Consider the following 56,882-nt stretch of genomic DNA (forward strand, 5'->3'; position numbering starts at 1 on the left):
GATCCACCTTGTAATAAAATAACCGGCCTGGCAAATAAACCCCGCAACCGTTGCGAAGATCGCAAAATTTCCCCACTTCGTTTTTTGCGGCCCAGTGCTTCCCTGTCCCTTTTTCGGTGTGCGGATCGCGCCGCCAAACAGTAAAGTGCCGATTAAATACAAAAGAAATGCGGCGAACAACAACCGGCTGCTCGTTTCGACCAGATTTTCCAATTTTCCCCCTCCTCATCCGATTGCTCCTGTCTGTTTAAGCCGTATGGGCCTGTTGCGGATTCTTCCGTTCTTTTCTGTCAACAAGCGCCGGCATGCCGGATGCGCTGAGCACCCATTCCAGCTCCCTTTTTAGCCCGTACCAGTTTTTATTTGTATGGGCTGCCAAAAGCACGGCGCCTTTCTCCCGCTTCAGCCAGAAACGGCGGTGATTCCAGTACGCCCCCTGAATGACCCCGATCATAAAGATCGCGCCCCCAACGGCCAGTACCCAGAGCGTCTCGTCTTTTCTTACGGCCAAAGCAGAAACATTCCGCGTTTCAAGCCCGGCAAAAGCCAGCTTGTAGTCATTTTTTCCGAGCGGTTCCACAGTCTGACGGATGGCAACAAAGCTTTTTTCCCCTTTCGGATGCTCCGGCGAAATTAAGCTGAAAAGAAAAGCAGGATTGTTTGGAATATACGAATCCGTTTGCGGCTCCCCGTTTTTGGCAAACCCCGTAAACGAAGGATAGTAGCCGAGCAGCTTGACTTTATAGCCTTTTCCGAGCGGGTACTCCGCCTTTGGATGGTACAGGTCAATTTTAAGTTTGCCGTATATTTTTTTATTCGACTTCTTCTCAAAAGCAAAAGACATCGCCTGGAATTCATCCAGCTTGTAATCCATTTGATACACGGCGTAATGTCCGAATTTCAAAGGTTTATTGACCTGGATGCGGTAGAATTTCACTTTTTTAAGCGGGGCGTCTTCCCCTAAAACGCGCTTTTTCCCCTGCTTGTAAAGCACGGCATCCGTCTCGAAATTTTTCGCAACATTGCCGACCCTATTCAGTGCCGATTCAAAATTTTGATTGTCTTTTTTGCTGTAAACTTGCAGCTTGAATTGCTTGTTCAGGAGCACATACTGCCCGTTTGTGCCGGGGAGCACCGCTTTTTCTCCTTCCCTCACCCAGACCAGTTCATCGACATACATGCCGGGAACAAAGCGGAGCATAGAGCCGCAAAGAAAGATGATCAATCCGATATGGTTGACGTACGGCCCCCAGCGGGAAAACCGATTTTTCTCGGCAAATAAGTTCCCGCCTTCTTCGCGGATTTTATAATGTTTCGCTTCAAGCCGGTGTTTGACCTGTGTATAAGCGGCGTCATCGATGGACCCTTCCTTTTTCACGTACAGGCGCTGCCGCTTCAGAAACCCTTCATGGCGCGCTGCTTTCTGGTTTAAGAGGGCGCGGCGCAGCGGGATAAAGCGGTCAAGGCTGCAAATGACGAGCGAAACGCCGATCAGGGCGATGAAAAGCAGATACCACCAGGAATTGTAAAGGTTATCAAATCCGAGCGTATACCAGAGCTTGCCGAACCAGCCGTACTGATTCTCGTAATACTCGGACGGGTCGACATTGGAAGGGATATAGTCGGCCTGGGGCAGCACAGTGCCGAGTGCTGACGCAATTAACGTCAGGACAATCAGCCAGACGCCGGTTTTTACGGACGAAAAAAAATTCCAGATTTTATCCACCGGCGTTTTTTTATACACTTGCGACCTGCGCGCGCTCCCTTCATACCGCATATCATGGAGAACTGCCGCCTCCGCTTCTGCTGTCAGCGCTTTCCCACACGACTCGCACAAAACGGTCCCGGGAGGATTCACATGTCCGCACTCACATTTTATATCCTTCATTGTCTCTCTCCTCGGTTATGGTTTGATCATATCCATCATGTCCTGAATGTCTTTTTTGGAGAGGTTTTGGTTTCCAATGATCACTTTTTTGACTTTCCCGTCCGGCCCGATCAAAAAGGTTGTCGGAAGGGGGTCGATGTGATACGCATGCTGAACATCGCCGTTTTTATCAATCAGCACCGGGAACGTTAGCCCATACTGTTTCACGAATTCGTCCACAAGAAAGCGCGTATTTTTTACGTGGACGGCAAGAATTTCCACGCCTTTTGGTTTATAGGATGAATAGAGTTCATTCATATAAGGCATTTCTTTCTTGCACGGCTCACACCATGTCCCCCAAAAATTCAAAAGGACACCTTTCCCTTTATAATCAGATAACCGGTACGTTTTCCCATTCAAATCTTTCAGGATAAAATCAGGGGCCTTATCCCCCGCTGCAAGCGCTCCCCGCGACTCCTTCGTCGCATTTGCATACAGTGTGTAACCGACAGCCAATATCAAAACAGCGAGAATCGCGGCGCGGAAAATGAGACGTTTCTGTTTCGTTTGTGACATTGCTCCTCCCCCTGTCCAAAAGTGTCACACAACTCTCATACATTATAACATTTTTCTGTCCTTTTTCGCTGTTTTTTGAAGTTTTTGTGAACAAAATAAGCCCCTTAACTTGCGCTTTTATTTACGGGAGGCGTCGCCGTTTTCGGCAAGGGATCTTAACGTCTTGACTTCGTGCGGGGTGAGCTCCCTTTTTTCGCCCGCGTTTAATCCTTTTAATGTCAGCATGCCGTATGCTTCGCGCCGCAGTTTTTCAACCGGGTAGCCGAGATGTTCGAACATGCGCCTCACTTGCCTGTTTCTGCCTTCATGGATCGTAAGCTGGACGATCGCTTTCTTTTTTCGTTTGTCCATGGACAACAGTTTTGCCCTGGCAGGCGCAGTCATGCCGTCCTTTAGCCGGATCCCTTTTTCCAGCTGCTTTAATTCCTGCCTGGATGGAATGCCGGAAAGCCTTGCAATATACGTTTTGTCGATTTCAAAACGCGGATGCATCAGAAGGTTTGCAAATTCACCGTCATTGGTGACTACTAAAAGGCCCGACGTGTCGTAGTCGAGCCGGCCGACCGGATAAACCCTTGCACCTGCATCGCGGAAATAATCGCTTACCGTTTTTCTCCCTTTGTCATCGCTGACAGCGGAAATCACCCCTCTTGGTTTATAAAAAAGGTAATATACTTTTTCTTCACGCTCAAGCGGAATACCTTCCACTTCAATTTTATCCGACTGGGACACTTTTGTCCCCAGCGTTCTGACTGTCTCCCCGTTCACTTTTACTTTCCCTTCCAGTATCAGCTGTTCCGCTTTTCTCCGGGATGTGACACCGGCCTGTGCGATCACTTTTTGCAAACGTTCCATCCGTTACACCTCAATCTGTTTTGCTTAAACTATCCTTTAAGCATTATGGCATAACGTAAATAAAATGCAAAGCCGGACGAGCGAAACAAGCACCCTGAAATGACGGAGAAACCGTTTTTTCTTTTACCGCGTCAGAATAACAACAGCACCATGAAAATCGCAATTATAATCCCGAACAGATCGGCGAGCAGCCCGACTTTTAAGGCGTCCCCCATTTTCCGGATGCCGACTGCCCCGAAATAAACGGTTACAACATAAAGGGTGGTGTCCGTGCTGCCCTGGATGACGGATGCCATTCTCCCGATGAGCGAGTCCGGCCCGTATGTTTTGATCAGATCCGCCATCAGGGCAAGAGCGGCATTGCCGGAAACCGGCCGGATCAAAGCAAGCGGCACGACTTCAGATGGGATACCGAGCAAATGCAGGGCCGGTTTTAAAAATCCGACAAAAAAATCGAGCGCCCCTGAGGCCCTGAAAATTGTGATCGAGACAAGCATGCCAACTAAAAAAGGAATGATGGAAAAGGCGATTTTAATGCCTTCTTTGCCGCCTTCCACAAATGTTTCGTAAGCCGGCACTTTTTTCCATGCGCTGTAAAGTAGGATAAATCCGACCATTGCCGGAATCAGCCAAATTGAAATCAGTGAGATCCATTTCAAAAACATCACTTCCTCCGTTTCGTCCGCCGGTGGTAAAAATAGCGGTCAATGCAAATGGCGGCAATGGTCGTTGCAAAAGTGGCGATGCAGGTCGGCGCCACAATCTCGGTCGGATGCGCGGAACCTGCATTCAGGCGGATAGCAATCACCGTTGCCGGAATAAGTGTGAGCCCGGATGTGTTTAAAGCAAGGAACGTGATCATTGAACGGCTTGCTTCCGGTTTCCTTCCGTTCAGTTCGTGCAGCTGCTCCATCGCTTTAATGCCGAGCGGAGTGGCGGCATTTCCGAGCCCAAACATATTGGCAATCATATTGGAGAGGATGTAGCCGAGTGCCGGATGGTTGTCCGGCACATCCGGAAACAATTTTTTTATCACCGGCCGGAACAGGCGGGAAAGTTTTGAAAGGAGGCCTGAAACTTCCGCAATCTTCATCATCCCGAGCCAGAAAACAAGAACGCTGATCAGGCCGATGCTGATCGAGACCGCATCGCGCGCGGATGTAAAAATCGCCTCGTTCACCGCCTGCATCTTGCCATTTACCGCCGCAAAAACGAGCCCGATCACGGCCATGCCGATCCAAATATAATTAACCATTGTTTTTCAGCCCCAATTGGATCCAAAATGTCTCTTTGAACTGTTCAAGCCATGTTTCTTTCTCTTTAACCGGCGTTTTCTGATAATAAATAGGCGTGCTCGCGATCACCTTTTCGTTTAAATAAACAATCGCCCTTCCGACGGTCTCCGGCACTTTTTCCGGGTCTTTCCACGAATTTTCAGGCTTTTTGATCCGGTATTCGACTTTTACGGCGTCTTCTTCTCCGGCTTTAAGCGGGTAGGTGATATCCCGTTTCACATAAACATGCTGTTTCAAATATTTCGTGCGGACGGCGGCAACCGGCCCCTCTTCCACAATCCGTTTCCTGTCATACTGGCTGAAGCCGTACTCATACATCGCAATATGGTCATCCCAGTCATCCGAATCGTTCAGGGTAACGGCGATGAGATTTTCGCCGCCTTTTGCCGCCGTTGTCACAAGTGTCCGTCTGGCCGCTTTCGTATAACCGGTTTTCCCGCCCGTACAGTACCGGTACTTTTCAGTCAGCAGCCGGTTTTTGTTCCGCCAGCCTTTGTAAAATTTCGTGCCGGTAATTTTCCGGAACTCTTTATTTTGCATCGCGTATTTCATTAACAGCGCCATATCGTAAGCGGTCGAATAATGGCGGCCACCCGGGTCTTCAAGGCCGTTCGGGTTGGCAAAATGGGTGTCATGCATGCCGATCTCCTTCGCTTTTTCGTTCATCATAAAAACAAAGCCTTCTATGCTGCCCCCGACATTTTCGGCAATGACATTGGCGGCGTCATTTCCCGACCGGAGCATGAGCCCGTAAACAAGATCCTTCATTTTCCATTTGTCTCCCGGTTTCAAATACAATGATGACCCCTCGGTACGTACGGCGCGGTTCGAAACGACAGCCTCCTTGTCCATTTTTCCCGATTCAATGGCCACTAGCGCCGTCATGATTTTCGTAATCGAGGCAATGCTTCTCGGTTCATATGCATCTTTTTCGTACAAAATCCGCCCTGTATCCTGGTCCATTAATATCGCGCTTTTTGCCTGCACAGACGGCGTATCAGCAGCAGCCGCTCCGGGCGGAAGGGCCGAAAAAACAAGCACTGCAAGCGCCGCATATAGGAAGTACCGTTTCATAAAGAAGCTCCTTTTTTCAGCTTTTCCAAACCGTGTTTTGTACAAGTTTATGCACGGAACAGGAAGAAATAACCGGAATATGTGTGAGACGAAAAAAGCCTGCACCAATTTGGGCAAGCTTTCTTCACGGCGAAAATCCGTTTTCGCCTTTTTCTTCATGGAATTTTTCAAAAAACAGATCTGCTTCTTCCTGCGAAAATTCGTCTTCCGGCTGTTCGGGAAACGGCGGCAGTTCTTTTAAACTTTTCAGCCCGAAATGGTCAAGAAATTCTTTGGTCGTACCGTAAAGGATTGCCCGCCCGGCGCCTTCCTGCCTGCCGACTTCCTGGATGAGCCCTTTTGCCATCAGCGTCTGCAGCGGCCTTTCTGTTTTCACACCGCGGATTTCTTCGATTTCAATTCTTGTAATCGGCTGTTTATAGGAGATGATCGCCAGTGTTTCAAGTGCCGCCTGCGATAATGTATTCGTATTCGGGGATTCGACCAGTTTTTTTAAATACGGCGCATGCTCTTTTTTGGTTGCCAACTGGTACGTGCCGGCCAGTTCAATGAGCGTAATGCCGCGATCCGGGTCGTTTTCATATTGTTCTTTTAAACGCTTTAAAATTTCAACTGCTTCAAACTCTTCAATTTCCATTACATGGGAAATTTGCTTCAGGGAAAGCCCCTCGTCCCCTGCAACAAACAACAGGCTTTCGAGGATGCCTTTCCAATGGACGATTTCCATATCAATCCCCCTCTTTCCTTACAACGGTAATGTCACCGAAATTTTCTTCCTGTACCGCCATAATTTGATGGCGCTTAATCAGTTCCAGGACAGCCAAAAAAGTTACGACAATTTGTTCTTTATCGTGAAAAGAGAATAAGTCGTAAAATTGGACGCTTCCCGGCGCCGTTTCCAGCTGTTTTAAAATTTCATCCATTCTTTCTTCGATCGAGATTTCCTGCCGTGTGATTTTGGTAAACAGCGGTTTTTGCAATTTTTTTCTGCGCAAAAGTTTATTTAACGCGCCGATCATATCATAGATCGTCACATTGGCGCCGATTTTTCTTCCATCTGCGTCCGACGCATACGCCGACAAATCGCTCGGCGGCTTGGTGAAGATTTCGCTGCGGCCGGCTTCAAGGCGTTTGAACGTGCTGGCTGCTTCCTTGTATTTTTTGTATTCGAGGAGGCGCTCGACAAGTTGTTCGCGCGGGTCTTCTTCCACCGTATAATCTTCATCCGGTTCATCTGGCTCCTGTTTTGGCAAAAGCATTTTGCTTTTGATCGCCAAAAGCGTGGCCGCCATCACAAGATATTCGCTTGCGACGTCCAGTTCAAGCTCTTTCATTGTATGGATGTAGTCCAAATACTGCTCGGTAATTTCAGCAACCGGAATATCGTAAATGTCGATTTCAAGCTGGTGGATCAGATGCAAAAGCAGATCGAGCGGTCCTTCAAACGCGCCGATTTTCACCTTATATTCCATAAAATTGTACACCGTTCCTTTTTCAAAGCGTCAAAATAAGTATAGCCTGAAACGTATGTATCTCCAATCAAAAGCGCGCAGATGGGCAGGAGTCCATACACGTTCCGGCGCGCCTACATAGTATACCATGTAATGACTGTTGAGGGAGGGGTTATCATGGCTGACGGTTTTGGCTGGGGCAGCGGATTTGCGTTAATTGTCGTGCTTTTTATTTTGTTGATCATTGTCGGCAGTGCGTATATCTGGTAACCGTAAAAAGGGCCTCCGGCATCATGCCGGCAGGTCCTTTTTGCCGTATCCGAAATAAAAGAAGACCCGGTCAGGACAGGTCTTCTTTTTCAGCACACTTATGGAAGAAGTCAACAATGTATTTATTCGGAACCACTTCTTTTCCTTCATACATTTGTTTTAAAGCCTTGACCATGCTTTTCCCGATTCCTTGGTCGCGATAAGACGGATTGACGGAAATATGCTGGATTTCCACTTTGTCCCCATCCAGTACAACCCCGATCAGGCCAACAATGTCATCATCCTCTTTCCATAAAAAAAGCTGCCACTTGTCTTCTGTTTCGTACAATTGCTTTGTTTGCTGCAGCTTTTTCAAATCTTTTTCATCTGGCATAAAGGACAACAGGCCCATTGCAATCTTATCGAAAGATTTTTTATACCGAATTAACATACTGAATCCCTCGTAATCATCCAATTTAATTCAAACGCTTTACTTATTAGTATATTCCTATTTCAGAGAAAGTAAACAAGGCACGTACAATATTTTCCAAAAGCAAGTCCGGAAAACAAGTGCCATCCGCTTTTCCGCCCCGGATTTGTCAAGAAAGCGGCACGCGCAGACGGAGATCATTGCGGATCAGGTCTTCGTACGTCTCCCGCTTTACGACAAGCTCATCTTTGCCGTTTTCGACAAACACAACCGGCGGGCGTGGGATCCGGTTATAGTTATTTGCCATCGAATAACCGTAAGCGCCAGTGCAAAATACGGCCAAAAGGTCATCGCTGCCTGTCTTCGGCAGCGGCAGATCCCAAATCAGCATATCCCCCGACTCGCAGCATTTCCCGGCAACGGATACGGTCTCTTCGCACTTATCAAGCGGACGGTTGGCCAGCACTGCTTCATATTTTGCGTCATAAAGTGCCGGGCGGATATTGTCGCTCATCCCCCCGTCAACCGCAATATATTTTCTGACATGCGGCACTTCCTTGCGGGACCCGACCGAATAAAGCGTCGTCCCGGCTTCGCCGACAAGCGAGCGGCCCGGTTCGATCCAGATCTCGGGAACCGGCAGGCGGCGGGAACCGGCCTGTTTCTTCACTTCTTTGACGATTTCTTCTACATAATAAGCAGGCGGAAGCGGATGGTCTTCTTCCGTATAGCGGATGCCGAAACCACCGCCAAGGTTAAGCACTTCCGGAAAATAACCGTACCTGGCATGCCACTCGTCCAGTTTATCCATAATTTTCTGCACAGCCAGGACAAAGCCGGCTGTTTCAAAAATTTGCGATCCGATATGGCAATGCACCCCGAGCAATTTTATCCAGCCGGATGAAAGCACCTGCTTCAGCGCCGCCTCCGCCTGCCCGTTTTGCAAGTCAAAACCGAATTTTGAATCTTCCTGGCCCGTTAAAATATAATCATGCGTATGGGCTTCAATGCCCGGTGTGACCCTTAAGAGCGCGGAAACTTTGCGGCCTTTTTCAGCGCACAAGTTTTCCAGCATGTCAAGCTCGTAAAAATTATCGGCAACGATGCAGCCGATTCCGGCATCAAGCGCCATTTCCAATTCTTCCCGGCTTTTATTGTTGCCGTGGAAATGAATGTGTTCAACAGGAAACCCGGCAGCAAGGGCAGTATACAGTTCCCCGCCTGAAACAACATCCAAAGACAGCCCCTCTTCATCTGCAAGCTGGATCATGGCAATGGCGGAAAAAGCCTTGCTGGCATAAGCAACCTGGGATTTGACGCCGAGTTTCCGGAATGTTTCCTTGAACGCTCTGGCCCTTTGCCGTATTAAAGCAACGTCATATACATAAAGAGGCGTTCCGTAACGGGCAGCGAGGCTTACCGTGTCAACACCGCCGATTTCGAGATGCCCCTTTCCATTTACCTTTACCGACCCGTTATGCTTCATGTTTTCAACCCCACCTAATATTCCGCCAATCGGGAGAGAAGCCTTCCCGGCATAAACCGGGGTAGGCTTCCCTCCCTTTCCTAGAGCTTTTGCGTTAATTTTCTACTAACTTTAACATAAAAACAGGCTTTCTGCAATAGTTTCAAGCTTCAGGCGGCTGGCGGAAGCGATCGACCGGGTGGACAATGCTCGGGCGGTACTTGGAGCCCGGAACCGGCCTTCTGAACAGGATTTGGAAAAATGCCTGCGGGTTAAACGGGATAAACGGCCAGAAATACGGCGTGTTCAACGGCCGGATGGACACGAGGAACAGCAGAAAAACGGTGCTGCCGATCACAAAGCCTTTGACTTTAAAAATTGCTACGATAATCAGTAAAATCATTCTCACAAGTTTATTCGCCACGCTCAGCTCATAACTTGGTGTGACAAAAGTGCCAATCGCCGCGGCGGATACATACAAAATGACTTCCGAAACAAACAGCCCGGCTTCAACCGCAATCTGCCCGACCAAAACGGCCGCAATCAAGCCCATGGCGGTGGCGAGCGGCGTCGGCGTATGGATGGCGGCAACCCGCATAAACTCAATGCCTAAATCGGCGATAAGAAGCTGAAGGACAAGCGGGACATGCGACTGCTTATTCGGCCCAATGTAATCCAGTTGCTCCGGCAAAAGCGACGGTTCCACCGCCACTAAATACCAAAGCGGCAGGAGAAAAAGAGAAACGGCAATCCCGAAAAACCGCACCCAGCGGATAAACGTGCCGACAGCTGCAGCCTGGCGGTATTCTTCGGCGTGCTGCATATGGTGAAAAACCGTTGTCGGCATAATCATCACGCTTGGTGAAGTGTCCACCAATACAAGCACATGCCCCTCCAGCAAATGGGTGGCCGCGACGTCCGCCCGTTCCGTATAGCGGATCAGCGGGAAAGGATTATAATTTTGTTTCAAAATAAATTCTTCTACCGTTTTATCTGCCATCGTAATTCCGTCAATATCAATCGCCTTCAGTTCTTTTCTGACCGTTTCGATGACTTCGGGATCTGCCACGCCTTCAATATAAGCAATCGATACATCCGTTTTCGAGCGTTCGCCAACTTTCATCATTTCAAAGCGCAGCCGCTCATCGCGGATCCGCCGCCGCGTCAAGGCCGTATTGATAACAATATTTTCAACATAACCGTCACGCGCCCCACGGACGACTTTTTCCGTATCCGGTTCCATCGGCGTCCTTCCCGGATAACTGCGAACATCGATAATAAATGCTTCTTGTTTTCCTTCGACATAAATGGCGATCAGCCCGGACAGCACTTCATCGACCATTTCATCATAGGTTTTGACTTTTTCGACCTGCATATGGACGATGTAATTTTCAACAAGCTCATGCACTTTCCCGGAAGAAAATTTGCCGTTATTTAATCTCAGCAGTTCTCTCATAATTTGGATAATCGAAATCGTTTCCGTGAGCCCGTTGACATAGTACAGCTGGATTTCTGTATCAAGGACCTGAATTTTTCTGACACCAATATCATAACTGATGCCAAGTCCGACTTTATTTTTAAAAAATGCTTCCACTTCTGCCGGATTGGATGAAATCGGCCTTTTCCTGCCTGTTTCAGCCATGCTTGAACCCGCTCCTTTCCAAGATCAGGCGTACCGCTTTTTCTGTAATCGGGGCGCCGATATGATAATCGTCTTTTTTCGACATTTTGCCGACATCCCCGATGCCGACAATAATGGGCACGTCCAGCCGGTCAAGACTGTAAACCGTGTCCCCGTTGATTTTTTTCAAATCCATTTCCGGAATGCCGAATTTGTCCACCCCGTACGGCGTGATTTCACCGGTATTGTCAATGCACACATCCACCCTTGACCATTCGGCCTGATGGGTTTTCGATGCGACCGCAATCACGCCGAGCACTTCGATGCGCGGATGCCCGGCCACAAAAGTGAGCGCCTCTTCGCCGGGTCCCGGGCCGATCACCCCTGAATCATCGAACATGGCAAAAACAGGGTCTCCGGCCGCCTTGAGGATCAGGTCCGCGATCTGCTCCCCACAAAGCCGGGTTGGATTTCCGTATGATTGTGAAATACAGCGCCCGCCCATTTTTTTCGCGACACACTCGATTGCTTTTTTCGCATACTCATCCCCGTCCGTGACAAGGATCACCCGCCGTTTTTCCCCCATGCCGGTTGTTCCTTTCTTAATGATTTACATAATAAAGCCATTGAAATAAAGCGCCGGCCACCTTCCCGAGCACGATCGCCATCAATGCGCCGGCAAGACGCCCGTCCATTCCAATTCTTTTGGAAAAAATTGGGATGACATTGATCACTTCCGTGAGCGCCGCAGCAAGCATGCCGACAAACAGTCCGCAAAACAACCCAACAGGCGCCGCAACGATTACAGAAAGCCGGCCGCCTTCACCACCGAGCCCCCACCATGTCCCGGACAGCACCCCGAATACAACGGCCCATTCGTATGATTGGATGAACCGTTCTGTCCTGGACAGCTGGACAAGCCGCGGCACAATGCCAAGCACCGTTAAAAAAGCCACATACCCGCAGCCGACCACAAGCCCGCCGCCGAGCCCGCAAAACACGGTGAAGATTTGCTTAAGGATGGTCAAAATGTTTCATGTTCTCCTTATTCTCATTCAACAGGATATAATGGTCGATGTCCTGCTGATAGTTGAAAATTTCAACTTCAAGCGGGCTCGGTTCTTCATTAAATTTCTTTTTAAATGCATGGTTAAAAAAAATTACCATACCCGCCCCGAGGCCGAGCGAATAGGGAATTTGAAACATAAGCGGCGTATTGTCGCGGATGCCTGTAATCAGATAATAAATTTTTTCCTGGGCAGCCCGCATGCCGACATCTTCGTGAAAATTGATAATCCCAAGCGCAGAGCCTAAAAAAAGCAAAATCCAAATCAATATAAAAAACAAAAGCGGCAGGTACCTCTTTTTTGCGGCTACTTCCACAATCGTTGCCGCCGGACCGACCGGAGACACGGCAGCGTCCGGAACCTTTTCTTTGATACAGGAAATAATTTTCATCATGTCAATGACAACGGTGTTCCCGTCGGCCTTGGAAATGGTTTGGACGGGGATGTCCAAAAGGGTTTCCTGTATACCGGACGGCGCGTGAATCTGGGCAATATGGGATAATCTTACAGTAAAGCCCGGATTGACGCGAATACGGTGGCGGAGCCGCAAATAAATCGTTTCATCCACTGCCTTCACCCCCTGCTTTCATACGTTGTGTTTGTAGTATGTGATATTGGAAGATTTTCATGCACCGGTTTCATGCTGTATGTATCGTATGATCAGGCGATTCGCCGGACTTTTGCACGCTTCCTGTGCTTTTTTCCATTGCCGGATGATTTTCGGCTTCTGTTGGACGCCACATCCGGGAATAAAAAAAGCAAAAAAGCGCACGTTTACAACTCCATGCGCTCTTTCATTACTTCAAGTATTTTCTTTTCAAGCCGTGAAACCTGCACTTGCGAAATGCCAAGCCGTTCGGCCACTTCGGACTGTGTCTGGTCTTTGTAATAGCGGAGGTACACAATCAGCCTTTCGCGCTCCTCAAGCCCTCTGATCGCTTCCTGGAGGGCAATCTGGTCAAACCACTTTTGGTCGTTCTGGTCTGAAATCTGGTCGAGAAGCGTGATCGGGTCGCCATCGTTTTCATATACCGTCTCATGGATCGATGACGGGGCTTTGCCTGCCTCCTGCGCCATGACGACTTCTTCGACCGGCATCCCGAGTTCTGATGCGATTTCGTGCACGGTCGGCGATCTCCCCAGCTTTTTTGTTAACTCATCGCGGGTTTTGCGGATCCGGTTGCCCGTTTCTTTCAAAGAACGGCTTACTTTCACCGTCCCGTCATCGCGCAAAAACCGCTGGATTTCCCCGATGATCATGGGGACTGCATAGGTGGAAAATTTGACGTCATACGAAAGATCAAATTTATCGACCGATTTTAACAGCCCGATACAGCCGATTTGAAATAAGTCATCCGGTTCATATCCGCGATTCAAAAAGCGCTGGACAACCGACCAGACAAGGCGCATATTTTTTTCAACAATCAGGTCGCGTGCCCCCTGGTCCCCTTCCTGGCTGCGCCTGATCAGGTTTTTCACTTCCTCATCTTTTAACCGGGTTTTCTTTTCTGCCTTTTTCAGTTCTGCATCCATCGGCACGACTCCTTAATTGCATAAGGCGTTTTTCAAGGCCAAATGCTTTTTTAGACGAATGATGGTGCCTGATTCTGGCTGCGACTTGATTTCTACATCGTCCATAAAGTTTTCCATGATCGTAAAGCCCATTCCGGATCTTTCCAGGTCAGGCTTTGTTGTAAATAGCGGCTGCCTGGCTTCTTCAATATCCGCTATGCCTTTTCCTTCATCGCGGACGGTAATTTCAACCGTGCCGTCGTCATAAATGGCAGCCGATACATAAACCATTCCGTCCGGGTTTTCTTCATATCCGTGAATAATCGCGTTTGTTACCGCTTCGGATACGACCGTTTTGATTTCGGTCAATTCATCAAGCGTCGGGTCAAGCTGGGCAACAAAAGCGGCAACCGCCACGCGGGCGAAAGATTCATTCCGGCTGAGCGCGGAAAACTGCAATTGCATTTTATTTTTCATTCAGGCAACCCCCAATCTGTGCAGCGCGTATTGTTCCGATTCATCAAGGCGGATGATTTTAAAGAGGCCGGACAGTTCAAACAGCCTTTTTACGGCCGGAGAAATGGCGCAGACGATCATTTCCCCGTTTTTCTGCTTGATCTGTTTGTATCTTCCCAATATCACACCTAAACCGGAGCTATCCATAAAGGAAAGCTGCTCCAGATTTAATACAAGATGGCGGATGCCGTTTTCTTCAATTGCTTTTGTCACACTTGCACGCAAACTTTCAGCCGTATGATGGTCCAATTCCCCCTGCAGCCGGATGCACAGGACATCTTTTTTCACTTCCAGGTCAATTGCCAGACTCACAATTAAAGCCTCCTTCGCTGTTAATAGTGAGTCATTTCGACCTTGCTTCCCGTTTTTCCTTCCGGGAGACAAAAGAAGCTTTAAAAAAACAGAAACCAAGCGGATTCGACATCAATCTTTCTGGACAAACATGCCCGCTGCACGTTTAAACAGCTGCCACCAGCCTGCACGTTTCACCGTTTTGTCGGCAACAAGCGTTGTTTTTGAAAGCACCTTTCCGTCTTGGCTGATAGTCAGTGTTCCAATTTCATCGCCTTTTTGGACAGGGGCCTGCACATTTTTTTTGAGCTTCACAGTTTTTTTCAAATTTGACAATTTGACGCCTTTTTTCGTCAGCACCGATACCGGTTCGCTCGTCACCGCCCGGACATGCCGCATGCTCCCTTTTGACACTTTGACCTGGTCAAGCGCCGCGCCTTTTTTGTACAGCGGGTGGGAGGTATACTGGCTGAACGCATAGTCAAGCATTTTTGAAACCTGGGCGTTCCGCACTTTTGTTGATGGCGCCCCGAAAACGACGGCGATCACACGCATGCCGTTTTTCTTTGCCGTTGCGGTCAGGCAGAATTTTGCTTCATTTGTAAAGCCGGTTTTCAGGCCGTCAACGCCGGGATAATGGCGGACCAGTTTATTGGTATTGACGAGCCAGAACTTTTTATCGGAGCCTTCCCTTAAGTAATCTTCATATTTGCCGGTGAAATGGGTAATGCCGTGATGTTTCAGCAATTGCTTCGCCATGATGGCCATGTCATAAGCTGAACTGTAGTGACCTTTGACAGGGAGCCCGGTCACATTTTCAAAATGGGTGTTTTTCAAACCGAGCGCTTTTGCCCGCTCATTCATTTTGTCGACAAAAGCTTCTTCGCTTCCGCCAATTCTTTCCGCCATCGCAACGGCCGCGTCATTTGCCGAACCGATCGCAATCCCTTTCAGCATTTGTTCCACCGTCATTTCTTCGCCGGGCTCGAGAAAAATTTGCGATCCGCCCATGGATGCCGCATACTCACTCGTCCGTACTTTTTCATCCATTTTGATTTCGCCTTTGTCGAGCGCTTCCATAATTAAAAGCATGGTCATGATTTTCGTCATGGAAGCAGGCGGCAATTCTTCATGGCTGTTCTTGCTGTACAGCACTTCGCCCGTGGCCTGTTCAATTAAAATGGCGGATTTCGCTTCCGGCGCCAGTTCATTTTTCTTTTCAGCTGCGAACGCTTCAGGCACAAGGACGCCGGCTGCAAGCATGAAGCAGGTAACCAAACCAATGATTTTCTTCATGATGACCCTCCAACTTGTAAAATCATAAAACGTGAAAACAAAACCTCCGTACACGATGGGAGATATGCATAAAATCATTTTTTCCAGTTGCGCCATTTTTATACTGGATAAATTCCCTTTCTTCTAATCCGCGGGATGCCGGCTGCCAGACAAATAAAAAACGCACGGTTTTTACGCCGTGCGCCTTAAAAATCTGTTTTTAGTTTTGTCCTTATAATTCCCGGAAACAGGGTGCTGCCAAACCCGGCTCGCCCGGAAAAAAGCATGCGGCCGGGTTTAAGCCCTTGGATGGAATTTCGCATAAACATCCTTTAACCTCGTTTTGGAAACATGGGTGTAAATTTGCGTTGTGGAAATGTCGGCATGGCCGAGCATTTCCTGGACCGCCCGCAAGTCTGCCCCGTTTTCAATCAGATGAGTGGCAAATGAATGCCTCAGTGTGTGCGGGGTAATGTCTTTCTCAATATTGGCTTTTTTCGCAAGCGCCTTTAATATTTTCCAAAAGCCTTGCCGTGAGAGACGGGCGCCGTGATGGTTCAAAAACAGGGCATCCGTTCTATTCGTTTTTGAAACCAGTTTGGGCCGCCCTTCTTTTAAATACCGTTCAAGCGCAGCCGACGCCGTGCGACCGATCGGGATAATCCTTTCCTTGTCCCCTTTTCCGATACATTTAATAAATCCCATTGATAAATGCAGATCATCAAGATTAAGGCCGGTCATCTCACTGACGCGCATGCCGGTCGCATACAACAGTTCAAGCATCGCACCATCCCGCATATGAAGAGGGGTATCCCCTTTTGGCGCAGCAAGGAGCGCTTCCACTTCCTGAACGCTCAGCACTTTCGGAAGCGTCCGCTCAGGCTTCGGGGTTTCAATATGGACAGTCGGATCCTGGCCCGCAAATTTTTCCCGCAACAAAAACTGATGAAAAGACCGGATAGAGGCGACATGCCTGGCAATCGTCTTCGAGGACTTTCCCTGCTGTTTTAAAAAGTTCAGAAAGTGGAGGATGTGAAACCGCGTCACTTCATTCCAAGATGTAACAAGCTCCACTTTTTGCAGGTAGCGGAGATAACTGTGCAGATCGCGTTTATAGGACGCGATCGTATTTTCAGCGAGCCCTTTTTCAACGATCATAAAATGCATGAAATCTTTGATTTGATCTTCCATTCCAATTACTCCCCATCCATATAAAAGAGCAGCAGCCGTTCTGCCCAAGCAGGCTTATGGTCCCCGGCACTCACCTTTACAGCCGCGCCTTTTGGTTTTTCATAACGGTGGTAGCTTTCATATTCCTGATTCACCCAAAGCAGGGCAAAGTAGAACAACAATGTGCAGCATAAAAATAAAATGAAGACTTTAAGCGCATGAAGCAAAAGTTTCAGCCACGGCATATCCCGCCCGCCTTTCTGTATCGCTTTACATACAAGCTATGACAGACTTCCGCCGTTTTATACATCCTTTTATGTAAAAATTCAACCGGCTGAAAATGCGGTGTTATAACAAAAACCTTTTCGTCTTGCGAAAAGGCCGGTTATTTTTCGTTTTTTCCGTTTTCGTTTCCCTTTTCTTTTTGCTGGCACCGGTAACAAATCCCGTGAAATGTCAGGCGATGGTCTTTGATAATAAAATTCCAGCGGCTTTCCACAACTTTTTCGACATTTTCCAGTAAATCTTCCTGAATTTCGTCCACCGCGCCGCATTCAATGCAGACAAGATGATGGTGAAAATGTGCGGCGCCTTCCTGCCTCAAATCATAACGGTACACCCCGTCGCCGAAATTGATTTTGTCCACCACTTTCAGTTCGGACAGCAGTTCCAGCGTGCGATAAACGGTGGCCAGACCGATTTCAGGGGATTTTTCTTTCACAAGGAGGTATACATCTTCCGCACTTAAATGGTCTGTTTCATGTTCCAGCAAAACGCGCACGGTTGCTTCCCGTTGCGGCGTCAGTTTGTAGCTGGCCGAATGCAATTGCTTCTTAATTCTATCAATACGAGCTTCTTCCATGATTCCTCCCCCTTGCCGCTGTCTCTGATATTATAGCAGATTAAGGGGAATAGTCAAAATGAAATGATTATAAACAGTTAAAAACAACATTTATTATTTAAGAATGATTTTAATGGATCATCTTCATCACGGCCTGCATCAGCTGCGGAGAAAGATAAGCCTCGATGCAGGCGGCCGCGAGAGATGCGATGAAAACAGCGAGAAGCGCCGTGCAATACCTTAAAAACAATTGAAAAAAAGCAAAGTGGGCAGCCTGTTTCATAAAAATTTTCCGGATCAGGTTCAAGGAAAACATGACAGCCATCACCGAGGTGAAAATAAACAAAGGAATGATCAGCAAATTTTGCGGAAGAACGGTTACAAACGAAAGCAAAAAACCGCCCCATTTCATCTGGTTGACAAGAAAACCGATCGAAAACCCGACGACAAGCCCCTTTAAAAATAAGAGAACAAGAATGAGCGGCAGGCCGATGATCGAAATACCGAGCAGCCAGATGAGGCCGAGAAATTTCAAATTGTGCAGGAAACTTGAACGGAACAGGTCCTCAGGCGCGGCGAGTTTGCCGGTTGAGACTTGTCCGAAAAATTGCTTTAAGTAAAAAAACAAGTCTTCTTTCTGTGCGATCGACAGGCTGTTGACGATGACGGCGCCAAAAATGACGCCCATCAGGAACAACGCGATGACAAATGCATAAATAGAGGAGTTTTCCCGGATATGGCGGCTGACAGGATTTTGCAGGGCAATTTGCTTCATGAGCGGTGTCCCCTCCTTCAAAAGATTGGCACTTGCTATTAATCTATGAAAGGACATAGCCGCTTATGAAAAAAGTCCAAAACCGGAGCGAAACTATTCCGGCTTTGGATTTTTTACCTTGCCATATTTTCCGCCCCCGCCGGCCTCAAACGCCAATCCCCCGGAACGCTGTTTCAAGATCAGTTCCGAAAGCGGCGGTTTTACAACGCTTTTCAGGGCGGATTCGGGCGCCCGGTGCAAAATATTCATCTCCGTCCCGAAATGGTCCAGCAGCTTGCCCATCGTTTTCGGGCCGAGCCCCGGCAAAAAATCAAGCGGCACCTGGTGGATGTAGGGTGGCCGGGCAGGATGCGTTTTTGCGTCTGTCAGCTCTTCTATTCTTTCCGAGACACCTTTTGTTTTCAGGCGCGACCCGCAATGCGGGCATGGGCCGTTTGAAACAGGGTTCCGGCATTTGGCGCAAGTCGTTGTATAATATTTCCCAAGTTTCGGGTTTAAGCCGTAATTGGCGGCAATCCGGTTTTCCCCTTCGCCGCGCAAAGCTTTTAACAGCCCTGTAAACCCCGGCGTTTCCAGCATCAATTTTTGGTATTCCCTTGCCATTTTGCCGAGGGAATGGGCGTCTGAATTGGTCACGAACGGATAGCGGTGCAGCTCACTGATGTTATCAGCCATGGTGGTATCAGAACTTAATCCCAATTCCACAGCATCTATCAGATCCGGGTCCAGCACTTCTGTTAGCGACCGTTCCACACCTTTTCCATAAAGGCTCTTAAAGGGGGTAAATACATGGGCGGGAATAAACAGCCCGGAGAGTTCTTTCGTTTTTTCCTGCACTTTCCGGGCCTCTGCGCGGACCCGCTGTGTGCTTAAATGTGGATTGGACACGCGCCCGCCATACCATGCGGAAAACTTGCCGAGTGTGTCCATATCCGGAAAATAGCTGAGCAGATGGACCGGCCCACGGCAGTTTTCATCATACACTTCCATTTCAATCCCGGGAATCAGCGTGACTTCCCCCTGGTAGAGGAGGCCGCCTTCATCAAGCTGCACCAGTTCACCGGCTGCAAGAAGCGCCTTCATCTCTTCCCTGACTTCCGGGACATGGCAGTCGATCACCCCGACGAGATCGAGCCCTTTCGGCTGTTTGGCCGCCTTTAATATATTTTCAAGCGTCAGGCTTTTTGCCCCCGTAATTTTGACGGGCCGCCCCGTTTTTGTGCGCCCGATGTGGATGTGTAAATCTGCAAAGTACGGATTGACACTCATTTTCGCGCCTCTTCAAGCATCCAGTGCTGGAGGGCAACCAATGTTTTGGCGTCGCATATTTTCCCCGACCGGATCATTTCCCTGACTTCATCCATGCCCAGTTCCAAAATATCGACAAATTCATCATCATCGCCCGCTTTTGGATTGGAAAGTTTTTCAAGGCCGGTTCCGGCATAAAGATGGATATATTCATCCGCAAAGCCCGGTGAAGTATAAAAAGCGGTTACCGGTTCTAATTTCGCGCAGGCATAACCGGTTTCTTCCTCCAGTTCGCGTTTTGCCGCTTCAAGCGGGTCTTCCCCCGGCTCGAGCTTTCCCGCCGGAATTTCAATGAGCGCGCGTTCAGCCGCTTTCCGGTATTGTTCCACCATCACCACTTTATGCTCATTTGTAACCGCAAGCACACAGACGGCGCCGGGGTGCTTGATGACCTCGCGTTTCGACGTTTTTCCGTCCGGCAGTTCAACCTCCAAGACTTGCACGTGCAAAATTTTGCCGTTGAAAATTTCTTCCGTCTTCAATGTTTTCTCTTCGTATTTATATTTATGCATGTTACCCGGCTCCTTTTGTTCTTCACCTGAAACTAACACATATATTTTACCATAAAAAACAGACTGTTCCGGGAGGGAAAGCTTGATGATCATCATCGTCCATCCGAAAGGCATCCTCATGAAGGGAAAAGCATGGGAAATTCGCGACCGGCTGAAAACATACTGTAAAAAATACGAAACGGTCGCCGAATGGGTTGCAAAAACAACTTCCTCATAAGGGGGCTGTCTCCATATTTGTATTTTTTCCTGCCCCTTCTATACAATAAAAAAAAGGAGGCAGAAAAACATGGAAAAAAACCGGTTGGGAAATTCAGATTTATATGTTTCAAAGCTCGGGCTCGGCTGCATGTCGCTCGGTACGGATCCGAAAAAAGCACGGGTCGTCATTGAAGCCGCACTTGAAGCAGGCATTAACTATTTTGACACGGCCGATCTTTATGACCACGGAGTGAATGAAAAACTGGTCGGCGAAGCGCTCAAACATGTGCGCGGCGAAGTGATCATTGCCACAAAAGCCGGAAACCGCTGGAATGAAGACGGCAAAACGTGGCGCTGGGATGCTTCCAAAGCTTACATAAAAGAAGCGGCAAAACAAAGCCTGAAACGACTCGGCACGGACTATATCGATTTGTACCAGCTGCACGGCGGCACGATCGAAGACCCGATAGACGAAACGATCGAAGCGTTTGAGGAATTAAAGGCAGAAGGCATCATCCGCGCTTACGGCATTTCTTCCATCCGCCCGAACGTGATCCGCGAATATGTGAAAAAGTCATCCATTGCAAGCGTCATGATGCAGTACAGCCTGCTTGACCGGCGGCCGGAAGAGACCATCACGACGCTTTTAGGCGAAAACGGCATCAGCATTGTCGCAAGAGGCCCGGTCGCAAAAGGGATTTTAAGCGGGCTGCCGGAAAAGATTCCAGCAGACGGTTATCTTGATACCGGTTATGAAGAAATTGTCGCCCTTCTTGAGAAAATCAAAAATACGCTTTTAACCGGCGGGCGGACGATGCTTGAACTTGCACTTCAATATGATCTCGCCTGCCCTCCAGTTGCCGCCGTGGTTGCCGGCGCCAGTTCCCCGGACCAGGTGCGCGCCAATGCAAAAGCCGTAAACGCTGCGCCACTTACACCGGAGGAGCACCGGCTTCTGCGCGAGCTCACCAAACAAAACCGATACGAAGCGCATCGGTAATCTGTTTTCAGCAAAGAATGCACCGCGTTCTTTGCTTTTTTGTTTATTTTTTCACCTTGTTCCAACAGCCCTTTCCCGGTTATGCCGGAAACCATCCCGTTTTCCCCCGTGCAAAGGAAGGATTTAAACGGCAAATGGAAATCAGGGCGTAATCAATCGTACAGGCAGTTGTGTCAAGGCGACTGCCTGTGCCATTGCCATCTTTTTAGCCTTTATATCGTTTCCAGTCCAAATCGGATTCTTCCAGCAGTTCCGCAAACGATTTGTTCCGCTCGCGCTGCTTCCGTTCTTCTCTTTTTCGTTCTTCTTCCGCCCTCTTTTTTTCTACTTCCACTGCCGCAAGTTCCTGCTTTGCCTGTTTCAATTTTTCGAGCACATCTTTTTGCAGCGCATCCTTCAGCTGCACTTTCTCATCCTGTTTTCCTTTTTGTTGTGCCTGTCTCTTTTTTGCCATTTGCTGCCGTTTGCAAAAAGCCCGCATGCCTCGAGTGCAGCCGGGGGCATCTTACAAACGGCCTTCACCGCCCTTCTTCTATCATCTTTTTTCATTATAATATATTTACCAATGCTTCATCATCCATCAGGCGGTCCGTTCATGGGCAACCCGGCTCCCAGACTGAAAAATATTTTCCGGAAGCTGCTTTCTCTCTTTAAATCCATGCGCGATCTCTGGTATAGTAGCGTTAAAGAAGAAATTTGCAAGGTTTTTGAATCTTTTCAGGGCTGCTTTTCGTATAAGACGTATGGCCGAATCAACCAAGATCGTGATCAGGGGTGTCGATTATGAAATTTTTTATGGGTACGGTGATTCGCACCGTAATAACCATTTCTAGCGTTATCCTTCTCTTTCTCGTCATTTATTTTTCATCCGGCCATTTGTTCTGGCTGTCGCTTTTGCTTTCGCTTGCCGGCGGCTTTCTGATCAACCGGCTTGTGAAGTGGCAAATGTTGCGGCGTTTTCTAAAAACCCAGCAGCTAACGCGGAAAGATTATCAATATATCCGGAAAAACCTGAAAGAAGCGGACGAAAAAATCAGGCGACTGCAAAAAACCTTTTTATCCGTTCGTTCCATCAGCACGTTCAAACTTTTTTACGATATGAATAAAGTAATCAGGAAAATACAGGCACTGGTCAAAAAAGAGCCGAAACGTTTCTATCAGGCTGAATCTTTTTATTTTTACCATTTGGATTCAATGACGGAGCTCGCGGAAAAATATGCCCTCCTGCAATCCCAGCCTGTAAAAAACAAAGAAATGGCCGTGCAAATCCGGGAAACGGAAGAAACGTTAAAACAATTGGGACGCGAAACAGAGAAAGATCTGTACCATATGCTTTCAACGGATATGGATGCGCTCGATTACGAACTGGCATACGCCAAGCACACCATCGAACGCAAATCCCCTTCCCGGCATGAAAGGAGTGCAAAAAAATGAACGCAGACAAAGAACTTTGGCAGGAACCAACGAGCGGCGGGCTGGATGATCTGCTTGCCGATCCGTTCGGCACGCATGACGCCATGCTGCCGGAAGAAGGGCAGAAAATAGAGCCTGCCGCCGGAGCAAAACCGTCCCGCCTTGTGGACATGCTGCCGGAGGAAAACCGGCAAAAAGCATACGAACTCGCAAAGCAAATTGACCCTTCAAACCACCAGTCCGTCATTTTATATGGCACGCAGGCGCAGTCGAAGCTGCTGAATTTCTCGCATGCCATGCTTGACCAGGTCCAGAAAAAAGATATCGGGGAAATCGGCGATATTTTAAATGATTTGATGAAAAAACTTGAGCAGGTGAATCCCGAAGAACTTGTCCCAGAAAAGAAAAACTTCTTTTCGCGCATGTTCGGCAAAATTTCCAATTCGGTGCAGGAACTGCTTTCAAAATACCAGAAAACAAGCGCGCAGATCGACCGCATCAGCGTGAAGCTCGATCTCTCGAAAAAGACGTTGCTGAAAGATATCCAGCTGCTCGAACAGCTGTATGAAAAAAACAAAGATTATTTCCATGCACTTAATATTTATATTGCAGCCGGCGAACTGAAGCTCGAAGAACTGAACACAAAAACGATTCCTGAAATGAAGAAAAAAGCGGAAGCAACCGGCGACCAGATGGCCTTCCAGGAAGTCAACGACATGGTCCAGTTTGCCGACCGGCTTGAAAAACGGCTGCACGACTTAAAATTAAGCCGGCAAATCACGATTCAGAGCGCACCGCAAATCCGGCTGATCCAAAACACAAATCAGACGCTGGCTGAAAAAATCCAGTCCTCTATTATGACGGCGATCCCGCTATGGAAAAACCAGATCGCGATTGCCCTGACGCTCATCCGCCAGCGCCATGCGGTCGAAGCGCAAAAACAAGTGTCCAAAACGACCAATGAACTTCTGTTGCGCAATGCCGAAATGCTGAAATCGAACACGATCGAAACGGCGCAGGAAAATGAGCGCGGCCTTGTCGACATTGAAACGTTGAAAAAAACGCAGGAAAGCCTTATTTCAACGCTCGAAGAAACGCTGCGCATCCAGCAGGAAGGAAGAGCCCGGCGGTTCCAGGCCGAACAGGAGCTGGCGACGATGGAAAACGAACTGAAACAAAAACTGATGAACTTGAAAGGACCGGGGCCGGATGCCGGGGCGTCCTGACCAAAACGGGCAAAACGGCAACAGGCCGGGCCGGCGGACGGAAAGCCTGCTGCCGCTTTCAAACATAGATCCATCCGGAAAAGCGGCAGGAGCCTGAAAATAAAACCGGCGCAACCGGAAACTTGCGCCGGTTTTTTCTTTCCGCTTATTAAACCGCATCCGGCATCCTTTTTTACTTCAACATGCGGAGGGATTTTGATGAAAAAATGGTTTTCCCTGCCCGCCACGGCGGCGGCGCTTGCTGCAGGCGGGCTCGGCTTTTACATGTCAGAGCGGGTGATGCATATCCGAAAAAAAGACGACAGCCTCGTCATAAGCCGAGAAGTGGCCGCGAAAAGGCTGGATCTTAAAGCGTACGAATCATTGCCGAAAGAAGAAGTTTTGATTCCGTCCCCATTCGGTTACAAGCTCAAATCGGTTTTTGTGAAACCGTTCCCCGAGTCGAAAAAATGGATGATTTTTTGCCATGGCGTGACGGAAAACAAAATGAATTCCGTTAAATATATGAACCTGTTCCTGAAGCGGGGCTTTAACGCTGTCCTCTACGACCACCGCCGCCACGGGGAATCCGGCGGCAGTACAACGAGCTACGGATACTATGAAAAGCATGACTTAAAAGCGGTGGCAGATGAACTTCTCAGGCGCGAAGGGGACGGCATCTTTTTCGGGATTCACGGCGAATCAATGGGCGCCGCCACGCTCCTGCTGTATGCCGGCGAGCTTTGCGGCCGCGCCGATTTTTACATCGCCGACTGCCCGTTTTCCTCGTTCCGGGCGCAATTGATCCGGGAATTTACGCGGGAAACGCGGCTGCCCGGAAAATGGTTTTTTCCGCTTGCCGATTTTTTTGTCCGCATCCGCGACGGCTACTCGCTCCGCCGTGTGTCGCCGATTGATGTAGTCGGCCGGATCAAACAGCCGGTCCTCTTTATCCACAGCGCCAAGGACGACTACATTCTGCCCGGGATGACCAAAGCGCTTTATGAAAAGAAAAAAGGGCCGAAGCAGCTGTTTATTGCCGAAAACGGCGCCCACGCCCAGTCGCTCAACTTAAACCGCGAACAGTATGAACAGGTGATTGATGAATTTCTTGAAAAAATGGCGGCGTCCCGTAAGCTTTAATGCCATTTTTTGCGAACGTCCGCCCATGTTGCTGAATATGGTATAGGAGCCTATCAAAACAGGGAGTGTCCATGATGGAAATCTATACCGTACAGCAAGGCGATACCCTTTGGCGGATTGCAAACCGCCTCGATGCCGATCTTGCCCAGCTTTTTTTGGCAAACGGGCTGACTGCATCATCCCCGCTCGTTCCCGGCCAGGCGCTTGCCATTCCCGACCGATTCTTTCAGTACATCGTCCAGGAAGGGGACCAGCTCGGCACAATCGCCGCACGCCTCGGCGTTTTGGCACAAGCGCTTATAAACGCCAACCAACTCCGCAATCCCGCCTCGCTTTTTCCGGGGCAGGTGCTTTTTATCCCCTACCGAAACCATACGGTAAAACAGGGTGAAACTCTGTACGGCATTGCCCGTACTTACGGGGCGGACATGGGGGCCATTATGCAGGCGAACCGGCTTCCCGGCACGGCTCTTTCCGTCGGCCAGGTGCTGCGTATACCCGCACCCCGCCGCCCTGTGAAAGAAGTCAATGCCTATACAACCGGGTTCGGCGCTGCGGGCACCGCTGAAGTTTACCAGCTTGGGCCTTATTTTACGTACTTGTCCCCTTTCCGTCATACGTTCCGTGAAGATGGCAGCCTGACGCCGCTCAACGACCGCTCCGTCCTTCAGGCAGCGGAAGCAAACGGCGTCCTTCCGCTTTTAATCCTGGCCAATTTCACCTCGGAAGGATTTAGCTCCGATCTGGCTGCCCGGCTGCTTCGCAATGAAGCATTGCAGGAAACTTTGATCAGCAATCTTCTCGTCACGATAAGGCAAAAAGGGTACCGGGGAGTCAATTTTGATTTTGAATATGTGTATCCGGAAGACCGCGACCGTTATACGGCGTTTCTCAGGCGCGTCGCCCGCCGGTTCCGCCCGGAAGGACTGCTCGTCTCGACTGCGCTTGCGCCGAAAATTTCCGGCACGCAGCCGGGCCTGCTTTACGAAGCCCACGATTACGGCGCACACGGGGCCATCGTTGATTTTGTCATTTTGATGACGTATGAATGGGGATGGGCCGGCGGCAGGCCGCGAGCCATCGCCCCGATTCCTGAAGTGAGGCGTGTCCTTGATTATGCCGTTACTGTCATTCCGCGGAATAAAATTATGATGGGGGCGCCGCTTTACGGGCGTGACTGGAGAATCCCGTGGCGCGCAGGCACAACGGCGCGCACGATCAGCCCGCATGAAGCCCTTTCCTTGGCGGCACGGTACGGGGCTGACATCCGCTACCACCCGACCGACCAGGCGCCTTATTTCCGTTACACCGATGCATCAGGCCAGCAGCATGAAGTCTGGTTTGAAGATGCGCGCAGCATGCGGGCAAAAATCAATTTGCTAAACGAATACGGGCTGCGTGGAATCAGCTACTGGGTGCTCGGCAACCCGTTTCCCGAAAACTGGGTCGTACAGCAGGCACTCATTCAGGCAAGAAAACGGTAATCCGCAACAAAGCGTACGGATGCCCTAAGATTGATTTCATAAATGCTGCTTCTTGCTGCAACAGGATGCGTCCAAACCGCCGGTGCTGCATTTTTCTGCATCGCCCGCACGAAAATCCATCCGGCAGGCTTTTTCAGGCTTGCCGGTTTTTCATGCCCAGTCCACTTCTGTCACCGCGGAAAGTTTGATCGATATCCGCTCCCCTGTCTCCCCTGCCAGCTCCAGCTTTTTTTCGAGCGACCGGAATTTTGTAATGGTACCGGTGGCGGTAAAGAAATTTCCCGCTTCAAAGAAACGGACCGTAACCGGCACGCGCAGCCGGCAGGCAGATATGAGCATATGGTTCATCTCTTCAAGCTGCTGCTCATCGAGTTCGGGCTTTGCCTGTTTTTCCTGTTCTTTCTGCCATTTTAAAAGTGCCTGCTTATGCTCGGGCAAAAACATGCGTGACCCTTCCCAAAGTTTGTTACCGCGCTGCAGGTATCCGCTCATTTGTAATGCCCTCCTATCTTTTTGGCACGTTCAAGCGCCTGGCCGGCATCAAGCAGCGACACGGCGCGGATGACGGCGCCGGAACCGTATTTCTGCTTGATGCGGTCGACCGCATACCCAATCTTTCTTTCCCCTTCCCTGTTTTCAAACAGATCAAGCTGCCGGATATCATCCCGCGACAGGCGCGACAGCCCGACGCTGATACGGCGGACCGGATTTCCGTCCCAAAACGAAAGAAACAGCCGGCACGCCGCCCGGTAAACGTCCATTGTCCCGTTTGTCGGCGCCAGAAGCGTCATCTGGCGGTGAAAGCCGGACGGATGGGCATAATCCGCCCCCTGGCAGCCGACCGAAACACAAGCGCCCATGACGCCTGAAGTACGCGCCCGGAAACAGACTTCCTCGCAAAGTTCAAGAAGGGCAACTTTGATTTCATGCTCAAAATCGGCGTAGTCGCGCGGCAGCGTCATCGCATGCCCGATCGCTTTCTGTCCGACGTGCGATTCTTTCGAGACGGGCGACTCATCAATGCCGTTTGCCGTCTCCCACAGTACCTGGCCGCCAATCCCCCACCGTTTTTTTAAAACAGAAAGTGGAAAGCAGGCAAGCGCACCGATTGTATAAATGCCGAGCCGCTTCAGATGCTGCTCCATCCGGCTGCCGACACCGAACATCCTGCCAACCGGCAAAGGCCATAAATGCGTTTTGAGATGATGGTGATCCAGTTCAAAAATGCCGGTTTTGTTTTTCTTCGCAAAATGGTCGCACGCCATTTTGGCCAGCACTTTGTTCGGCCCGATCCCGCAGCGGGCATACACGCCGGTTTCTTCCATGATGTCCCGCTGGATTTGCGCGGCGATCTCGCGCGGCTCTCCGAACAGTCGCCTGCTGCCCGTTACATCCATGAACTGCTCGTCAACGGAATACGGTTCAACCATATCCGTATAGCGGGCAAGAATCGAAGAAATCTGCACCGATACATCGAGATAGCGCTGCATGCGCGGCCGAACAATAACGGCATCCGGGCAGAGCTGCTGCGCTTCCCACAGGCGGAGCGCATTCTTCACGCCGCGCTTTTTCGCGAGCGGGCAGGCAGCGAGCACCACCCCGGACCGGCGCGCCGGATCCCCCGATACGATCACGGGTTTATCCCTGTACGCCGGATGATCGGCTTTTTCCACACTTGCATAAAAAGACTGCATATCGACGAGAAAAATCACACGCTGGCTCATCTTTCAACCCCTCTTACCTTAGAAACTAAGCAAACAACACGAACTATAGTTCTTATTCTATTCCTCATTATAAACGAATATACGTTCTTTCGCCAATTGTTTTTTTAGGCAGAGGGGTTATATTTTTCCAAAACGCGCATCACACCGGCTGCTATTTTTTAAAGAAAGCCTGCCGTCCGAGCCTTTCCACAAGCCCGGGGAAAAGCGCATGGATGGTAGCGGATGCATTCATCCATTTTGGCGCATTGATTTCACGCCGATTTACAAGCATCGTATCCGTTATTTTTTCTGCAAGTTTTTCGGGATCCAGCATCCATTTTTCAATATTTTTCCGGTAGGTGCCGGACCGGTCGGCGATGTCGAAAAAACCGGTTGCAACCGGGCCGGGATGAACGGCTGTCACATAGACGCCAAAGCGCGCCATTTCCATGCGGAGGCTGTCCGTAAAGCCGCGCACTGCAAACTTGCTGGCCGCATAGACGCTTGATTTTGGGGTCGCCATTTTGGCCGCCTGGGAAGCGATATTGATAATATGGCCGGCACGGTTTTTTTGCATATGCGGGACGACCGCTTTGGTGCAGGCAATGAGCCCGATGACATTGACATCAAACATCCCCCTGACATCCTCCATGCGGATATCCTGCACTTCATCAAAAACGCCGAAACCGGCATTGTTCACGAGCACATCAATCTGGCCACAGCGGTTGTAAATCGATTCAAAAACAGCAGGAATTTTGCCGTGCTCCGCTACATCGCAGCGAACGGTCAGACACGAAACCTGGTAAGCTGCTTCGATCTCCGCCTTGATTTTTTCAAGCTTGCCGAGGCTTCTGGCGAGCAGAACAAGGTTAGCCTCGTTTTTGGCGGCGGCAAAGGCGATTTTTTCCCCGAGGCCGCCGGAAGCGCCGGTAATCACGATCGTTTTCTTCCGGATCCGTTTATTTGCCATGTTTCCATCTTCTCCCTCTATCTTGAAAATTTTCATTCCTCCACTGGTGCCATTTGCCGCGGCATGGATGCCTATTCTGAAAAATGGTGCCGGCCGATTTTCATGCTTCCTCCCGTGCCGCGTTCATTGCGGCAGCACGCCTGGTACCATTTTAAAATGGCCGGGCACGGATTTTTTATCTGAAAATTCACGGAATCACTCTTGACAACTCCCCGATTTTTCTTCATAATAAGTAATACCATTTTGATAAGCGACCGGCTGTGACCAGGACCAGTAAGCCGGGCATGATGCAAGAGAGCGGGGTTCTCAGGCTGGAAAACTCCGCCATCCGCTGCCCGGCCGAACCTGCCTGTGAGCTGTTTGGCAAAACCAAACCGGATGAAAACCGTTAACCAAATGAGGTGTAGGATCGAATTCCTGCAATAAAGGTGGTACCGCGGAACATGCCCTTTCGTCCTTTACGGATGAAGGGGTTTTTTACTTTGAAGGGAGGCATTTGCATGAAAATATCATTTATTGGCGCCGGGTCCATGGCTGAAGCGATGATCATTGGCATGCTTGAAAAAAGAATCGTAAAAGCCTGGGACATCCGCGCCCATAACCGCACGAACAAGAAAAGGCTCCGCACATTGGAACAGAAATACGGCATCCGGGCTGCAGACGGCCTCGACCAGCTTTTCGAAGGCCCGGACGCGGTCATCTTAGCCGTAAAACCGAAAGATGCCCCAGATGTGCTCGAATCGGTCCGTCCGCTCATATCTCCGGACACCCTGCTCGTTTCGGTAGCGGCCGGCATCACCATTCCGTTTATCGAAAACAAGATTGGCCGGCATATTCCCGTTGCGCGCGCAATGCCGAACACATCGGCGAAAGTCGGGCTGTCGGCAACCGGCATTGCCTTTAACGCCGCTGCGACAAAACAGCACCGGCACCGGGCGTTTGCCATATTTTCGGCTGTCGGCATGACTACGGCCGTAAAAGAAGAACAGCTCGATGCTGTAACAGGGCTTTCGGGAAGCGGACCGGCGTATATTTATTATATCGCCGAAGCGCTCCAGCAGTCAGCTGCAGAAATCGGGCTCGACGCACAAACGGCAAAACAATTTATCCTCCAGACGATCATCGGCGCAGCAGAAATGCTGAAAACTTCAGCCGAACCGCCGGAAGCGCTCCGGAAAGCTGTCACAAGCCCGAACGGCACCACAGAAGCCGCGATCCGCGTCCTTGACGAACGCGAGGTCAAACAAGCTTTCATTGACTGTGTAAAAGCAGCTGCAAAGCGAGCAAATGAGTTATCGAACGCAGGGAAAGAACCCGCAAGAGAATAACCGGCAATAAAAAAGCGGCAGGCAAGCCGCTTTTTTTGCTTTACAAAACAGGCACTTCCATCAAATCATGGACAAGCAGACTGTCCGGGAATAAAGCTTGCGCTTCCTGCTCAAGCGCCGGCCAGTCTTCTTTTCCGTACCTGGCACTAATATGGGTAAGAAGCAGCCGTTTTGCCCCCGCCTGCTTTGCCGTTTGCGCCGCGTCCGCCGTTGTCGAATGAAAATAATCATGCGCCATTTGCCCGCTCTCCTTGTTAAACGTTGCTTCGTGAACGAGAAGATCGGCATTGGCTGCGAGCCGGATTTCCGCCTCATTCGGCCTTGTATCGCCAAGGATGGCAATGATCTTCCCCTTTTTCGCCGGGCCGAGATAATCTTTTCCGCTGATCACGCGACCGTCTTCCAATGTTACCGTCCGGCCTTCTTTCAGCAGCCGGTAAACCGGGCCCGGGCGGATCCCTTCTTTTTTCAATCGATCCGCATCCAGCGCGCCCGGTTTGTCTTTTTCGGTAATCCGGTAGCCGAAGCTTTCGATCCCATGATCAAGCCGCAGCGCACAAACCGTAAAGCGGTCGTCTTCAAATACCGTTCCTTCTTCAATTTCGATGATCTCCAAAGGATATTTCAGACGGGTTTCGCTCACTTTCAGGGAAACTTCCACAAACGCTTTTATGCCTTTCGGGCCGTAAACGGTAAGCGGGCCATCCCCGCCCTGGAACGACCGGCTCCCAAGAAAGCCGGGAAGCCCGAAAATATGGTCGCCGTGCAAGTGGGTGATAAAAATTTTTTCAACTTTGCGCGGTTTGATCGCAGTGTGCAAAATCTGGTGCTGTGTCGCTTCCCCACAGTCAAAAAGCCAGATGGCATTTCGTTCTTCCAGCAATTTGAGCGCAATGGACGTGACGTTTCTTGCTTTGGCAGGTACGCCCGCGCCAGTTCCCAAAAATAAAATTTCCAAATGATGTTCCCCCCTTTCCTGCCGGATCCCGGCCGCACATATAGAACTATCTTATCATAATTTTACGGAAAGGAAACTATTGCATATCATTTGCGTATTTGCCCGTGAAAGTCTAGAATATAGTGACAATGAAATGGGGCCGGAAAGCGGAAAAAAATGATTTTTCCCTGCTTTTGAAATGAAATGGCTGCAACAAGGCAAACTATAACCGTATCATGAGACAGGCCGGCCTTAAATCGTGATTTTTTGAACAAAGAGAGGTAAGAAAGATGCAGACAACTGAGACACCGAAATCGTTATTTATGCTTTTTGGCGCAACAGGTGATCTGGCGAAGCGTAAGCTGTTTCCTTCCCTGTACAATTTGTACCGGAAAGGCAGGCTGTCAGAGCATTTCGCTGTGATCGGCACGGCAAGAAGGGAATGGACGGACGAAATCTTCCGTGCGCATATAAAAGATTCCGTTCTGAGCGCGAGAGAACATGCGGAACAGCTTGAAGCGTTTGCCGCTCATTTTTACTATCAGCCGCATGATGTGACAGACAGCAACTCGTACATACAGTTGAAGCAATTAGCGGATGAACTGGATGAAAAGTACCAGCTGGAAGGCAACCGGATCTTCTATTTGGCGATGGCCCCGGAATATTTCGGGACGATTTCGGACCATCTGAAAAGTGACGGGCTTACCGCTACAAACGGGTTTAAACGGCTTGTCATCGAAAAACCTTTCGGGCATAGCCTCGAATCAGCGAAACAGCTGAACAGCCAGATCCGGAAATCTTTTTCAGAAGACCAGATTTACCGAATCGACCATTATTTAGGTAAAGCGATGGTACAAAATATCGAGGTCATCCGGTTTGCCAACGCCCTGTTCGAGCCGCTTTGGAACAATCGTTATATTTCCAACATCCAGATTACATCAAGCGAGATGCTTGGCGTGGAAGAACGGGCGCGGTATTACGAAGCGAGCGGGGCGCTCAGGGATATGGTGCAAAACCATATGCTGCAAATGGTGGCGCTCCTTGCAATGGAACCGCCGATCAGCCTGACAACAAACGAAATCCGGAGCGAAAAAGTGCGGGTGCTGCGTGCCTTGCGCACCATTGAAGGAAAAGATGTGCCGGCATACTTCGTGCGCGGCCAGTACGGTCCGGGCGAAATTGGCGGCAAAAAAGTCCAGGGTTACCGGGAAGAGCTGAATGTAGCGCCGGATTCCAGGACCGAAACGTTTGTCGCCGGGAAACTGATGATTGATAATTTCAGATGGGCGGGCGTGCCGTTTTACATCCGCACCGGCAAACGGATGGCGGCGAAATCGACGAAAATTGTCGTGCAGTTTAAAGATATCCCGATGAATTTGTACTACAATACAAATCATGAACTGAACCCGAATCTGCTTGTCATCCATATCCAGCCGGAAGAAGGGATTTCGCTTCATCTGAACGCCAAAAAACCGGGCCAGCATATGGAAACCACCCCTGTGCAGCTCAGCTTTGCAAGCAGCAGCAAAAACGGCATTAATACGCCCGAAGCTTATGAAAAATTGATTCATGACTGTTTGATGGGCGACGCAACCAACTTTACCCATTGGGATGAAGTCGCCTTATCGTGGAGCTTTGTCGATAATATTTCAAAAGTGTGGGAAAACAAGCCGATTACATTCCCAAATTACAAATCCGGTTCGATGGGACCGAAAGCAGCCGATGAACTGCTGGAAAAAGACGGCTTCTTCTGGTGGCCGGTGGAAGATCTGGAAGTTGGGAACTGCTGAACCTGTTAAAAAAGGAACACGCCATCTTTGCGCGTGTTCCTTTTTTATGGGACGTGCCGGAAGCCGGTAATTAACCGCGGGGATCCGGCGGCCGCTTTCCCGCTTCTCTCCCGGTTTGGATAATCTGCTCCCCAAATTTCTTGCGGAGCCGGCTGATTGCCTCATACAGCGGCTCTTTTTTGGCTGCTTCTTCATATGAAAACAGACTCAGCTGTTCTGCTTCCGCCTTCCGGTCCGTTAAACCGGAGGCGGTAATGCCCAAAAGGCGTACGGGCTGCCCGTTCCAGTTCCGGATAAAAAGCGTGCGGGCGGCTTGAAACAACGCATCGCCGCTTTCAACCGGCCCTCCGCTTTTTTTGCTCCTCGTCACCGTTTTCCGGTCCGCGTAACGGATCATGATGCCCACATTGGTTGCCGCAACCTCCTTTTTTCTCATCCGTTCCGCCGTTTCATCCGCAAGCTTTTTCAGCACGGCATCGATCCGGTGTTCATCCTCCGTATCCTCAGATAGCGTCACCATCCGCCCAACGCTTTTGGTGACGTTTACGGATTCGGGATCAACAGGACGCGGGTCTCTTCCATTCGCCCTTTCTTTCAAACGGATGCCACGGATGCCGAGAAGCTGCTTTAAAAGAAAATCATCCGCATGCGCCAGATCGCCGATCGTAAAAAGACCACAGCCGTTAAGCTTTTCCGCCGTTTTGCCGCCTACACCGTGCATCTCGATCAACGGCCGCGGCCATAATAAACGGGGAATATCCCGCTTTCTTAAAATGGTGATGCCCATCGGCTTTTTCATATCCGACGCTGTTTTCGCCAAAAATTTATTCGGGGCGATCCCGATGCTTGACGGCAAATCGAGTTCCGCAAGAATTTGCTGCTGGATCGATTCGGCAATGGCAGGCGGCGTCCCCAGTTCCTCGAGGCCGGTAATGTCCACATAACCTTCATCGATCGAAACCGGTTCGACCAAAGGCGAATACGCGCGGAGGATTGAAAACATTTTGGCGGATGCTTTTTTATATAGATCAAAACGGGGTGGCACGATTAAAAGATCCGGGCAGCGTTTTTTTGCTTCCCAGACCGGCATGGTCGTTTTTACACCGAATTTTCTCGCTTCATAACTGCACGTCACAATGATGCCTTTCCGTTCTTTCGGATTCCCGGCAACGGCCAGCGGCTTCCCTTTAAGCGCAGGGTTTTCCGCCATTTCAACCGAAGCGAAAAAACTGTTCATATCGACATGCAAAATGACACGGCCTTTTTTCGGATAAAATGCTTTCATCTTCACCCACTCCGGCGCTCACGAATTTCCGGCCGCTTCTTTCATATAAGCGGCAATGTCTGCAATCCCTTCAAGCGACGCCGTAAACAAATCGACATCCATAATGGTAATCAGCCTGTCCTTCAAACTGGCGACAGCCGTAAAATAATTTGTCCGCCCGTAGCCGGCAAGGCCGATCTGTTTTTTCTCTTCTTCCTGTATTTCCACAATGTCGTTTGCCTCTTTGACGAGCAGGCCGACCGGAATGGCTTCTGTCCGGACGACGATCATGCGGGCGTCCTCTATGGAGGAAAGCGGTGTCTGGTAAAAACAATGTTCGACGTCAATAATCGGGATCAGTTCATCCCTCACCTTCATGATGCCCCGTACAAATGCAGGCAGTTTTGGGACGGGATTGGCTGCTTGCGCCTTTTCAACAGAAATGACCGATCCAATATGAATGCCGTACTCCTCTTCCCTCGTTTTAAAAATGATATATTTATTGAGCGCTTCCAACTGATCGCTTCCTTTCTTAAAAAGGAAGCGGTTATCCCGCTTCCGCCTCAAATCCTGTTACTCCCCGCCGGCCACTTCCGCAATGGCAACCGCCATCTCAGCCAGTTTGACCAGTTCTTTAACCGGAATTCTTTCTTTTGTCGTATGGATTTCTTCATACCCTGTGCCGAGATTGACCGTCGGGATGTTAAATCCTGCAATGACGTTGGCGTCGCTTCCGCCCCCGCTTTGCTCCAGCTTGCTCTCGCGGCCGATTTTTGCTGCTGCTTTTTTGGCCACTTCCACCACTTGGTCGCCGTCTGAGAATTTAAATCCCGGGTACACGACGTTCACTTCGACTTCCGCTTTTCCGCCCATTTCCAGTGCCGTCTGTTCAAAAGCGGTTTTCATTTTGGCAACCTGTGTTTCCATTTTTTCCGGAACGAGTGAACGGGCTTCCGCCAGAATATCGACGCGGTCGCAAACGATATTGGTTGCCTGACCGCCTTCAAAGCGCCCGATATTCGCGGTCGTTTCACTGTCAATGCGGCCGAGCGGCATTTTTGCGATCGCTTTTGCGGCAATGGTGATCGCGGAGACCCCTTTTTCCGGCGCCACACCGGCATGGGCGGTTTTGCCTAAAATGGTTGCTTTGATTTTGGCCTGCGTCGGGGCAGCCGTCACAATCGTGCCAACCGGGCCGTCGCTGTCAAGGGCAAAGCCGTATTTTGCTTTTAACAGCGACGGATCGAGCGCGCGCGAACCGACCAGACCGGACTCTTCGCCGACAGTAATGACAAACTGGATATCCCCGTGGCGGATCTGGTCTTCTTTCAATACCCGGATCATTTCCAACATCGCGGAGAGCCCGGCTTTGTCGTCAGATCCGAGGATTGTCGTGCCGTCTGATTGGATCCAGCCGTCTTTGATGGACGGTTTGATGCCTTTCCCCGGAACGACGGTATCCATATGGGAAGTAAAATAAATCGGCGTCGCTTCAGGAACATTGCCTTTCAATGTGCAGATCAGATTGCCAAAGCCGTGCCCCGTTTTTGCTTTTGTATCATCCTCATATACTTCAAGGCCAAGGCCTTCAAATTTTTGTTTTAAGACCTTGCCAATTTCTTCTTCATGTCCGGTTTCCGAATCCACCTGAACCAGTTCAAAAAATTCTTTTACTAACCGTTCTTCATTCACCATGGAAAAACCTCCAATATGTATATGTACTTTAATAGTATAACGCGAATGATTTTACTTGTACAACCGGCGGCTTCAGGCTAGAATAAAAATGATTACCGTCCGTTTAAGAGGTGAAGTCTGCTTTGTCGAAAAAAACGCAGAAAATTGTCGTGTACTTAATGCTCATTGCCATGCTGGCAGGAACAGTTCTTTCCGGCCTTTCAATGCTGTTTTAAAAAAGGAACGGGAAAGTCCGCGTTCCTTTTTTAAATGGCGCCTTTTGCTTTTGCCAGTTCGGTCATCGGCCGGGTTGACCGAGTGATGTAAATTTTTGTTCCGACCGGCACTTCATCGTACAGCTTTTCGAGCGCCGCTTTCGGCAGGCGGATGCAACCGTTTGAAATATACCGGCCAATTGAAGAAGGATTGTTTGTGCCGTGCAGGCCGTAAATCCGGCCGTCCGTGCCGCGCGCATCAAAACCGATCCAGCGCGAGCCGAGCGGATTGCGCGGGTCGCCGCCGGGAATATTCTTTTTCCGGTAATAAGGATTTTTCGCCTTGACTTTGACCGTAAAAAAACCTTCCGGCGTCAGGTCATTTGTTTTCCCAGTCGCAACCGGCGTTTCGAGCCGGATTTTCCCGCCGCGGATCCAGGCAAGCCGGTTTGTTGTTTTATTGACAATAATGAGCGGGTCTCCCGGGGCAACGTGCCCGTCCGCCGGCCATACCGATAACCCGAAAACAAGCATCCATGCCACCCATATATGCATAAGCCATTCACCTGCTAGTTGTGTTTTTCTTTAGTATGCATCCCGCATACCGGTTCATGCATACGGAAAGTGCGCTTTACACCCGGGACACCGCCCCTGTTAAAAAAAGCCTTCCCCTTTCCAGAACGGAAGGAGAAGGCTTCCCGCATTACAGTTCTTCACAGTATTCTTCAAACATTGCCTGCAGCTCAGCCACGACAGCCGCTGGGTCATGCCCTTCGATCTGGTGCCGTTCAATCATTTTCACAATTTTGCCGTCTTTTAAAAGTGCGAAAGATGGGGAGGACGGCGGATAACCGGTGAAATAGCTGCGTGCCCTTGCCGTTGCTTCTTTATCCTGGCCAGCAAAGACGGTTACAAGCTGGTCCGGGCGCTTATCATAATGGATGGCGTGCGCCGCAGCCGGCCGTGCAATGCCCCCTGCGCAGCCGCACACAGAGTTGACCAAAACAAGTGTCGTCCCTTTTTTGGAAAACGCTTCGTCCACTTCTTCCGGCGTCCTCAGTTCCTGGTAGCCGGCTTCTACTGCCTCTTCACGGGACATGCGCACGACATCGTTCATATAAAGATTAAAATTGACAGACATGCCACTCATCCTTTCATTCTGCTTTAAAGCTAATCATAGCAGGTTTTCACGCTGCTTTTCAAACATTCTGTTTGCAGCCGCCACTTTTCTCTTATTTTACGCATGAAAACGAAAAAAATAGCCGGAAAGCGTTTATTTTTCCAAAAAACCGGGTAAAATGACAGTACATCTAGATCCATACCCCTAAACTCCCTAGATGCTTTGGATGGCGCCTCATGCGCTGTCCCTTTTTTATGCAAAAAAACCGGGGCATCCCGGTTTCCGTTTTATAAAGATTGGACATGGACCTGTCCGAGAAGCGATTCTGCTTCTTGCTTTGTGCAAAGTTCCATGGAAAATGCCGTCGCAGAACCGCAGGCAACCCCAAGCGCAAACGATTCTTTGTACGATTTCCCTTTTGCCATCCCGCTTATAAACCCGGCCACAACCGAATCGCCGGCGCCGGCAGAATTTTTTACCTTCCCTTTCGGCGCTTGCGCAAAATAGGATACTTCCTTGTTCAAAAAGAGCGCGCCTTTTTCCGCCATCGAAACGATCACATTTTCAACGCCCATGTCAAGCAGGCGGCTGCCGTATTGTTTCGCTTCTTCGGGCGTTTCGACTTTCACGCCGAAAATTTCGCCGATTTCATGATGGTTCGGTTTGATCAAAAACGGGCCCGTTTTGATGACATGGCCGAGCGATTCGCCGGAAACATCTGCAATCACGCGGATTTGCTTTTCACGGCATTTTTGAATGAGGCCGGCATAAATGGATGGCGGGAGGGAACTTGGGATGCTGCCGGAAAACAAAATGGCATCCTCTTTGTCCAGGCTGTCGATTTTGGCAAGCAGCCGGTCCAGCTCAGCTTCCGAAATAGAGGGCCCCATTCCGTTGATTTCCGTTTCCACACCGGATTTTAATTTTATATTGATCCGCGTGTCGCCTGAAACTTGGACAAAATCTGTTAAAATACCTTCCGCTTTAAGAAAATTTTCAATGTAGCTGCCGGTAAAACCGCCGAGAAAACCGAGTGCCGTGGAATCAACGCCCAGCCTTTTCATGACGCGCGAGACGTTGATGCCTTTTCCGCCCGGAAACTTAGTGTCCATCACGGAACGGTTCAATCCGCCAAGCTCAAAATGTTCCACCTGTACGATGTAGTCAACAGACGGATTCAGTGTTACCGTATAAATCATTTTTTACACAACCTTTGCTTTGGAGATCAGTTTTAGTATTCCCCTTTTTGATGGCAATCGTTCCCCGCCTGCACGATTGCAAGCGGTGCATCCGGTCGTTATTTTACCTTCAAAAACAGTAAAAATCAATTAAAATCGTTCAAAAACAATCAGTTTTGATAAATCGCCACATTTTCCAACATAGAAAAACCCGCTTCATCAGCGGGCATTTCATTAATAGAGCGGTGCCGTTTCCGGTGTGACCGCCTCTAAAATCTCTTTGACGCGCTTTAAGAAGCGGCCGGAGACGAGTCCGTCCAAAATGCGGTGGTCAATCGACAGGCAAAGGTTCACGATATCGCGCGCCGCAAACATTCCCTCTTCCATGATGACAGGGCGTTTGACAATCGACTCGACCTGGAGGATGGCAGCCTGCGGATAGTTGATAATCCCCATCGACTGCACCGAACCGAATGACCCGGTATTATTGACGGTAAAGGTGCCGCCTTCCATGTCTTCCGGGGCAAGTTTCCCGGCGCGGGCTTTTTGCGCCAGCACAGCAATTTCATGGGCAATGCCTTTGATCGATTTTTCATCGGCATGCTTTATGACCGGCACGTACAACCTGTCTTCGGCGGCAACGGCGATCGAGATGTTGACATCATGTTTTTGGATAATGGCATCCCCAGCCCATCTGGAATTGAGCGCAGGATACTCTTTCAGCGCCCGGGCAACGGCTTTGACAAAAAAGGCAAAGTATGTCAGGTTAAAGCCTTCGCGCCGCTTAAACTCTTCTTTTACGGCATCCCGGTAGCGGACAAGGTTCGTAACGTCCGCTTCGACCATCATCCACGCATGCGGAATTTCCTGTTTGCTGCGTGCCATATTGTTCGCGATCGCTTTACGCACGCCGGTAACCGGAATCACCATATCTTCTTCTGCAGCTTCCCGTACAGGCTGAGGCCGGGAAGCAGGCGGCGTATGCCGGGCAGGTTCCGGTTTTGAAGGTGCGGGTTTTGCCGGTTCCGGTTTTGAAGGTGCCGGTTCTGCCTCATTCCCCCTGCTTTCAATGATTTTCAACAGGTCTTTGCGCGTAATCCGGCCTTCCCTTCCCGTTCCTTTGACCTGGTTCAAGTCAATGCCGTATTCCTGGGACAGTTTTAAAACGGCCGGGGAATAGCGGACTTTTTTCCCTTTTTCCGCTTCCGGCTCCGGCACCGCAGCATCCGGATCCAGGCCCGGTTCCGCTTCAGGCCGGGCAATTGTTTCACTTGATCCGGTTTTGACCGTGCAAATGACTTCCCCGACAGCAACGGTTTCGTCTTCCGAAGCGATCAGTTCCACGATTTCCCCTTCAAACGAAGAAGGCACTTCGGCATTGACTTTGTCTGTTAATACTTCACAAAGCGGATCGTATTTATGGACATGATCACCCGGGGATACAAGCCACTTGCTGATGGTTCCTTCCGTCACACTTTCCCCGAGCTGCGGCATCGTAATGTTTTCTATCGCCAATTGGCACCCTCCTATCCTGCAATTCTAAAATTCGGCCAGTTCCCGCATTGCTTTTTCGACTTTTTCGGGATTGACCATAAAATATTTTTCCATCGTCGGCGCATACGGCATTGCCGGAACATCCGGCCCGGCCAGGCGCATGATCGGGGCGTCCAGGTCAAACAGGCAGTTTTCCGCAATGATCGCGGCAACTTCGCCGATAATGCTTCCTTCTTTATTGTCTTCCGTGACCAGCAGCACTTTCCCGGTTTTGGCAGCTGCCTCGATGATTGCCTCTTTGTCGAGCGGATAAACGGTGCGCAAATCGAGAATATGTGCTTCGATCCCGTCCTCTCTAAGCTTTTCCGCAGCCTGGAGGGCAAAATGGACGCAAAGCCCGTACGTGATCACCGTAATATCCGTTCCTTCCCTTTTTACTTCGGCCTTGCCGATCGGGAGCACATAATCGTCATCTGGCACTTCGCCTTTAATCAGGCGGTACGCGCGCTTATGTTCGAAAAAGAGAACCGGATCATCGTCCCGGATTGCGGCTTTCAGCAACCCTTTTACATCATAAGGCGTGGACGGCATGACAATTTTCAGCCCCGGCTGGTTTGCAAACACCGATTCAAGCGACTGGGAGTGATACAGTGCCCCGTGGACACCACCTCCGTACGGTGCACGCACGACAAGCGGGCATTGCCAGTCATTATTGGTACGGTAGCGGATTTTCGCCGCTTCCGAAATAATCTGATTGACAGCCGGCAAAATAAAATCGGCAAACTGGATCTCGGCAACCGGCCGCATCCCGTACATCGCAGCCCCTACGCCGACCCCGGCAATCGCCGATTCAGCGAGCGGCGTATCGATGACTCTTTCAGCGCCGAACTGCTCGTATAATCCGGCCGTCGCCTTAAATACCCCGCCTTTTTTTCCAACATCTTCGCCGAGCACAAATACTTTTTCGTCCCGTTCCATTTCTTCCCGCAATGCTTTTGTAATTGCGTCAATATATGAAATGACAGCCATCGTTCTCCTCCTTACTCCCCGTAAACAAACCGGAGCGTATCTTCCGGTTTGGCATACGGCGCTTTTTCGGCGTAATCGGTTGCCTCATTGACGGTTTGCATGACGCGCGCATCGATTTCTTTTTCTTTTTCCCCGTCAAGAAGGCCCGCCTCTTTTAAGTACCGGCTAAATAAAACAACCGGATCTTTTTCTTTTGCCGTCTTCACTTCTTCCTGCGCACGGTAGCGGTCATCATCATCGGAAGAGTGCGGTGTAAAGCGGTAAACAAGCGTTTCGATTAAAGTCGGCCCTTCCCCGCGCCGGGCACGGTCCGCCGCTTCTTTAACCACTTCATAAACAGCGAGCGGATCGTTTCCGTCAACCGTCACACCCGGCATGCCATAACCGATCGCACGGTCGGAAACGCGCGGGTTCCCGAGCTGCTTTTCAATCGGGACACTGATGGCATACAGGTTATTTTCACACATGAAAATGACCGGCAGCTTGTGGACCGCGGCAAAATTCGCCCCTTCATGGAAATCGCCCTGGTTGGATGATCCTTCCCCGAAAGTGACAAACGTAACAAAATCCTTTTTCTCCATTTTGCCTGCGAGCGCAATTCCGGCCGCATGCGGTACCTGTGTCGTTACAGGGGAGGACTGGGTGACGATTCTGTTTTTCTTCTGCCCGTAATGGCCCGGCATTTGCCGGCCGCCCGAATTCGGGTCTTCCGCTTTGGCAAACCCGGAAAGCATAATGTCGCGCGCGGTCATGCCGAAAGCGAGCACAACCCCGAGATCGCGGTAATACGGCAATACATAATCTTTTGTCCTGTCAAGTGCAAAAGCAGCGCCGACCTGGGCTGCTTCCTGTCCCTGGCAGGATACGACAAACGGAATTTTGCCGGACCGGTTTAAAAGCCACATCCGTTCATCCACCTTGCGCGCAAGCAGCATCGTTTCGTACATTTCCAATACTTCCTGGTCGCTTAAACCTAAACTTTTATGCCGATTTTCATTCATTGTCTTCACTCCTTATCCAAAAGCTACGCATGGATTTCAAGCCCGTCTACTGCGAGTGCCGCCTCCCCGATCGCTTCGCTTAGCGTCGGGTGCGGATGGATACTCATTGCCACCTCCCACGGCGCCGCATCCAAAACGCGTGCAAGCCCGGCTTCTGAAATCATGTCTGTTGCATGCGGCCCGATGATATGTACGCCTAACAGATCGTCGGTTTTTGCGTCTGCCACGATTTTGACAAAGCCGTCTGTTTCCCCGTAGACAAGCGCTTTGCCGACTGCCTGGAACGAAAACCGGCCGATTTTTACATCATATCCTTCTTCTTTTGCTTTCTCTTCCGTCAGGCCAACGCTGGCAATTTCAGGATTGGAATACACACATTTCGGCACCATGGTGTCATCGAGCGGATCCACGCTTTTTTCGGCGATGCGGTCCGCCGCAATGATGCCTTCCCTTGCTGCTGCATGGGCAAGCTGCAACCCGCCGATGCAGTCCCCGATCGCATAAATATGGGATTCTTTTGTCTGGTAAACTTCATTGACCTTAATGACGCCGCTTTTGATTTCAATATCCGTATTTTCAAGGCCGATATTTTCCGTGTTGGCCAGCCGGCCGACCGATAATAAAAGCTTATCTGCTTCAAACGTCTTTCCGTCTTCCGTACCGACCCGCACCTTTCCGCCCCCTGTCTGGAGGGAGGATGCGTTGAACGCGGTACCGGTGAAAACGGCAACCCCTTTTTTCTTCAAAAGGCGCGTAATTTCTTTTGAAATGTCGCTGTCCTCTCCCGGCAAAAGGCGCGGGGAAGCCTCAATGACCGTCACCTTTACGCCAAAATCGGCAAGCATCGATGCCCATTCCACACCGATCGCCCCGCCGCCTGCAATCAGGATCGACGCGGGGAGTTCTTCCATTTCAAGCGCTTCGTCAGACGTCATCACATATTCCCCGTCGACGGCAAACCCGGGAAGAACCCGCGGGCGCGAGCCGGTCGCAATGATTAAATTTTTCGGGAGGAGCATCTCATTATCCGCACCCGCGCCCTCTATTGAAACCGTTCCTGCTACCGGCGAAAAAATGGAGGGGCCAAGGATTCTCCCGGTGCCTTCATACACATCAATTTTCCCTTTTTTCATCAAGGATTGGACGCCGCGGTGCAATTGCGCCACAACTGCGTTTTTCCGTTCCCGGATTTTTGCAAAATTCAAGGCGGCATCGCGGACATCCACGCCGAAATCGGCGCTTTTTCGGACCAGCCGGTATACTTCCGCGCTTCTTAACAGGGTTTTTGTCGGAATGCAGCCTTTATGGAGGCAGGTGCCACCAAGTTTTGATTTTTCTACAATTGCTGTTTTCAGCCCGTTTTTTGCTGCGCGGATGGCGGCCACATAGCCGCCTGTTCCGCCGCCCAAAACAACGACATCGTATTCTTTTGCCAATGTTGTTCCTCCTTCACTTGCATTACCGCGGAAGCCTTTTTTCGAGCACGTGTTTATTGTGCGGCAAAAACTGTGAACGTGCGCGGGAAACTTTTGCAATCCGTTCTTCCGCCATCCGGTCTGCCGCCAAATAGGACGGGATCCCGTCGCGTTTTGAAATGTCGATGACTTTCTGTACATTATAGTAGACTTGCTCGACTTTTTTCATCGCTCTTTCCCGGTTGTAACCGTACAGTTCGTCAGCTACATTGATCACCCCGCCGGCATTGATGACATAATCGGGCGCATAAAGAATACCCATTTCATGCAGCCGGTCGCCGTGCTTCGGTTCTTTCAACTGATTATTTGCAGACCCCGCAATCACTTTTGCTTTCAGCTGCGGAAGCGTTTCATCATTCAAAATGGCCCCGAGCGCGCATGGGGCAAAAATATCACAGTCCTGGGCGTAAATGTCAGCCGGGTCCACTGCTTTTGCCCCGAAAGCCTCAACAGCCCGTTTTACCGCCTCCGTTGAAATATCGGTCACAATAAGGCGGGCGCCTTCTTCGTGCAAATAGCGGCACAGTTCAAATGCAACATGGCCGACACCCTGGACGGCTACGGTTTTCCCCTCAAGCGAATCACTTCCGAATGCTTCTTTTGCCGCGGCTTTCATGCCGACATAGCAGCCGTACGCCGTGACAGGCGAAGGATTCCCGGATGAACCGTACGTTTGTGAAACGCCTGTCACAAAATCGGTTTCCTCATGGATGACATCCATATCTTCAACAGTGGTGCCGACATCTTCAGCTGTAATATAGCGTCCCCCGAGCCCCTGGATGAACCGGCCGAACGCCCGGAACATTTCTTCATTTTTGTCTTTGCGCGGATCACCGATGATGACGGCTTTCCCTCCGCCAAGATTGAGCCCGGCGGCAGCGTTTTTATACGTCATCCCCCGTGCAAGCCGCAATGCATCTTCAATGGCGGCTTCTTCCGTTGCGTAAGTCCACATTCTCGTGCCCCCGAGCGCCGGCCCGAGCGTTGTATCGTGTATGGCGATCACCGCTTTTAATCCGGATGCGTCATCATGGCAAAACAGCAGTTGTTCATAATCGTATTTTCGCATATAATCAAAAATTTCCAATGGATTTCCTCCTTTTCCGCAAGCAAAGCTGTCAGAAGGCTGAACCGGCATTTTTGCGGCTGTAAAACGGACATCCCGATGCCTCTTTTTAAAACGGCACACCGCTTTTTCCGGGATCACGGGCCAGCCTTCACTGTTGAAAATGCAAAAAGAATGCCACTTTCGCATTGTTTTCCTGTTTCCGCTTTTCATGCAGAAATGGCGAAAAGAGCGGGGCTTAAAAAAATAAACTTCCGTTTACCAGTTTGCTACTTTTTGCACGAATATGCAAATTATTGCATGCTGATTTTTGCAAGCCGGTATTTTTCCAATTTATAGTACAGGCTTCTCAGTGAAATGCCAAGCTGCTTTGCCGTATTCGTTTTGTTTCCGGCATTTTCTTCGAGCGCTTTTTGGATCAGCTGCTTTTCAAAAGCGGACAGCATTTCATCGAGGCTGCCTTTTTCGGGTATGTCGGCCGCTCCTTGCTTTTCCTCGCGTTTTCCCGGGGATAAACCAAGCCCGTCAAGATGGACTGCATCAATCGATTTTTCATGGAAGCCCATAAAAATGATGGCGCGCCCGAGCACATTTTCCAATTCACGGACGTTTCCCGGCCAGTCGTAGCGGTGCAGGATGGAAAGCGCTCTGCTTGTGATGCCTTCTACATTCCGGCCGTAATCCTGATTGATTTTTTGGATGAGGCGCCTGGCCAGTAACGGAATCTCCTGTTTTCTCGACCTGAGCGGCGGAATCCGGATCGGCATCCGGTCGAGCCGGTAATATAAGTCTTCCCGGAATTTTCCTTCTGCAACAGCTTTTTCAAGATCGGCATGCGTGGCACAAATAATCCGGACATCCACCGGAACCGGCTTTGTGCCGCCGACTTTCACAATCTCTTTTTCCTGCAGGACGCGCAAAAGTTTTGCCTGCATATGGGCGCTCAGTTCGCCGATTTCGTCCAAAAACAGGCTGCCACGGTCGGCTTCTTCAAACAACCCCTTTTTGCCGCCTTTTTTCGCCCCTGAAAAAGCGCCTTCCTCATAGCCGAACAGTTCGCTCTCAAGCAGCGATTCGGCAATGGCCGCACAGTTGACGCGGACAAATTTATGGTTTTTCCGGCTGGATGCCTGGTGGATGGCATGCGCAAACAGCTCTTTGCCGGTGCCGGATTCGCCGCGCAGCAAAATCGTCACAGGCGTCTGTGCCGCCAGTTTGGCCTGTTCCACGGCGATGCTCATTTCATCGGAAGCATGGATAATGTCCTCAAATGTATATTTTGCCGCAGCAGCCTGCATCATTTGCCTTCTCGCACGGCGCAATTCCGTTGTCAATGTCTCAATTTCTGAGACGTCATGGATCACGCCGACGCTTCCCTTTAGCATGCCGTTGACGATGACCGGCGCAACATTGACAATCACTTCTTTTTTTAACGGGCCGACTCGCATTTTCACGCCGCGTACCGGTTTTTTCGTTTGCAGCACTTTAAAATGCATGCTTTCGCCTTCGGAAATATCCGCTGTTGCCGGTTTGCCGATGACTTCCTCTTCGCTTAACCCGGTGATTCTTGTATAAGCCGGATTGATGAGGATGCCGCGCCCTTTTTCATCGACAACGGAAATCGCATCATCGCTTGAATGGATAATGGCCTGCAGCATCATCTTGATTTCTTTTAAATTCGTAATCTCCTCAGCCTGTTTCACAGCTTCCGTAATATCCCGGAAAACGGAAATGGCCCCGGCGACTTTCCCGTCATCAAACATCGGAATGTGGGAGGCGAGTATTTTGACCCCGTTTTGCAGTTCAATTTCCACGTTTGTTTCCCTTTTCTCTGTTTCAAGGACATGGGCAAGCCGGCTTTTTGGGATCACGCTTGAGATCGGCTTGCCAAGCACTTCCCGGGCCGAAACGCCGTTGATCTTTTCCGCGGCCCTGTTCATAAAGATGATCCGGCCGTTTTTGTCAATCACCGTCATACCTTCTGCCGTCGACTGAAGGATGAGCGCATGTTTTTTTGTTTCGCTTTCCAGCTTCCGGATTAAGGCTTCTTTTTCCTCCAGCAATTTCGCAATCAAATAGGCGACACTGCCGGGGATGACAATCCGGCCCGTGCACGCTGCAACGATTTCACGAAAAACTTGCTCATCCCCGGTTACCTCAATGATAATATCGACATCGGGACCTGAAAAAACGCGCCAGTTGTTTCCGGTCTTTACGCCCATGTTTTTGGCAAGCCGGATCCCCTCCGCCTGCGGATTGATATCAACGATGCCGGCCACACGGAACCGTGCGCTCTCGGACAATATTTTTAAAATCGCTTTTCCGCCTTTCCCCCCGCCAACGATTAAAACATTTTGCATCGCTGCTCCCCCTTTTCGTGCTGGTCTCCGCTATTCTATTTTATTTGAAAGGGCTTACATTTACAATGGGCTGCATTGCCTGCGTCCAATCCCGGGTGTTATAATGATGGAAACGGTTTAAAGGGGGGGCCGGGATGGGCAGGTTGGTGGCACTTTTTGTATTGGCGGTGCCGGTCATCGCCGCTGCTTATGGGATCAAATGGATGCGGGATATGGTTTTCGGGATTCCGGACCGCCCGTTTTCTTCGCTGACGCTCCAGTTTCTGGCCGGGTTTTTGCTCTCTGCCGGCGGCATTGCCTTTACCGCCGGGTTTATCCTGCACCGGGACAGAAAGCACCAAAAGGTACAGAAACGTTTCAGCAAACCATCAAAATAAAGCATCCGGCTATTGCCCGGATGCTTTTTCCCGTTCTGCTTTTCTTTCCTGTACCGCGATTTCCGGGAAATCCGTGATGATTGCCGTGCAACCGATTTTAAACAGCCTTCTCATATCTTTCGCTTTATTCACTGTATACGGCCTGACTGCAATACCGTGGTTCATGGTGGCGCGGATGATCCAGTCGGCCGTTGTCAAAAGACGCGGATGGATCGCTTTTGCCCGGATCGATTTCGCGTAGACCCATGGCATAAACATCACCTCCGAATACAGCGGGGCAATCTCCACTTCAGGTGCCAGACGGTGGCATTGAATGATGGAATAGTGGTTAAAGGAAGAAAAAATGACCCTTTCTTCCAAATGGTATGCCCGGATTAACGAAACAGCTTTTTCCTCGATCAGCGGATAATCCACTTTTGCCGTCTTCAGTTCAATATTGCAGAGAAGCTGGTTTTGGGCGAGCCATTCAAAAACTTCTTCAAGTGCCGGGATGCTTAGCGGCTTGCCGGTTTCGAACCGGTCAATCACATCCAGCGACTGCAGTTCAGCAAACGTTAAATCTTTCACATACCCTTTGCCTTTTGTCGTGCGATTGACCGTTTCATCATGAATGACGACCAGTTCGCCGTCTTTTGACAACTGAATATCCAGTTCAATCCCGTCCGCTCCGGCCTTTTCCGCTTCAAAAAAAGCTTCCATTGTGTTCTCCGGACGTGTGCCTGCCGATCCCCGGTGGGCAAAAATAAACGTCACTCGATACACATCCTTTGTTTATTTCGTTCATCATTATATATTCCCCGAACAAGAAAAGCGTAACCTTTTGCGCACGGGATCCGGCCGGTACAACTCACTGCACCGGCCCCTTTCCCTTTCAGGAAGCTTTGTGTTCGAGGCGGAGTTTATCAGCGACCATGGCAATGAACTCGGAGTTTGTCGGCTTTGCTTTGGTCATGGAAACCGTATAACCGAATAAGGTGGAAATGGATTCGATATTTCCCCTGCTCCATGCCACTTCTATCGCATGGCGGATGGCGCGCTCAACACGGCTGGCAGTGGTATTGTATTTCTTTGCAATTTCGGGGTATAACACTTTTGTAATCGAGCCGAGCAATTCAATATCATTGTACACCATTGCAATCGCTTCGCGTAAATACATATAGCCTTTAATATGGGCCGGCACGCCGATTTCATGGATAATGCTCGTAATGCTTGCATCGAGATTGACAGGCTTTGATTCCGCTTTGGAAGCTGCCATGCCGGGCGATGATTTCAGCACGGAGCCTTTTTTGCTTGTCTGCCGGATTTGCGAAACAAGCATGTCCATATCAAACGGTTTCAGCACAAAATAGGATGCGCCCAGTTCCACCGCTTTTTTCGTCACATCTTCCTGGCCGAAAGCCGTCAGCATGATGACGTTCGGCATCCGGGAATAAGCCGATTCTTTCAGTTTCTCGAGCACGCCGAGTCCGTCCAGATGTGGCATAATAATATCCAAAAGCAAAATATCGGGGTCCGCCTCTTTTAACCGTTCAAGGCATTCCGTCCCGCTGTAGGCCGTTCCGCAAATTTCCATGTCTTCCTGCTGGGATATATAATCTTCTAACAATCGAACAAGTTCACGGTTGTCGTCTACAATAAACACTCTGATTTTTTTCACTGCCACTGTCCTCCTCAAAAAAAATAGCCATATCTCTGTACAAGAATAAGTTTCGACAATGGCGGAAAATTTCCTGCTTTTTTATTTATTATTTTTTGTTGAAAACCGGGATGCCGTAAATCGCCCGGACAAAACGTCCTCACGCATTATAATGATAGATAAGTGCATTATTCTTTAAAAGCGGAAGGGGACCTGCCCCCTCCGTAAATGCCTGCCTCATGGAGCATCCATTCGATATGGACGCCGTATCCGGATGTCGGGTCGTTGACAAACACATGTGTCACGGCACCGACAAGCCGCCCGTTTTGAATGATCGGGCTCCCGCTCATTCCCTGAACAATGCCGCCCGTTTTTTTCAGCAATTCCGGGTCGGTAATTTTGATGACCATTCCTTTTGTTGCCGGAAATTTTTGCGGAATAGTGCTGACAATTTTAATCGAATAGGCTTCCACTTTTTTCCCGTCGACAACCGTTAAAATTTTTGCCGGCCCTGTCTTTACCTGGTCTGACAGTGCAATCGGCATCGGTTTTGCATATGTGCTGTCTTTCGCGTTCGGATCCAGCTGTCCAAAAATGCCGAATGGGCTGTTTTTCGTTATATTCCCGATCCGGCCTTCTTCGGTAAAACGCGCCAATTTTTCCCCTGGGCTCCCGTTTTTGCCTTTTTCAATCGACGTCACGACCGAATTGACAATCCTGCCCTTTTCGACGACGATCGGTTTTTTTGTGTCCATATCGGATATGACATGCCCGAGGGCGCCATATTTTTTCGTTTTCGGATCAATAAACGTCATCGTGCCGATTCCAGCGGCCGAATCCCGTATATAAAGCCCGAGTTTATACGACTGCCCGCTTTTATCTTTTAACGGCTTTATCGTTTTCCGGATGGTTTGTCCATCCCTTTTAATGACGGCATCCAGCGGTTTTCCTTCTTCCCCTGCCTGCTGGACAATTGGGGCAATATCGGACATATTTTCGATTTTTTTCCCGTTCATTTCAAGGATCATGTCCCCAACTTCAATTCCGGCCTGTTCACCGGGAGAAAACTTCCCTTTGTCCGTCTGCACAAGATGATGGCCGACGATAAGGACGCCGAGCGTATTCAGCTTTACGCCGATCGACTGCCCGCCGGGGATCATCTTAATATTTGGATGCACTTCTACTTCCGTTTTTTTGACCGGGATGCCCGCCAGTTTAAGAAACATTTCTTCCTTGCCGGCTGACTTCCCTTTTATGGAAACCGTATGTTGATGCGCATGAATTTCCGCACTGTTTCCGCTTGCCATTACAGCGGCAGCAGCGGATTTAGAAAACTCGATTTGCTGGCCTTCCAGTAAGCGAACTTGCTTCGGAAAGTGAAGATATTGTTGAAAAGGCTGCGAAAAAACGCATAATAAAAGTGAAACAAGGAGAAATCCGCCTGTCAGCTTCCTTATTTTTTCAAAGTTCAAACATTCCACTCTCCTCGCTTCCGGTTCACCCTGTTGTTTAGCCTTTGTTTGTTTTGGCTATGATTTTAATTTAGCCTTGAAGCGTTTTAAATATAACAGCGCCTGCGGGAAAAATGCTGCCCAATCTGGATAGAAAGGGTCCGGCTCCACCATTTTTCCAAATAGGCGGACCGGACCCTTATTTTATCGCTTCGGCCAGTTCGAGAAGCTCTTTCGCATGCTGTCTTGTCAGCTCTGTCATTTCGACGCCTGAAATCATGCGGCCGATTTCTTTAATTTTTTCTTCCTGCCCCAAAGGCTTGACTTTTGTCCGCGTTCTCCCCTTTTCGGTTTCTTTCATGATCAGCAGATGCGTGTCCGCCATGGCGGCAACCTGCGGCAGATGGGTAATGCAAAGGACTTGCGAATGGACCGAGATATGGTAAATTTTTTCCGCAATCGCCTGTGCTACGCGGCCGCTTACGCCGGTATCCACTTCGTCGAAAATGACGGAAGTGATCCCCTGGTGCCGGGAAAAAATCGTTTTTAATGCCAGCATAATCCGCGACAATTCCCCGCCTGAAGCAGTTTTTGCGAGCGGTTTTAGCGGTTCGCCCGGGTTGGTGGAAATGTAAAATTCAACCTGATCGAGCCCGTCGCGCCGGAACGGAATGTCATCCGCCTCATAATAATCATCAGCAGTGGCAAGAAAACGGACTTCAAACTTTGTTTTATCCATATACAGCTGCTTTAATTCGGAATGGATATTTTCAGTCAGCTTTCCCGCCCATTTTTTGCGCAAATCGCTGAGCTGCTTGGCTTCCAAATAAAGATCGCGTTTTACCGTCTGCAGTTCTTTTTGCAAAAGCTCTACATGATGGTCGCGGTTTACGATCGATTCAATTTCTTCTTCAATTTTGGACCCGTATTCCAGAATTTCTTCGATCGTGCTGCCGTATTTTCGTTTTAACTGGTTAATCTCATTCAGCCGCGCTTCAATCACGTTAAGCCGTTCCGGGTCAAATTCAAGCCCGTCAAGCCGGGAACGGATCGAGCGGGACATGTCTTCGAGCGTATAAAAACAACTTTGGACGGATTCCAAAATGTCAGAGAGCCCGCCATCCACTTCGGCCGCGGTTTCAAGATGGCTCATGGCAAGGCTGAGCCAGTCGAGGCCGTGCTGTTCCCCGGCAAGCGCTTCATACCCCGTGTTCAATGATTCAAACAGCCGTTCAAAATTGACGAGTTTTCGTTTTTCTTCCGCTAATTCCTCGTCTTCATGCAGCCTCAGCCCTGCGTTTTGGATTTCCTCATGCTGGAACTGGATGAGGTCAAGGCGCTGGGCAAGCTGCTGGTCGTTTTCATTCATTCTTTTTAACCGCCCGTAAACGGCTTCGTATTTTTTATATAATTTTTCGTAATCAAGGAGGGCCGTTTCGATCTCGCTTTGCCCGTACTGGTCAAGCAGCGGCAGATGGTACGTTTCGTTCAGCAGTTCCTGCGTTTCGTGCTGGCTGTGGATATCAATTAAAGTCGACCCGATTTCGCGCAGCACCGAAATCGTCACAAGTTTTCCGTTGATGCGGCAGACGCTTTTCCCTGTTTTCGATATATCGCGCCGCAAAATCACCATGCCTTCCTCAATCTCAATGCCGAATTCGCGGGCGCGCTCCATACACGGATGGCCGTCTTCGACCAGAAATAAACCCTCAATCTCAGCACGGTTTTCCCCGTGCCGGACAAACTCCGATGACCCTCTCCCGCCTGTTAAAAGCTGGATCGCATCGATAATAATCGATTTGCCGGCACCGGTCTCCCCTGTCAGGACAGTCAGCCCGGCTTCAAATGAGAGGGTTAGCGCATCAATAATGGCAAAATTTTTAATCGATAATTCCTGCAGCAATCAAACATCACCACTTTCTACAGCAAGTCCAAAAAACGTTGCGAAACCGTTTCGGTCTCATCGTGATTTTTGCAAATGATCAAACATGTATCATCCCCGCACAAGGTGCCGATAATTTCTTCCCAATCCAGAATATCAATCAAAGCGCCGATTGCATGCGCGTTGCCGGGCAACGTTTTCAACACGATCAGGTGCCCGGCTGTATCAATGCTGACGAACGCATCCGTCAGCGCCCGTTTCAGTTTCTGCATCGGGTTAAAGCGCTGGTCGGCAGGCAGGCTGTATTTGTACCTGCCGTTATTGAGCGGCACTTTGACAAGATGAAGTTCTTTTATATCCCTTGAAATGGTGGCCTGTGTCACATTAAAGCCGGCATTCCGCAAATGCTCGACAAGCTCGTCCTGTGTTTCGATATCATAATTGGTAATCATTTCCCTGATTTTGATCAAGCGCTGTCCTTTATTCATATCCTCACCTCAAGGATGCTCTTTTGTAAATATGCATCTACTTGTATGTTAGCGCATTTACGGTCAAATGTACAAGCAGCTTTTATCCGTAAACGGGCTTTTTTCCGGGTGCGAAACGCCTTTATTATAAAACAGCCTACCGGTTATCCAATAGGCTGCCAAATTATTCCTTCCTGAGTGCGGCATGGGCTTCTTCCACCACATCTTTTACGGTTACGCGCAACCGGTTGGCGCCGCCTTCTGTTTGGCCGGCGGGCTGGACGAGGTGGATTAAAAATTCAATATTTCCTTCCCCGCCTGTAATCGGCGAGAAGGAGAGGTTTTCCACCGAAAAGTTTTCCCGTAAGGCAAGCTGGATGATTTTTTCGATCACTTCGCGATGGACCTTTTTATCTTTTACAATCCCCTTCTTGCCCACCTGCCCGCGCCCCGCTTCAAACTGCGGCTTAATCAGGGCGACAACATCGCTTCCAGGCGCAAGGAGCGTTTTTAATACCGGGAGGATCAGGGACAGGGAAATAAAGGACACGTCAATTGAGGCAAATTCCGGAATGCCCTTTGTGAAATCCTGTGGGGTAACATAGCGGAAATTTGTCCTTTCCATAACAACGACCCGCCCGTCCTGGCGCAGCTTCCATGCGAGCTGGTTATAACCGACATCAAGGGCATAAGACATTTTGGCGCCGTGCTGGAGGGCACAGTCGGTAAACCCCCCGGTCGAAGCGCCGATATCGAGGACAATTTTGCCTTTTACATCAAGGCCGAACACTTCCAACGCTTTTTCCAGTTTCAGTCCGCCCCGTGAAACGTACGGAAGGGGGTTCCCTTTTATGATGAGCGGCGCATCTGCAGCAATTTTTTCACCCGGTTTATCAAGGCGGGTCTCATTTGAAAAGACAAGCCCCGCCATTACCGCCCTTTTTGCTTTTTCTCTTGTTTCCATTAATCCGCGTTCTACGAGGAGAACGTCCACCCGTTCTTTTTTCATTTAAAATGAAGCCTTTCTTTGCTGTTTTTGAGGCAATATCTGCCGGACTTCCCGAATCAGCCGGTCCTTTGTCAGCCCAATTTCCTGCCACAATTCTTTTACGCTGCCGTGCTCGACAAAGCGGTCGGGAATGCCAATGCGGCGAATGATCCGGTCAGAGAAGCCGCGGTCACCCGCAAATTCCAGCACTGCGCTGCCAAATCCGCCGGCAAGCACGGCCTCTTCTACGGTCAATACCGGCATCCCGGTGTTGAAAACAGATTCGAGCATCGCTTCATCAAGCGGTTTGATAAAACGCGCATTGACCACTTTAACCGATACCCCTTGCTTTTGCAAAAATTTCGCTGCTTCCATGGCCATCGGGATCGTCGTCCCGAATGTGAGAATGCACACGTCATTTCCTTCTTTCAGGACTTCCCAGGTGCCGAGCGGGATTTCCTTCAGTTCTTCATCAAGCGCCACGCCGAGGCCGTTGCCGCGCGGAAACCGCATGGCGATCGGCCCGCTGTCGTATTTTAAAGCCGTATATACCATATGCCGGCCTTCATTTTCGTCTTTTGGCATCATTAACACCATATTAGGCAGGCTGCGCAAAAAAGCAATGTCAAACACGCCCTGGTGGGTTTCGCCGTCCGCACCGACAAGGCCCGCCCTGTCGATCCCGATGAAAACATTTAAGTTTTGCCGGCAAATGTCGTGCACAACCTGGTCATACGCCCGCTGCAGGAATGTCGAATAAATTGCCAGGAACGGCTTCATGCCCTGGGTTGCAAGCCCCGCAGCAAAAGTGGCGGCATGCTGCTCGGCAATCCCGACATCATATACCCGCTCGGGGAGCTCCTGCTGGAACCGTTCCAGCTTCGAGCCGACTGTCATCGCAGGCGTAACCGCAACAATGCGCGCATCTTCCTTTGCAAGGCTAAGGACGGTATCACTGACGAGTTTGCTCCAGGCAGGAGGGGCATCCGCCGGTTTGATAAAATCGCCGGTTTCAATTTTATACTGCCCGGTGCCGTGCCAGGCGCCTTTCGTATCGTTCTCGGCCGGTTCATACCCTTTTCCTTTTTTGGTAATGACATGCAAAAGAACCGGGCCTTTCGTCTTTTTGGCATACTGGATATTTTCGAGCAATGCCTCAAAATGATGGCCGTCAACGGGGCCTAAATAAGTGAAACCGAGTTCTTCAAAAAAAATACCGGAGACAAGCAAATACTTCAATGAGTCTTTCAGCCGTTCCGCAGTGGCCGCAAGCTTTCCGCCGACAGCCGGAATTTTTTTCAGCAGGAATTCCAGTTCATCTTTTGCGCGCCGGTATTTATTCGCCGTTCGCAGTTTGCCGAGCACCTGGTGAAGCGCGCCGACGTTCGGGGCAATCGACATCTCATTGTCATTCAGCACAACGATGATATCCCGTTTTTCATGGCCGATATGGTTGAGCGCTTCAAATGCCATGCCGCCGGTCAGCGCGCCGTCTCCGATCACCGGGACAATATACGATTTTTCTCCTTTTAAATCGCGGGCGACCGCCATGCCCATCGCGGCGGACAAGGAAGTGGAACTGTGCCCGGTTTCCCAGACATCATGAATGCTTTCATTCCGTTTCGGAAACCCTGAAAGCCCGTGGTATTGGCGCAGTGAGCCGAACTCTCCAGCCCGGCCGGTTAAAATTTTATGCACATATGACTGGTGTCCCACGTCCCAAAGAATTTTATCATTCGGGCTGTCAAAGCATTTATGCAGGGCAAGCGTCAATTCCACGACACCAAGATTCGGCCCGATATGCCCGCCGGTCTTCGACAATGTTTCAATCAAAAAGCGGCGGATTTCCGCGCTCAGTTGTTTCAAAGCGGGGATGTCCATTTGTTTCAAAAAGGACGGGTCCTTGATCGATTCAAGATCCAATGCGGATCACTCGCTTTCCTCATCAATATACGGCATCACTTACATCTATTATAAACAATCAACGCGTTTAGACAAGAAATACCTCATTTAAACAAACGCCGCCGGTTTTGCTGTTCCGGCCGTTCGGTTTGCGCCAAATGAACGGCCGTTAATGGTCCCGCGTTTCGATCATCCCCGTCAGTTCCATTAAGGCGCCGGTTTCAGCGCCGGTTTCAGCGAGGCACTGCTTTGCAAGGCGAGTATGGCGCCTGAGTTCTTGTTTGGCACCCTCAAGCGTTAAAAGAGCCGGATATGTACTTTTATGGCGGGATTCATCGCTGCCGACCCGCTTGCCGATTTTTTCCTGTTCCCCCTCGATATCCAATATGTCATCCCGGATTTGAAAAGCGAGGCCGAGATGATCGGCAAATTGCCCGAATTTTTCCAGCTGCTCTGTTGACGCGCCGCCAATCATCGCGCCGGCAAGCACGCTGAAACGAAGCAGTTTGCCGGTTTTGTGGGCATGGATATATTGTAGTTCCTCGAGGGTCAGTGTTTTATTTTCGCCTTCCATATCCGCCACCTGCCCGGCGACCATGCCTTCCGGACCCGCAGATTTTGCAAGGAGCGCAATCAGTTTTACCTTCAAAGCGTCATCCAACCCCGGATCTTCGGCAATCAGTCCGAAACTGTGCGTCAAAAGGCCGTCGCCGGCAAGAATCGCCACCGCTTCGCCAAATACTTTATGGTTGGTCGGCTTTCCTCTCCGCAAATCATCATCGTCCATTGCCGGGAGGTCATCATGGATCAAAGAATAAGTGTGGAGCATCTCGACTGCACACGCGGTCTGCATGCCCCGACCAGCCGGTTTACCGAGCGCGGATACGGTTGACAACAAAAGAAGGGGGCGGATCCTTTTCCCCCCGGCCTGGAGGGAATAATGCATCGCGTCTTTTAATACAGCAGGCGCACGAAGATCCGC

The 56,882-nt window shown here is 50.0% G+C and carries 61 protein-coding genes (2 of these 61 only partly in view); 11 read left to right on the forward strand and 50 right to left on the reverse strand.

Going from position 1 to position 56,882, the window contains the following annotated elements:
• The 9 genes from ccsB to NSS95_RS08385 form a co-directional block, all read right to left on the reverse strand.
• Positions 1 to 204 carry the 5' end (the start) of a c-type cytochrome biogenesis protein CcsB gene (gene ccsB / locus NSS95_RS08345; protein WP_026104515.1) on the reverse strand. Its footprint begins 996 nt before the window's first position, so 204 of the gene's 1,200 nt are visible here — the first part of the coding sequence; its start codon is at positions 202 to 204; its stop codon lies off the left edge, out of view.
• Positions 205 to 247: 43 nt separating this feature from the next.
• Positions 248 to 1,888, reverse strand: a complete 1,641-nt coding sequence (gene resB, locus NSS95_RS08350; protein WP_046720878.1) for a cytochrome c biogenesis protein ResB — start codon at positions 1,886 to 1,888, stop codon at positions 248 to 250.
• 15 nt (positions 1,889 to 1,903) lie between these two features.
• Positions 1,904 to 2,443, reverse strand: a complete 540-nt coding sequence (resA, locus tag NSS95_RS08355) for a thiol-disulfide oxidoreductase ResA (protein WP_014098122.1) — start codon at positions 2,441 to 2,443, stop codon at positions 1,904 to 1,906.
• Between the two features lie 117 nt (positions 2,444 to 2,560).
• Complete coding sequence (locus tag NSS95_RS08360; RefSeq protein ID WP_014098121.1) at positions 2,561 to 3,298, reverse strand: pseudouridine synthase; 738 nt, start codon at positions 3,296 to 3,298, stop codon at positions 2,561 to 2,563.
• A gap of 131 nt (positions 3,299 to 3,429) precedes the next feature.
• Positions 3,430 to 3,963: a spore maturation protein gene (locus NSS95_RS08365; protein WP_014098120.1), complete on the reverse strand. Its 534-nt coding sequence runs from the start codon at positions 3,961 to 3,963 to the stop codon at positions 3,430 to 3,432.
• Positions 3,963 to 4,553, reverse strand: a complete 591-nt coding sequence (locus NSS95_RS08370) for a nucleoside recognition domain-containing protein (RefSeq protein WP_013859547.1) — start codon at positions 4,551 to 4,553, stop codon at positions 3,963 to 3,965. The genes NSS95_RS08365 and NSS95_RS08370 overlap by 1 nt, the downstream gene beginning before the upstream one ends.
• Complete coding sequence (locus NSS95_RS08375) at positions 4,546 to 5,826, reverse strand: D-alanyl-D-alanine carboxypeptidase family protein (protein ID WP_080666377.1); 1,281 nt, start codon at positions 5,824 to 5,826, stop codon at positions 4,546 to 4,548. Before NSS95_RS08375 ends, NSS95_RS08370 begins: the two co-directional genes overlap by 8 nt.
• Positions 5,792 to 6,394, reverse strand: coding sequence for an SMC-Scp complex subunit ScpB (gene scpB, locus NSS95_RS08380; RefSeq protein ID WP_014098117.1), 603 nt, complete (start codon positions 6,392 to 6,394; stop codon positions 5,792 to 5,794). Before scpB ends, NSS95_RS08375 begins: the two co-directional genes overlap by 35 nt.
• A gap of 1 nt (position 6,395) precedes the next feature.
• Positions 6,396 to 7,139, reverse strand: a complete 744-nt coding sequence (locus tag NSS95_RS08385) for a segregation/condensation protein A (RefSeq protein ID WP_017550482.1) — start codon at positions 7,137 to 7,139, stop codon at positions 6,396 to 6,398.
• 156 nt (positions 7,140 to 7,295) lie between these two features.
• On the opposite strand from NSS95_RS08385, the gene NSS95_RS08390 reads away from it, so the two are divergent.
• The gene (locus NSS95_RS08390) at positions 7,296 to 7,388 is read left to right on the forward strand and encodes a YjcZ family sporulation protein (RefSeq protein WP_014098115.1); all 93 of its coding nucleotides are present in this window, start codon (positions 7,296 to 7,298) and stop codon (positions 7,386 to 7,388) included.
• A 70-nt stretch (positions 7,389 to 7,458) separates the two neighbouring features.
• Here NSS95_RS08390 and NSS95_RS08395 read toward each other — a convergent pair whose 3' ends face one another.
• The 16 genes from NSS95_RS08395 to NSS95_RS08470 form a co-directional block, all read right to left on the reverse strand.
• A complete protein-coding gene (locus tag NSS95_RS08395; protein ID WP_014098114.1) occupies positions 7,459 to 7,818 on the reverse strand; it encodes a GNAT family N-acetyltransferase in 360 nt (119 codons plus the stop codon).
• A gap of 148 nt (positions 7,819 to 7,966) precedes the next feature.
• On the reverse strand, positions 7,967 to 9,283 hold the full coding sequence (gene lysA / locus NSS95_RS08400; protein ID WP_035184659.1) for a diaminopimelate decarboxylase: 1,317 nt from the start codon (positions 9,281 to 9,283) through the stop codon (positions 7,967 to 7,969).
• A 142-nt stretch (positions 9,284 to 9,425) separates the two neighbouring features.
• Positions 9,426 to 10,904, reverse strand: a complete 1,479-nt coding sequence (locus NSS95_RS08405) for a spore germination protein (protein WP_026683312.1) — start codon at positions 10,902 to 10,904, stop codon at positions 9,426 to 9,428.
• Complete coding sequence (locus NSS95_RS08410; protein WP_014098111.1) at positions 10,897 to 11,469, reverse strand: stage V sporulation protein AE; 573 nt, start codon at positions 11,467 to 11,469, stop codon at positions 10,897 to 10,899. The genes NSS95_RS08405 and NSS95_RS08410 overlap by 8 nt, the downstream gene beginning before the upstream one ends.
• A 16-nt stretch (positions 11,470 to 11,485) precedes the next feature.
• Positions 11,486 to 11,911: a stage V sporulation protein AB gene (locus NSS95_RS08415; RefSeq protein WP_328229153.1), complete on the reverse strand. Its 426-nt coding sequence runs from the start codon at positions 11,909 to 11,911 to the stop codon at positions 11,486 to 11,488.
• Positions 11,898 to 12,518, reverse strand: a complete 621-nt coding sequence (locus NSS95_RS08420) for a stage V sporulation protein AA (RefSeq protein ID WP_026683311.1) — start codon at positions 12,516 to 12,518, stop codon at positions 11,898 to 11,900. Before NSS95_RS08420 ends, NSS95_RS08415 begins: the two co-directional genes overlap by 14 nt.
• A gap of 206 nt (positions 12,519 to 12,724) precedes the next feature.
• Positions 12,725 to 13,483, reverse strand: coding sequence for an RNA polymerase sporulation sigma factor SigF (gene sigF, locus NSS95_RS08425; RefSeq protein WP_014098108.1), 759 nt, complete (start codon positions 13,481 to 13,483; stop codon positions 12,725 to 12,727).
• Between the two features lie 12 nt (positions 13,484 to 13,495).
• A complete protein-coding gene (spoIIAB, locus tag NSS95_RS08430) occupies positions 13,496 to 13,939 on the reverse strand; it encodes an anti-sigma F factor (RefSeq protein WP_014098107.1) in 444 nt (147 codons plus the stop codon).
• Positions 13,940 to 14,290 carry an anti-sigma F factor antagonist gene (gene spoIIAA, locus NSS95_RS08435; protein WP_014098106.1) on the reverse strand — a complete coding sequence of 117 codons (351 nt, stop codon included), beginning with the start codon at positions 14,288 to 14,290 and terminating at the stop codon, positions 13,940 to 13,942.
• A gap of 111 nt (positions 14,291 to 14,401) precedes the next feature.
• Positions 14,402 to 15,565, reverse strand: a complete 1,164-nt coding sequence (locus NSS95_RS08440; protein ID WP_014098105.1) for a D-alanyl-D-alanine carboxypeptidase family protein — start codon at positions 15,563 to 15,565, stop codon at positions 14,402 to 14,404.
• A gap of 276 nt (positions 15,566 to 15,841) precedes the next feature.
• Positions 15,842 to 16,735, reverse strand: a complete 894-nt coding sequence (gene xerD, locus NSS95_RS08445; RefSeq protein WP_014098104.1) for a site-specific tyrosine recombinase XerD — start codon at positions 16,733 to 16,735, stop codon at positions 15,842 to 15,844.
• Between the two features lie 5 nt (positions 16,736 to 16,740).
• The gene (locus tag NSS95_RS08450) at positions 16,741 to 16,959 is read right to left on the reverse strand and encodes a YqzK family protein (RefSeq protein WP_013859564.1); all 219 of its coding nucleotides are present in this window, start codon (positions 16,957 to 16,959) and stop codon (positions 16,741 to 16,743) included.
• 140 nt (positions 16,960 to 17,099) lie between these two features.
• Positions 17,100 to 17,576, reverse strand: coding sequence for a ferric iron uptake transcriptional regulator (fur, locus tag NSS95_RS08455; protein ID WP_013859565.1), 477 nt, complete (start codon positions 17,574 to 17,576; stop codon positions 17,100 to 17,102).
• 109 nt (positions 17,577 to 17,685) lie between these two features.
• Positions 17,686 to 18,330 carry a stage II sporulation protein M gene (gene spoIIM / locus NSS95_RS08460; RefSeq protein WP_014098103.1) on the reverse strand — a complete coding sequence of 215 codons (645 nt, stop codon included), beginning with the start codon at positions 18,328 to 18,330 and terminating at the stop codon, positions 17,686 to 17,688.
• Between the two features lie 93 nt (positions 18,331 to 18,423).
• Entirely contained in the window at positions 18,424 to 19,599 is a 1,176-nt protein-coding gene (locus NSS95_RS08465) for an endonuclease Q family protein (protein WP_014098102.1), read from the reverse strand.
• Positions 19,596 to 20,150, reverse strand: coding sequence for an NUDIX hydrolase (locus tag NSS95_RS08470; protein WP_014098101.1), 555 nt, complete (start codon positions 20,148 to 20,150; stop codon positions 19,596 to 19,598). Before NSS95_RS08470 ends, NSS95_RS08465 begins: the two co-directional genes overlap by 4 nt.
• An 85-nt stretch (positions 20,151 to 20,235) precedes the next feature.
• On the opposite strand from NSS95_RS08470, the gene mciZ reads away from it, so the two are divergent.
• Both mciZ and NSS95_RS08480 read left to right on the forward strand, forming a co-directional pair.
• Complete coding sequence (gene mciZ / locus NSS95_RS08475) at positions 20,236 to 20,367, forward strand: Z-ring formation inhibitor MciZ (protein ID WP_014098100.1); 132 nt, start codon at positions 20,236 to 20,238, stop codon at positions 20,365 to 20,367.
• Between the two features lie 69 nt (positions 20,368 to 20,436).
• Positions 20,437 to 21,348: an aldo/keto reductase gene (locus NSS95_RS08480; protein WP_026683310.1), complete on the forward strand. Its 912-nt coding sequence runs from the start codon at positions 20,437 to 20,439 to the stop codon at positions 21,346 to 21,348.
• Positions 21,349 to 21,553: 205 nt separating this feature from the next.
• Here NSS95_RS08480 and NSS95_RS08485 read toward each other — a convergent pair whose 3' ends face one another.
• Positions 21,554 to 21,802, reverse strand: a complete 249-nt coding sequence (locus NSS95_RS08485) for a YqkE family protein (protein WP_026104517.1) — start codon at positions 21,800 to 21,802, stop codon at positions 21,554 to 21,556.
• A 329-nt stretch (positions 21,803 to 22,131) separates the two neighbouring features.
• Between NSS95_RS08485 and NSS95_RS08490 the strand changes: the two genes are divergently transcribed.
• The 4 genes from NSS95_RS08490 (at position 22,132) to NSS95_RS08505 (ending at position 26,593) form a co-directional block, all read left to right on the forward strand.
• Positions 22,132 to 22,782: a 5-bromo-4-chloroindolyl phosphate hydrolysis family protein gene (locus NSS95_RS08490; protein WP_026683308.1), complete on the forward strand. Its 651-nt coding sequence runs from the start codon at positions 22,132 to 22,134 to the stop codon at positions 22,780 to 22,782.
• Positions 22,779 to 23,987 carry a toxic anion resistance protein gene (locus NSS95_RS08495; protein WP_026683307.1) on the forward strand — a complete coding sequence of 403 codons (1,209 nt, stop codon included), beginning with the start codon at positions 22,779 to 22,781 and terminating at the stop codon, positions 23,985 to 23,987. Before NSS95_RS08490 ends, NSS95_RS08495 begins: the two co-directional genes overlap by 4 nt.
• 198 nt (positions 23,988 to 24,185) lie before the next feature.
• On the forward strand, positions 24,186 to 25,109 hold the full coding sequence (locus tag NSS95_RS08500) for an alpha/beta hydrolase (protein WP_026683306.1): 924 nt from the start codon (positions 24,186 to 24,188) through the stop codon (positions 25,107 to 25,109).
• A gap of 74 nt (positions 25,110 to 25,183) precedes the next feature.
• A complete protein-coding gene (locus NSS95_RS08505) occupies positions 25,184 to 26,593 on the forward strand; it encodes a LysM peptidoglycan-binding domain-containing protein (protein ID WP_340713853.1) in 1,410 nt (469 codons plus the stop codon).
• A gap of 150 nt (positions 26,594 to 26,743) precedes the next feature.
• Here NSS95_RS08505 and NSS95_RS08510 read toward each other — a convergent pair whose 3' ends face one another.
• The 3 genes from NSS95_RS08510 to NSS95_RS08520 form a co-directional block, all read right to left on the reverse strand.
• Positions 26,744 to 27,085 carry a YolD-like family protein gene (locus NSS95_RS08510; RefSeq protein ID WP_026683304.1) on the reverse strand — a complete coding sequence of 114 codons (342 nt, stop codon included), beginning with the start codon at positions 27,083 to 27,085 and terminating at the stop codon, positions 26,744 to 26,746.
• Entirely contained in the window at positions 27,082 to 28,317 is a 1,236-nt protein-coding gene (locus NSS95_RS08515; protein WP_014098092.1) for a DNA polymerase IV, read from the reverse strand. Before NSS95_RS08515 ends, NSS95_RS08510 begins: the two co-directional genes overlap by 4 nt.
• A 151-nt stretch (positions 28,318 to 28,468) precedes the next feature.
• Positions 28,469 to 29,266: an SDR family NAD(P)-dependent oxidoreductase gene (locus NSS95_RS08520; RefSeq protein ID WP_014098091.1), complete on the reverse strand. Its 798-nt coding sequence runs from the start codon at positions 29,264 to 29,266 to the stop codon at positions 28,469 to 28,471.
• A 500-nt stretch (positions 29,267 to 29,766) separates the two neighbouring features.
• Between NSS95_RS08520 and proC the strand changes: the two genes are divergently transcribed.
• Positions 29,767 to 30,594 carry a pyrroline-5-carboxylate reductase gene (proC, locus tag NSS95_RS08525; RefSeq protein ID WP_061565212.1) on the forward strand — a complete coding sequence of 276 codons (828 nt, stop codon included), beginning with the start codon at positions 29,767 to 29,769 and terminating at the stop codon, positions 30,592 to 30,594.
• A 40-nt stretch (positions 30,595 to 30,634) separates the two neighbouring features.
• Here the strand turns inward: proC and rnz are convergent, their stop codons facing one another.
• On the reverse strand, positions 30,635 to 31,552 hold the full coding sequence (gene rnz / locus NSS95_RS08530) for a ribonuclease Z (protein ID WP_014098089.1): 918 nt from the start codon (positions 31,550 to 31,552) through the stop codon (positions 30,635 to 30,637).
• 269 nt (positions 31,553 to 31,821) lie between these two features.
• Between rnz and zwf the strand changes: the two genes are divergently transcribed.
• On the forward strand, positions 31,822 to 33,321 hold the full coding sequence (zwf, locus tag NSS95_RS08535) for a glucose-6-phosphate dehydrogenase (RefSeq protein ID WP_035188026.1): 1,500 nt from the start codon (positions 31,822 to 31,824) through the stop codon (positions 33,319 to 33,321).
• A 70-nt stretch (positions 33,322 to 33,391) separates the two neighbouring features.
• Here the strand turns inward: zwf and NSS95_RS08540 are convergent, their stop codons facing one another.
• The 3 genes from NSS95_RS08540 to NSS95_RS08550 are packed head-to-tail and all read right to left on the reverse strand — an operon-like array spanning position 33,392 to position 36,280.
• On the reverse strand, positions 33,392 to 34,606 hold the full coding sequence (locus NSS95_RS08540; RefSeq protein WP_061565213.1) for a DNA polymerase IV: 1,215 nt from the start codon (positions 34,604 to 34,606) through the stop codon (positions 33,392 to 33,394).
• An 18-nt stretch (positions 34,607 to 34,624) separates the two neighbouring features.
• The gene (locus NSS95_RS08545) at positions 34,625 to 35,152 is read right to left on the reverse strand and encodes a chemotaxis protein CheW (protein WP_081106226.1); all 528 of its coding nucleotides are present in this window, start codon (positions 35,150 to 35,152) and stop codon (positions 34,625 to 34,627) included.
• Positions 35,153 to 35,158: 6 nt separating this feature from the next.
• Positions 35,159 to 36,280, reverse strand: a complete 1,122-nt coding sequence (locus NSS95_RS08550) for a M20/M25/M40 family metallo-hydrolase (protein WP_035184634.1) — start codon at positions 36,278 to 36,280, stop codon at positions 35,159 to 35,161.
• Between the two features lie 122 nt (positions 36,281 to 36,402).
• Here NSS95_RS08550 and prli42 point away from each other — a divergent pair, with 122 nt between their 5' ends.
• A complete protein-coding gene (gene prli42 / locus NSS95_RS08555) occupies positions 36,403 to 36,495 on the forward strand; it encodes a stressosome-associated protein Prli42 (RefSeq protein ID WP_017550500.1) in 93 nt (30 codons plus the stop codon).
• 30 nt (positions 36,496 to 36,525) lie between these two features.
• Here the strand turns inward: prli42 and NSS95_RS08560 are convergent, their stop codons facing one another.
• From NSS95_RS08560 to NSS95_RS08600, 9 genes are all read right to left on the reverse strand, one after another.
• Complete coding sequence (locus NSS95_RS08560; RefSeq protein WP_061565214.1) at positions 36,526 to 37,029, reverse strand: L,D-transpeptidase; 504 nt, start codon at positions 37,027 to 37,029, stop codon at positions 36,526 to 36,528.
• 148 nt (positions 37,030 to 37,177) lie between these two features.
• On the reverse strand, positions 37,178 to 37,615 hold the full coding sequence (locus tag NSS95_RS08565; RefSeq protein ID WP_013859587.1) for a BrxA/BrxB family bacilliredoxin: 438 nt from the start codon (positions 37,613 to 37,615) through the stop codon (positions 37,178 to 37,180).
• A 266-nt stretch (positions 37,616 to 37,881) separates the two neighbouring features.
• On the reverse strand, positions 37,882 to 38,793 hold the full coding sequence (gene pfkB, locus NSS95_RS08570; protein ID WP_013859588.1) for a 1-phosphofructokinase: 912 nt from the start codon (positions 38,791 to 38,793) through the stop codon (positions 37,882 to 37,884).
• A 213-nt stretch (positions 38,794 to 39,006) separates the two neighbouring features.
• Positions 39,007 to 40,287, reverse strand: coding sequence for a dihydrolipoamide acetyltransferase family protein (locus NSS95_RS08575; protein ID WP_328229154.1), 1,281 nt, complete (start codon positions 40,285 to 40,287; stop codon positions 39,007 to 39,009).
• Positions 40,288 to 40,311: 24 nt separating this feature from the next.
• The gene (locus NSS95_RS08580) at positions 40,312 to 41,295 is read right to left on the reverse strand and encodes an alpha-ketoacid dehydrogenase subunit beta (protein ID WP_046720752.1); all 984 of its coding nucleotides are present in this window, start codon (positions 41,293 to 41,295) and stop codon (positions 40,312 to 40,314) included.
• 11 nt (positions 41,296 to 41,306) lie between these two features.
• Positions 41,307 to 42,296 carry a thiamine pyrophosphate-dependent dehydrogenase E1 component subunit alpha gene (locus NSS95_RS08585; protein WP_061565216.1) on the reverse strand — a complete coding sequence of 330 codons (990 nt, stop codon included), beginning with the start codon at positions 42,294 to 42,296 and terminating at the stop codon, positions 41,307 to 41,309.
• Between the two features lie 23 nt (positions 42,297 to 42,319).
• Complete coding sequence (gene lpdA, locus NSS95_RS08590; RefSeq protein ID WP_061565217.1) at positions 42,320 to 43,732, reverse strand: dihydrolipoyl dehydrogenase; 1,413 nt, start codon at positions 43,730 to 43,732, stop codon at positions 42,320 to 42,322.
• A gap of 22 nt (positions 43,733 to 43,754) precedes the next feature.
• Positions 43,755 to 44,858, reverse strand: coding sequence for a Leu/Phe/Val dehydrogenase (locus NSS95_RS08595; RefSeq protein ID WP_029142209.1), 1,104 nt, complete (start codon positions 44,856 to 44,858; stop codon positions 43,755 to 43,757).
• A gap of 272 nt (positions 44,859 to 45,130) precedes the next feature.
• Positions 45,131 to 47,197, reverse strand: a complete 2,067-nt coding sequence (locus tag NSS95_RS08600; protein ID WP_328229155.1) for a sigma 54-interacting transcriptional regulator — start codon at positions 47,195 to 47,197, stop codon at positions 45,131 to 45,133.
• A 134-nt stretch (positions 47,198 to 47,331) separates the two neighbouring features.
• Here NSS95_RS08600 and NSS95_RS08605 point away from each other — a divergent pair, with 134 nt between their 5' ends.
• Positions 47,332 to 47,574 (forward strand): DUF2627 domain-containing protein, encoded by a 243-nt coding sequence (locus NSS95_RS08605; protein WP_035188005.1) that lies wholly within the window; start codon positions 47,332 to 47,334, stop codon positions 47,572 to 47,574.
• 9 nt (positions 47,575 to 47,583) lie between these two features.
• Here NSS95_RS08605 and NSS95_RS08610 read toward each other — a convergent pair whose 3' ends face one another.
• The 8 genes from NSS95_RS08610 to NSS95_RS08645 all read right to left on the reverse strand — a co-directional run.
• The gene (locus tag NSS95_RS08610; RefSeq protein WP_061565220.1) at positions 47,584 to 48,327 is read right to left on the reverse strand and encodes a glycerophosphodiester phosphodiesterase; all 744 of its coding nucleotides are present in this window, start codon (positions 48,325 to 48,327) and stop codon (positions 47,584 to 47,586) included.
• 118 nt (positions 48,328 to 48,445) lie between these two features.
• Positions 48,446 to 49,231 (reverse strand): sporulation transcription factor Spo0A, encoded by a 786-nt coding sequence (gene spo0A, locus NSS95_RS08615; protein ID WP_258921459.1) that lies wholly within the window; start codon positions 49,229 to 49,231, stop codon positions 48,446 to 48,448.
• 167 nt (positions 49,232 to 49,398) lie between these two features.
• Complete coding sequence (gene spoIVB, locus NSS95_RS08620) at positions 49,399 to 50,682, reverse strand: SpoIVB peptidase (protein WP_328229156.1); 1,284 nt, start codon at positions 50,680 to 50,682, stop codon at positions 49,399 to 49,401.
• A gap of 178 nt (positions 50,683 to 50,860) precedes the next feature.
• Positions 50,861 to 52,564 (reverse strand): DNA repair protein RecN, encoded by a 1,704-nt coding sequence (recN, locus tag NSS95_RS08625; RefSeq protein ID WP_035187999.1) that lies wholly within the window; start codon positions 52,562 to 52,564, stop codon positions 50,861 to 50,863.
• 17 nt (positions 52,565 to 52,581) lie between these two features.
• On the reverse strand, positions 52,582 to 53,031 hold the full coding sequence (gene ahrC, locus NSS95_RS08630) for a transcriptional regulator AhrC/ArgR (RefSeq protein WP_035187997.1): 450 nt from the start codon (positions 53,029 to 53,031) through the stop codon (positions 52,582 to 52,584).
• A gap of 163 nt (positions 53,032 to 53,194) precedes the next feature.
• Positions 53,195 to 54,019, reverse strand: coding sequence for a TlyA family RNA methyltransferase (locus tag NSS95_RS08635; protein WP_315958447.1), 825 nt, complete (start codon positions 54,017 to 54,019; stop codon positions 53,195 to 53,197).
• Positions 54,020 to 55,921 (reverse strand): 1-deoxy-D-xylulose-5-phosphate synthase, encoded by a 1,902-nt coding sequence (gene dxs, locus NSS95_RS08640; protein WP_328229157.1) that lies wholly within the window; start codon positions 55,919 to 55,921, stop codon positions 54,020 to 54,022.
• 148 nt (positions 55,922 to 56,069) lie between these two features.
• Positions 56,070 to 56,882: the 3' portion of a polyprenyl synthetase family protein gene (locus NSS95_RS08645; RefSeq protein WP_017550507.1), read on the reverse strand. Its footprint extends 57 nt past the window's final position; only the last 813 of its 870 coding nucleotides appear in the window; its start codon lies off the right edge, out of view — the gene reads right to left on this strand; it ends in the stop codon at positions 56,070 to 56,072.

Origin of the sequence: Weizmannia sp. FSL K6-3076, from assembly GCF_038007245.1 — a bacterium.
Classification (GTDB): Bacteria; Bacillota; Bacilli; order Bacillales; family Bacillaceae_C; genus Weizmannia; species Weizmannia faecalis.

Coding starts and splice junctions, on each gene's coding strand:
- NSS95_RS08510 (WP_026683304.1), bottom strand. CDS start 27,085: ATGAGCGGATACCTGCAGCGCGGTAACAAACTTTGGGAAGGGTCACGC.
- NSS95_RS08405 (WP_026683312.1), bottom strand. CDS start 10,904: ATGGCTGAAACAGGCAGGAAAAGGCCGATTTCATCCAATCCGGCAGAA.
- NSS95_RS08515 (WP_014098092.1), bottom strand. CDS start 28,317: ATGAGCCAGCGTGTGATTTTTCTCGTCGATATGCAGTCTTTTTATGCA.
- NSS95_RS08480 (WP_026683310.1), top strand. CDS start 20,437: ATGGAAAAAAACCGGTTGGGAAATTCAGATTTATATGTTTCAAAGCTC.
- NSS95_RS08585 (WP_061565216.1), bottom strand. CDS start 42,296: ATGAATGAAAATCGGCATAAAAGTTTAGGTTTAAGCGACCAGGAAGTA.
- NSS95_RS08450 (WP_013859564.1), bottom strand. CDS start 16,959: ATGCCGTGGCTGAAACTTTTGCTTCATGCGCTTAAAGTCTTCATTTTA.
- NSS95_RS08550 (WP_035184634.1), bottom strand. CDS start 36,280: ATGGTGAATGAAGAACGGTTAGTAAAAGAATTTTTTGAACTGGTTCAG.
- NSS95_RS08540 (WP_061565213.1), bottom strand. CDS start 34,606: ATGAAAGCATTTTATCCGAAAAAAGGCCGTGTCATTTTGCATGTCGAT.
- NSS95_RS08605 (WP_035188005.1), top strand. CDS start 47,332: ATGGGCAGGTTGGTGGCACTTTTTGTATTGGCGGTGCCGGTCATCGCC.
- spoIIAB (WP_014098107.1), bottom strand. CDS start 13,939: ATGAAAAATAAAATGCAATTGCAGTTTTCCGCGCTCAGCCGGAATGAA.
- mciZ (WP_014098100.1), top strand. CDS start 20,236: ATGATCATCATCGTCCATCCGAAAGGCATCCTCATGAAGGGAAAAGCA.
- pfkB (WP_013859588.1), bottom strand. CDS start 38,793: ATGATTTATACGGTAACACTGAATCCGTCTGTTGACTACATCGTACAG.
- NSS95_RS08495 (WP_026683307.1), top strand. CDS start 22,779: ATGAACGCAGACAAAGAACTTTGGCAGGAACCAACGAGCGGCGGGCTG.
- NSS95_RS08465 (WP_014098102.1), bottom strand. CDS start 19,599: ATGAGTGTCAATCCGTACTTTGCAGATTTACACATCCACATCGGGCGC.
- NSS95_RS08410 (WP_014098111.1), bottom strand. CDS start 11,469: ATGGGGGAAAAACGGCGGGTGATCCTTGTCACGGACGGGGATGAGTAT.
- resA (WP_014098122.1), bottom strand. CDS start 2,443: ATGTCACAAACGAAACAGAAACGTCTCATTTTCCGCGCCGCGATTCTC.
- lysA (WP_035184659.1), bottom strand. CDS start 9,283: ATGAAGCATAACGGGTCGGTAAAGGTAAATGGAAAGGGGCATCTCGAA.
- NSS95_RS08490 (WP_026683308.1), top strand. CDS start 22,132: ATGAAATTTTTTATGGGTACGGTGATTCGCACCGTAATAACCATTTCT.
- NSS95_RS08375 (WP_080666377.1), bottom strand. CDS start 5,826: ATGAAGAAAAAGGCGAAAACGGATTTTCGCCGTGAAGAAAGCTTGCCC.
- NSS95_RS08565 (WP_013859587.1), bottom strand. CDS start 37,615: ATGTCTGTCAATTTTAATCTTTATATGAACGATGTCGTGCGCATGTCC.
- NSS95_RS08390 (WP_014098115.1), top strand. CDS start 7,296: ATGGCTGACGGTTTTGGCTGGGGCAGCGGATTTGCGTTAATTGTCGTG.
- NSS95_RS08520 (WP_014098091.1), bottom strand. CDS start 29,266: ATGGCAAATAAACGGATCCGGAAGAAAACGATCGTGATTACCGGCGCT.
- fur (WP_013859565.1), bottom strand. CDS start 17,576: ATGGAAGAAGCTCGTATTGATAGAATTAAGAAGCAATTGCATTCGGCC.
- ahrC (WP_035187997.1), bottom strand. CDS start 53,031: ATGAATAAAGGACAGCGCTTGATCAAAATCAGGGAAATGATTACCAAT.
- resB (WP_046720878.1), bottom strand. CDS start 1,888: ATGAAGGATATAAAATGTGAGTGCGGACATGTGAATCCTCCCGGGACC.
- scpB (WP_014098117.1), bottom strand. CDS start 6,394: ATGGAAATCGTCCATTGGAAAGGCATCCTCGAAAGCCTGTTGTTTGTT.
- NSS95_RS08485 (WP_026104517.1), bottom strand. CDS start 21,802: ATGGCAAAAAAGAGACAGGCACAACAAAAAGGAAAACAGGATGAGAAA.
- NSS95_RS08560 (WP_061565214.1), bottom strand. CDS start 37,029: ATGCATATATGGGTGGCATGGATGCTTGTTTTCGGGTTATCGGTATGG.
- spoIIM (WP_014098103.1), bottom strand. CDS start 18,330: ATGAAGCAAATTGCCCTGCAAAATCCTGTCAGCCGCCATATCCGGGAA.
- NSS95_RS08580 (WP_046720752.1), bottom strand. CDS start 41,295: ATGGCTGTCATTTCATATATTGACGCAATTACAAAAGCATTGCGGGAA.
- NSS95_RS08395 (WP_014098114.1), bottom strand. CDS start 7,818: ATGTTAATTCGGTATAAAAAATCTTTCGATAAGATTGCAATGGGCCTG.
- NSS95_RS08505 (WP_340713853.1), top strand. CDS start 25,184: ATGGAAATCTATACCGTACAGCAAGGCGATACCCTTTGGCGGATTGCA.
- proC (WP_061565212.1), top strand. CDS start 29,767: ATGAAAATATCATTTATTGGCGCCGGGTCCATGGCTGAAGCGATGATC.
- NSS95_RS08635 (WP_315958447.1), bottom strand. CDS start 54,019: ATGAAAAAAGAACGGGTGGACGTTCTCCTCGTAGAACGCGGATTAATG.
- xerD (WP_014098104.1), bottom strand. CDS start 16,735: ATGGAAGATCAAATCAAAGATTTCATGCATTTTATGATCGTTGAAAAA.
- sigF (WP_014098108.1), bottom strand. CDS start 13,483: ATGGATGCAGAACTGAAAAAGGCAGAAAAGAAAACCCGGTTAAAAGAT.
- NSS95_RS08600 (WP_328229155.1), bottom strand. CDS start 47,197: ATGCAAAATGTTTTAATCGTTGGCGGGGGGAAAGGCGGAAAAGCGATT.
- zwf (WP_035188026.1), top strand. CDS start 31,822: ATGCAGACAACTGAGACACCGAAATCGTTATTTATGCTTTTTGGCGCA.
- NSS95_RS08365 (WP_014098120.1), bottom strand. CDS start 3,963: ATGTTTTTGAAATGGATCTCACTGATTTCAATTTGGCTGATTCCGGCA.
- NSS95_RS08360 (WP_014098121.1), bottom strand. CDS start 3,298: ATGGAACGTTTGCAAAAAGTGATCGCACAGGCCGGTGTCACATCCCGG.
- NSS95_RS08440 (WP_014098105.1), bottom strand. CDS start 15,565: ATGAAGAAAATCATTGGTTTGGTTACCTGCTTCATGCTTGCAGCCGGC.
- NSS95_RS08470 (WP_014098101.1), bottom strand. CDS start 20,150: ATGCATAAATATAAATACGAAGAGAAAACATTGAAGACGGAAGAAATT.
- NSS95_RS08500 (WP_026683306.1), top strand. CDS start 24,186: ATGAAAAAATGGTTTTCCCTGCCCGCCACGGCGGCGGCGCTTGCTGCA.
- NSS95_RS08385 (WP_017550482.1), bottom strand. CDS start 7,139: ATGGAATATAAGGTGAAAATCGGCGCGTTTGAAGGACCGCTCGATCTG.
- NSS95_RS08370 (WP_013859547.1), bottom strand. CDS start 4,553: ATGGTTAATTATATTTGGATCGGCATGGCCGTGATCGGGCTCGTTTTT.